We start from the raw sequence: 52,797 nt of genomic DNA, 5'->3' as shown, positions 1-52,797 counted from the left end.
CCCACATCCCAACAACTCAAACCACGTCGAAAAAACACCACTCAACAAAGCGGACCGGTGGATTCAGGCTAAGTTGCACTTTGCGCGCGAGGTTGTGGGCATGCCGCTCGACGAACCGATAGAAAAGCCACGAGGCAGCTATAGCTACGGGAATCGAAACCGCAATCGACCAACGTGCGTCGTGGAAGAAGAACGCACCCGCGATGATTATCGGCTCGTGGATCAGGTAGAGGGCGAATGAGACGCGTCCCAACCACAGAAAGGGGGCGCGGGTTAGAACCCATTTTGCTGGTCGCCAAAAAGCGGCGCTCAAGATGACGAGCGTTACGCCGAGCAATGCAACGGGACCCGCGACTGACCGTAGCCATGATCCGTGAGTTACAGGCAAGACAAGCCAGTATCCGATCGTTAGCAAGAGTCCGCCCATCATCGCTGCAGCCCACATCGCGTTGGCGAATCGCCTGGCGGACCACCGGCTGGCTGCCGCGTCGACGAGGTCCCAGCGAGACCCGAGAGCTGTGCCGATCGCGAACATCGGCAAGTACATCAAGACGGGGAGTTGGAGCATGAAGCCGAGGAGAGTGAGCGCCAGACCAGCCGCGAGTTGCATCGTGAAGCGAAGCCGCTGCGCTGCGAACAGATAAGCGGGGAGAAGAAGCGAGAAGAGCACTTCCCACTGGAGCGACCACAGCGGGCTGACTGTTCGCGAGACGCCGCTCAGAAGGAGCATGTCCTGCACGAGAGTGGTCGGAGTGAAACCTCGGGGCCGGGACTGGAGCCAAGCGCTGGGGTCGTTCCCCGATCGCGGAACGAGCGCGATGAGGGCAGCGGCCAGGATCACCGCGGCTATCACTGGCAGATAGAGGCGCAATAGTCGGCTCGGAAAATACGCCGCCCAGGAGAACCCATTCCTCAGCGCTGGCAGCGCGAGAACTATGCCTGAGAGTACAAAGAACAAGTAGACGGCTTCCGTACCTGCCCACGCAAGGTGCAGCGGAGTGTACACAAGGAGCCGGGCAATCGACCCACTAACGGGTTCTTCCGAATAATACGGTTGAGCCAACTGGGGAACAGTGAGGAGGGCGTGGTGCATGACCACCACGGCGGCGGATGCGCCACGTAGACCGTCCAACGAGGAAAGCCGCGGCGAAGCCGGTGCCGACACTTGGACTGCGTGCAACTTCGTCACCCGACCCCTTTCCCAAAATCACTTAATAGTCGAAGAGCAATCGAAGCCGAGAGCGTGAGAGAGTCAGTGCCTGAGGCGATCCAATGTTTCCGCGAAGTTGGACAGTTGCGCCGTTGCATAACGCTCCAAAGCTCGGTCGGTACGACGCCGTGCCTGGCTGGGTGCGTCGATCTCTCCTCCATAGATCTCCTGAAGTATCGCGGCGATGGCCGACGGCGTGCCGCCGGTCGACTCCTGGAGCAGGTCGCCCGCCAGAGGCCTCAGCTTTCTGAGGGCCTCGCTCTTCTGAGTGACGACTACGGCACCCGCAGCCAGGCCCTGCCACACTTTGTTTGCTATTACGCTTAGCGCCTTGGGGCTTGACCCGAAGATTCCGAGCACTACATGGTGTTGCCGGATAATTCCGAGTAAATCGTTTTCGCCGACCGGTTCCACAAACGTGAAAACGTCACTCAGCCCCAGATTCTCAACCAACTGTTCCGCTTCGGCGCGGTCGCGCCCACCACCGACCAGGGTAAGCCGCACGTCCAGTTCCTCGGGAAGGAGACCGATTGCGCGGATCACATTCGGCAACCCGTGAAGCGGTATGTAGTTGCCGTAATACAGAATCCGTAGCGGGCTGTTCGCGTGCCGCACGGCAACAGCGGTGTGATCCGGTCGAGCCCAGTCTGGTGCGCCTACCGGGATTGCGATAGGCAGAGCCTTCGCGCCCAATTCTGTCTGAAGCATGCGCGCTCGCATTTCGGTATCTGTGATGAGCAGGTCGGCAACCTTCACGGCGAACCGATCGATTGCTTGCCACACGCGCGCGGATGGTGAGCCTGCCCTCTCCGGCGCATAGTCGAGAATTCGGGTCTCGTGAAGTCCCACGAACCAGTCGACCACGAGCAAAGCCCGACTCTTGCGAGCCACCAGCCACGCGATCCACGCATACTGCAGAGAGAACTCCGCCAAGATTACGACATCGACATCCGCGGTGTTTCGGAAGAGAACGCCGGCAAGATGAAAAGCATTGCGAGCATATCCGCGACTTGCGTCGATAGCCTCGACGACGAGTTCGTAACCCGCCTCATTCGCGAGATAACTCCGTATCCGACGGTTTCGCGGATACGACTCGTCCGTCACGGCGAAGTAGATCGCCTTTCTCATCGCTGCTTCCCGTCGCTCAAATCAAAGATGTCTGGTTCGGGTTGCAGCTTTTGCAGGCTCTTGTTGAGCACGAAGAGTTGCACAGCAAGAACCACGCATTCCGCGGCCAGTTCACCCAGCAAGGCGCCCTCCGCCTTGAAGATCGAACCGAGGGCCAGGATGAGCGTGAGACCGGTCACAGCGCCTGCGATGGCACTGATCGCGATCCAGCCCACCCGGTCCAAGTTGACGAGCCCGAGGCCACCTGTCGCTCGGGAAGTGCACACGACGAGCACCAGAGCCCCGCCCGTGAGAGCCAGCAGAGGCGTCACCTCGACAGATCCGGTGAAGACTACCTGCGACGCCCACGGGGCCAAAAACGCGTAGCTTGTACCTGCGGCGACACCGAGCGCCAAGTTCAGGAGTATCGCTCCGAGAATCCGGTCTCGACGGCTCCGCGGAGAGAGCGTGGCGCCCAACCAACCCTGCAAGCTATTTGGAACACTTTGCAGCACGGCGAGAGTCATCCTCATTAGGCGCTCTGCCGCCGAGAACTGCGCAACGACACCGGGTGCGACGATCGCCACCAGTACGGTCGGAAGCGCCATGTACAGGGCACTGACCGCCCGTCCGCTCAATGCATTGCCCTGCGCACGAATGGTCGGCCAGATCTCAGCAAGCGCAATTCTCGGGTGTTCGTGTGGGATGCGGCGAATTGACCGCCAGGCAAGGAGGGGCGCCCCGAGGGAGACCAGAAGCGAGAATAGCGGGCTAATCCACAGTGGTGCGCCAAAGAGGAGAAGAACCGAGCTGGCGACCACGGCGACGACTCGTGGGAGGGAGTCCACGAGCAATATCTTGGTCGGCTGACCTGTGCCGAGAAAGTACCAGTTTGGGGATACTCCAACGGCAGCGGCACTGAGGGTTGCCAGGATAGCCACGTCCGAATAGGGGGCCCCGGGGATGAGCGGCACCAACAACAACACCGGGAGGCACGCGACGAAGACGACCGATCGGGTGATAAGTGCCAAAAGAAACAAGCGGGGACGATCGTCAGACTTAGTGCGGGCGGCAAGTTGAGGGCCTGTGAGCCCCCAGCCCAATTCCACCAGAACGGCCAGGCCGGCTCCCAAAGAGAGACCTACTGCGACGGATGCCCACCCCCTGCTACCAAACATGAGGGTGATTGCTGGGATCGACAGGAGAGGGGTGGCGGCGCCGATCATCGGTATCGAAGCAAACGCGGCGAATTTGCGAATTCTGCGCCAGGTGGGTCTCATCGTGCTTTAGAGAATCGTGATGTCAGCGAACTGAATCGAATGCCCGGATTCTCGAGTGACCTCTCCGTCCCATAACCGTAGGCCAGAGCGACGACGAACAAGGTGGCACTCAGTCGCCAGCTCAGCGCATCGTAAGCGAAGAATCCAAGGACGATGAAGACGATCAAAAGTCGGGAGAGCTGATTCCCGCGTCTCAATCCCAGCGCAATGGCGGCAATCAATAACAACAAGCCGATCAATCCCACACTCGCGATCGTACGCACGAATTCTTCGTCGAATACGTCGATTCCTGCCACGCCGTGAACAACTCCGGATCGAATGAGGACACCCATGGATTGATAGCCTCTGCCGAACAGGAAGTCTGCGGCGTTGCGTTTCAGCAGGTTAGCCGCGGTCTCGAGGATTCCCAGCCGATGCAGGACCGAATCAGAAGTCAACAGCGCTCGATCGCCGGATGTGAGCACAACTACCAGAGTGGTCACGGCACCAACGACGATCACCGCGAGGACCGGGATCAGGATCCTGAGCCGATGGCGCAGGGCAAGGAGTGCCCAGAGGGCAATCGCGGCGCCGACGCCGAGAAGTGCCGATCGAGTGCCGCTAAGGAGCATCCCGACGAAAGCCAGTGCGGCTGCCGAGTACAGGAGCGCGGATTTCCGGCGCACGGCGAACCAGAGACAGACGATCAAGGCGAAGCCCAGCAGCACGCCGTAGGGGATCGGCTGGGAGGTGGATCCCATCGCCCGACCCGCGAGAAACGGAACAATCGAGTTCACTCTGTTAGCGATAACGTCCGTGCCGTTGGCTCGCGGCCACATTGCCTTGAGGCCCAAGAACTCCTCCGCTAGTCCCAGGAGCACTTCGAACACGATGACGATGGCCAACAACGGAAGCAGGAAGTTCGTGTGGCGCTTTGCCGCTCCAACCACGGCGACCGCGAGCAGCGAAAGTAGCGCTCCGGTACCGAGGTTGAGCAGCACGAGCTTGATCGGGGAGCCGACAGACCCCACGGTTGCGCACCACAGCGTGAAGAAAATCAGCACAAGAGGCAGGGGGGCTTGTTTCAACGTCCTCCAGTCTCGAAGTAGGCCGAACGCGAGAACGAGAATCGCTCCCACAACAGCGGCGACTGCGACCGGCGCGGAGGTCGCGAATGAGGGCACCATTATCGCCATCACCAGAGCGGTCGTAACTGAAGCCCAGAGCGCGCACTCTAGCTTCACCTTCCAGACCACGATTAGACCAGCAAGGAAGATTATTGATGGCACCGCGACGGCGAGATATTTCAATGTTCTACGCCCTCGTCTTCACAGCGGCGAAAGCTTGGCCATATTGATCAGAGACCGATTCGGCAGGCGCGTTTATCGACACCGGATGCACCGGCAGACCCGTGGCGACGGCTTCCGTCATCGCCGTCGCCCACGCGGCAGCGCTCAGGTGATCATCGACCAGCGCACCGCGACCGCCGTAGATGTCGAACACCTCCGGTAGTCCGCCGGTGCGCGATGCGAGCAGGGGAGTGCCGCTGAGAAGCGCCTCTGCTGCGGTGCGACCGAACGGCTCCGCCCACTGCGTCGGCACGATCGCGCAGTCGACGTCGGCGTAGAACTCGGCCGGGACGACGGTGCCCACGAAGGACAGGCGCGGATCTCTCACGGCAGCAGCACGCAGGCGCGCCAGGTCGTCGTCGGTTCCGCTTCCCGCGATGCGAACGCGGATCTCTCGGCCGCCGATTCTTTCGGGGAGCAACGAAAGCGCGTCGACGATTCGCCAGGTGCCCTTGTCGTCACCCACGCGGCCGAGCACCCCGAAAGTAAATTCGCCGGAGGCGGGGCGCGGCGATCGCGGCTGCTGCAGCGCCGAGAGGTTCGGGTCGTTGTAGATCGTCTGCGACCTCTCGCCGGCACGGATCGTGCCATACCCCCGGTGTCGCTCGATGATGTCGTCGCTCACGCCGACAAAGAGATCCGGCCGACGCCGTGAAAGCCGAAATGGCGCCTTGCTCACGCGGCAGGGCAGATGAGTCGGGCTGCAGGGCGCCCCGTTACGCCAGTGCGTGCTCGCCATGCAGGAGAGATAGAAGTCCCGTGTCGTGTGCACAAGGGGAACCCGGCCGGCGGCACGCCACCCGAGCCATCCGAATCCCGCAAGATTGTTGGCGTGGATCACGTCGGGAGCGAACTCGCGGAACTCCCGCTTCAGAAACCGATAGGTGGCAAGGCGCGCAACCTCCTGCACGTGCCAGCGCAGCTTGCCGAGCCGGGTGGCGTTCTTCCCCTCGGTGGAGAATGGCCGGAAGGCAACAGACGGGAATCTGCGCACCTGCACGCCGCCGTCCAGTTCGAGTCGACCGTCGCCGTTCTCGGGGCCGAGGCAGAGCACCCTCACCTCGTTGCCGGCCGCCACCAGACCCTTGGCGAGCTCCTGCACGGAGCGTTCGGCGCCCCCGATGACGTTCGGTGGATACGAGGTCGAGACGATAGCGATCCTCATCCGGCGATCACGCCCGTGATGATCTGCGCGGTGCGCGCCCAGGTGTACCGCTTCACGTTTTCCAGGCCACTCTCGATCACGGTCTCCCGCATCCCGGGAATATTCTGCAACTCGGCGACGAGTCGCGCGACGGCCTCGGGATGGTCGGGGTCGAACATGAGCGCCGATCCCTGCGTGATCTCGGGAAGCGACGACCGGTCGGCACAGATCACCGGGCATCCGCGTCCCTGCGCCTCGACGACGGGAAGCCCGAACCCCTCATATAGCGAGGGGAAGACGAGCGCCGTGGCGTTGTCGATGAGCCAGCAGACCTCCGCATCGGAGAGGCGTCCCGCCACGAGCAGATTGGCCGGGGCCTCGGAGAGCCCTGACGCCGCGCCGAACACCTGCGACTTTCCGGCCGCGCCGACAACGACGACGTTCGTGCCGGCGATGCTGAGGGCGTGCGTGGTCGGAAGCAGGTTCTTGCGAGCCGCGAGCGTGCCGATGCAGAGCACGTAGTCGCTCGGCAGGTCGAGTCGGGGCCGCTCGGGAATCGCCCGCGTCGCGTGGTCGGCACCGCAGGGCGCGACGGTAAGGCGGGATCGGGGCACACGCACGACCTCGGCGATCTCGTCCGCGCTGAATTCGGAGATGGTGAACACGTGCCGTGCTGTCCTCGACAGCACCCGGTAGAGCACCGTGTACCAGGCGACGAAACCGCGACTGAAGGTGCGCGGATACCGGAAGACGCTCGCGTCGAACAGCACGACGGATTGGTTGCGACGAATCAGCGGGGCGGGCCCGCTGAGGTTGAGGAGGTGGGTGCCCAGCGTCGTCAACGGGAGCGCGATCTGTTCGAAGAACATTCCCGTTGCGCGCGAGCGGATCACCTTCGCGCTGGCCGCCCAGTCGGGCAGAACCGCATCGGCTGGGACCCGGAGTTCCACATCCATGTCTCCTGCCGCGACGAGCTCACGAGTGACCTCTGCGGCGTAGCGCTCGGTGCCCGTCAATTCCTTGGCCATCCACCGACAGTTCACCGCTACCCTGGTGCGCCTGTTCCCGATCAACACAGTCCCCACAGTCCCCTCACCCGGTGCCGATGCACTCCTAAGCTGGGGAAATCTCAAATAACGACGTTGTCACGAGCGTGTGCCGGTGTCAACTTTGTCCCAATCTTCGCACAGCGGGTCAGGGAGGCTAGAACGCTGGGTCTGCGGCGCGGCTTGGCCGGCACCGCCGTCTGATTGACTGTCTGAAGCTGCGCCAGGTCGGCCGCCGGAACGTATGGAGCAATACATGAAGATCTCGGTCATCGGATGCGGGTATCTCGGAGCGGTGCACGCGGCGGCGATGGCCAAGCTCGGGCACGATGTGGTGGGCATTGACGTGGACGCCGGGAAAATCGCGCAGCTCTCCGATGGCCGACCACCGTTCTTCGAGCCCGGTCTGCCCGAGATCCTCAGCTCTGCACTGGCATCCGGCCGTCTGCGCTTCAGCACCGACATCGCCGAGGTTGCGGGTTCGCGCGTGCATTTTGTCGCCGTCGGCACGCCACAGCGCGACGGGAGCAACGCAGCGGACATGACGTACGTCGACTCCGCCGTCGACGCCCTCCTGCCCCATCTCGCTCCCGGCGACATCGTGGTGGGCAAGAGCACGGTGCCGGTCGGGTCCGCGGCACGCCTCGCCGGCGTGATCGACGAATCCGGAAGCGGAGCGGTGCTCGCCTGGAACCCCGAGTTCCTGCGCGAAGGTTTCGCGGTGCTCGACACCATGTCGCCGGACCGCCTGGTCTACGGCGTCGCCTCCGGCGACGACACCGCGGTCGCTGCGTTGAACGAGGTGTACGCCACCGCGATCGCAGCGGGCACGCCGGTCGTCGTCACCGACTTTGCGACGGCCGAACTTGTCAAGGTGGCGGCCAACGCCTTTCTCGCCACCAAGATCTCATTCATCAACGCCATGGCCGAGATCGCCGAGGTCACCGGAGCCGACGTCACCCAGCTTGCCGACGCACTCGGCTTCGACAACCGCATCGGCCGTCGCTTTCTGAACGCGGGCGTGGGGTTCGGCGGCGGATGCCTGCCCAAGGACATTCGCGCCTTCACCGCGCGCGCGGAGGAGCTCGGCCGCGGTGAGTCCGTCGCGTTCCTGAAGGAGGTAGATCAGATCAACCTGAGGCGGCGCCAGAGAGTCGTCGATCTCACGGTGCACGCCCTCGGCTCGGTGGTGAACGAGAAGAAGGTGGCGGTGCTCGGCCTCGCCTTCAAGCCGCATTCCGACGACGTTCGCGACTCACCGGCCCTCGATGTCGCCGTGCAGTTGCGTGGGCTCGGGGCCAACGTCATCGCGACGGATCCGCAGGCCATCGAGAACTCACGGGCACGGCACCCTCAAATCGCCTACTCCGCCGATATCGCGGAAACGCTGAGGGATGCGGATGCCGTGGTGCTCGTCACCGAGTGGCCGGAGTTCGCCGGCATCGACCCCGTGTGGGCTGCGGGCCTGGTGCGCAACCCTACGATCATCGACGGACGGAACAAGCTCGACGCCGCCGCCTGGCGTGCGGCGGGCTGGACCTACCATGGGCTGGGTCGCCCGTAGGGCTACTCTTCGACGGGCGGCGGCGGCCCTGCCGCGGCAAACGCCTTGCGCCAACTCAGCTCCCGGGCCGCCTTCACGCAACAGACCACGAAGGTGAGCCAGCCGAACTCCACGAGCAGGGAGCTCTCGGCGAGCCCGGTGGTGAGCAGTACCACCAGCACGAGGGCCGGCCAGGCGTAGACGAAGCTGCGCTGGCGGGAGGCGAGCAGCCAGGAACGGATGAAGGTGAGCCCCACGAGGCCGACGAAGGCGAACAGGCCGATCAGGCCGAGCTGGAACCACACGTCGAGGTAGGCGTTCAGGCCGGAGGTGGGGATGCGGTCGAAGTAGTTGGGAAACACCTGGAACGGGGGAACGTCCTGGCGCCAGTGGCCCACCCAGCCCCAGCCCTCGAGCTCGTGCGCCGGGATGAGCACGCGCATGGGCCGCCACAGCGCCAGCCGCTTGTTGAGCTCGTTGCTCGCGCTGAGGGCGTTGATGATGGGCGTGCGGGCCGCCCAGGCGACGGCGGCCACGGTGATGGTGGCGGCGAGCAGGCCGATCTGCCAGAACCGCTTGCTCTCGGCGGGCACCCGGCGCAGCCCGAAGAGCGCGAGGGCGGCCACCAGCACGATGATGAAGCTGCCGAACGCGATCGGCGATCGGGTGAGCAGCAGCAGGAGTCCGGCGAGCACGAGAGACCCGATCGAGACCCCCCGGCGCACGGACTGCGTGCGCAGCTCGGTGCCGAAGGTGACGATCGCGATGAGGGCGATCACGCCGAGCTGGTTGCGGGTGCCGAAGATGCCCTGGATGGGCCCGAACTCGGCGAGGTTGCCCTGGACGCCCAGAAAGTTGATCGGGGCGTCGATGAGCACGCCCGAGAAGATCTCGAGCACGAACGAGAGCACGAGGGCCACCCGCAGCACGTCGCCGAACGCCCGCGCGATCTGGATGGTGTCGCGGTTGAGCGCGATGTAGATGCCGAGCATGGTCGTGGCGCCGAGGTAGACCACGCTGCCGAAGGTGGCCCACTGGTACTGGCTCCAGAACACCGAGATGGCCGCCCAGCCCACGAAGACGAGCAGGGAGATGGGCAGGATGCCGTGCCACTCGATTCCCTCGCGTCTGGCCACGAACGACAGCGAGGCGAACAGCACCTGCACGGCGAGGATGCCGATCAGCCCCGCCCAGCCGATGAGCTGCTGCAGGAAGAGGGCGCCCAGCTCGCTGCCGATGATCGTGAGGGTGAGCGCGGCGGCGAACCGCGGCGAGCCGAAGAAGTTCTTGCCGGCGGCGAGAATCTGGTGGGGTGGGGGAACCTGCGTCATGCTGTCTCGCGTTCCGCGATCGACGGCTCGGCCGCCAGCGGGGTCAGCTTGGTCTTGACCGCCCAGATCACCAGCAGCATCCAGCCGCCCTCGAGCAGGATGCGGCTCTCGGCCACGCTCTGCACGAGCTGCGCCGTGAGCATGAGGATCGGCAGCAGAGCAACCCAGGTGAGCCGGCCCGGTTCGCCCGGCTTGGTGATGACGCCGTCGGTGGCCATGATCCACGAGCGCAGCAGGGTGGTGAGCACGAGGGCCGCGAACACCACGAGTCCCACGATGCCCACCTGCAGCCACACGTCGAGCCACGCGTTGTGCGCGTGCGCGACCGCGACCCCGCCGCGCCTGATGAGTCCCTTGAAGGGGGCGATCCACGGGATCCAGTAGCTCAACCAGCCCCAGCCGAAGGCCGGTCGTTCGGTGGCCAGGCCGATCACCTTGTCCCAGATGCCCTGCCGGCCGGTGAGGGTGTCGCTCTTGCCCAGCACGCTGAGGATGGGGTTGCGCAGCAGGAAGCCCACCGCGGCGAGCACCAGCACGCCGGCCCCGACTCCCGCGTAGGCGAGCCGGCGGGACCTGGCCCGGCGCACCACGAGAACCGCCACGGCCACGACGGCCACGACGAGCACTCCCACGAGGATGGTGGCGGATCGGGTGAGGCCGATGGTGAGCACGGCCACGCCGACCCAGAACCAGCCCCATCCACGCCCCACCCGACGCGAGGCGAGCTGGATCGAGAACACGATGAGTCCAAGCAGGGCCGCCATGCCCAGCAGGCTCGAGTTGCCGAGGATGCCCTGGATCTTGCCGCTCACGAAGAGCAGGTTGCGGGACCAGTAGAGCAGCGCCGCCGGGTGCGCCTCCGGGGCCACCCAGATCGGGTAGATCGGGTGCCGGATGAACGCCGACACGACGAACTCGAACAGGAACGACAGGCCGAGGATGGCGCGGAACACCCAGCCGAGCACCGTGAGCAGCTGCGTCCAGCTGAGGGTGATCACGATCGAGACGGCGGCGGCCGTGGTCACGAGCTGCACGGTCGCGCCGAGCGCGCTGTACAGCGGGTAGAACGACCAGGCGACGGAGGCCGTGGTCACCAGCAGGAACGCCAGAAGCGTGTACGGCAGGCCGCTGAGGCGGAGCTTCGCACGATTGCGCACCAGGAGCACGATCGAGATCGCCACGATCACCGCGACGATCGCCCCGTAGCCGTACCAGGAGAGGGAGTTGCGCCAGAAGTCGCCGGCGAGCCCGGTGAACAGCACGAAGCCGGCGAACCCGAGACGGAATCCGCGACTATCGAGTATCTCCATCCCCACAGGCTATTCGCTGGAGGGCTGACAGTACGCCCGGGCGCGGCCTCGCGGCGGATTGTCCGGCCGCGTTCTGCCGGGCAGCAGGGGCGACACCTGCCGGCAGGGTGCGAGCCGTCCTCAGCTCGGATGGCTGGGGCGCTTGGTACGCTCGTGCTCTCGAAGAGAGGATGACGGACAACTATGTCGGGTGAACCGCCGAAGAGTCGCGTGCGGGTCGGGCTGGCCGCAATCGCGCTTGCCAGTTGCCTCGCCATTGTGTTGACGTTGACGATGTGGCCGGTGCCCGTGGACCAGGGGTACGGGGGAGCGATCGCAAAGATGCTCGCGGTGCTTCACCGCAACGGTGTTCCCGAGTGGTTCGGCTACAACAAGCTCGAATTCTCGGCCAACGTCGTGATGTTCGTGCCGATCGGTTTTCTTGTCGCCCTGATTCTTCCGATGCGCGCGTGGTGGTTGGCCCTCATCGTCTGTCCGCTGTTCTCCGTGGCGATCGAGCTCACACAGGGCGCGTTCCTGTCTGCGCGGTTTGCCACGGTCAGCGATGTGGTGTCGAACTCGATCGGGGCGGTCGTGGGCGTGCTGATCGCCGTCACCCTGCGCGCTCTCGTCTACACCCGGGATCAGAAGGTCGTCGCCCGAGTGCTGTGGGAGCGCGAGGTTTCGGGGGCGCACTCCGCCTCCCGTGCGGGCAGCCTGCACTAGGTCAGCCTGAGGTGCCCACCACGGCCGGAGAAGATACCTCGCCGGCCACGAAGCAGCGCAGGGGAGGGGACTCGCTCGACTGTTTCACGGTCACCTGGAGCCGGGCGTTGTGTGGCGCGGTCGCGGGGTCCACGGCGATGATCGCGGACGCGTCGAAGCTCTCGTCGAGTCCCTGGCCCGGGTGGGCCCGCCTCAGCGCCGCGACGCACAGGTCCCAGACCTGTCGGGCGCTGTAGCCGTCGACCGTCGCGGCATCCGGGTCCTGGCTCTTGAGCGGCAGCTGGCCGGTGTCCAGCGGCCGCGGCGTGAGCGAGGACGGGGCGCCGCGCGGCGTCGTGCTCTCGGAGGGCCCGCCACCGGACGGACCGTTTGCGGTGATGGGCGCGCACGCCGCGAGGGCGACGCTCGCGAGCACCGCGAAGGCGAATCCGATTCGCTTCCTCACGCCTCCATGGTACGACCGTCGCGGGCCGATGGACGGGCCGCGGCGGCCTGCCGGCCCTAGACGAACGCGGCGCGACCGGTGATGGCGCGGCCCACGATGAGGGTGTTCATCTCGCGCGTGCCCTCGTAGGAGTAGATGGCCTCGGCATCCGCGAAGTAGCGGATCACGTCGTAGTCCAGAACGATGCCGTTGCCGCCGAAGAGTTCGCGGCACCAGGCCACGGTCTCGCGCATCCGGCTCGTCGTGAACTCCTTCGCCAGGGCGGAGTGCTCGTCGCCCTGCGTGCCTTCGTCGAGCATCTGGGAGACCCGGGTCACGAGCCCGATCGACGAGGTGATGTTGCCGAGGCTCTTGGCGAGCAGTTCCTGGATGAGCTGGTGGCTGCTGATGGGCTTGCCGAACTGGGTGCGCTCGCCGGCGTACTGCACCGCGGCCTCGTAGGCGCCGACGGAGTTGCCCACGGCCGCCCAGGCGACCTCGGCGCGGGTGAGGCGCAGCACGGCCGCGGTCTCTCGGAACGACCGGGAGCCCTGCAGGCGGTTGGCCTCGGGCACCACCACGTTGTCGAGGGTGATGTCGGCGTTCTGCACGATGCGCAGCGCCTGCTTGTTCTCGATGCGGGTGCCGACATAGCCGGGGGTGGATGTGGGAACGATGAATCCCTTCACCTGGCCGTCGTCGGCGTCCTTGGCCCACACGATCGTGACGTCGCTGATCGAGCCGTTGCCGATCCAGCGCTTGGCGCCGTTGATCACCCAGCTGTCACCGTCGCGCCGGGCGACGGTGCGCAGGCCCTGGGCGGCATCCGATCCGGAGAGCGGCTCGGTGAGGGCGAACGCCCCGAGCAGCTCGCCCGAGGCGAACCGCGGCAGCCACTCGGCACGCTGCTCCGGGGAGCCGGCGACGGCGATCGACCCCATAACGAGGCCGTTCTGCATGCCGACGAGGGTCGCGAGGCTCGCGTCGACGCGGGCAAGCTCGAGGGCCACCCAGCCGCGGAACACCGCCGAGTTCTCGAACTGGCGGGTCTCCTCCCACGGCATGCCGAACAGGCCGAGCTCGGCGAGCCTCGTCACGACGCTGCGCGGGAAGAACTCCGCCTTCGCCCACAGGTCGTTCACGATGGGACACACCTCGGCCTCGAGGTAGGCGCGCAGCTGCATGATCAGCTGCTTCTCGCGGTCGGTGAGGCCGTTCTCGAAGCCGTAGAAGTCGCTCGGCAGGGTCTGGAACGGGAGCGCCTCGTCGGGCAGCTGGCTGGTTTCGAGCAGAGACGTCATGAAGGCTCCATTGCGTTGTGGTGTGGGGGAGGCGAGGTGTCGTGGTGCGTGACCCGCCTTGAGGCTATTCGCCGTGGCTGGATGTTTTCCAAGCGGTTGGTACTTTTGTCTAACCGAGACTCGAAGGACACCGCGGATGTTTGTAGGCATCACCAATACGCCCCGACCGTACGCCTGGGGGTCGAGGACGGCGATCGCCGAGCTTCTCGGGCGCGAGCCGTCCGGCGAACCGGAGGCCGAACTGTGGCTGGGCGCGCATCCCGGCTCGCCGAGCGTGATCCTCGACCCGACCCAGACCGGTGGCGCGACGGATCTCGCGGCCTGGATCGCGGCCGACCCGCAGACCGCGCTCGGGCCGTTCGCGGCATCCGGGCGGCTGCCGTTCCTGCTCAAGATCCTGGCCGCGGCGTCCCCGCTGTCGCTGCAGGCGCATCCCACCCCGTCGCAGGCGGCCGCGGGCTTCGCGCGGGAGAACGCCCTCGGGGTGCCGCTCGACGCCCCGCACCGCAACTACAAGGACGCGCATCCGAAGCCCGAACTCATCTTCGCGCTCAGCCCCACCTTCGACGCGCTCTGCGGATTCCGCCCGCTGAACGAGGTGCGGGAGCTCGTCACCGGGCTCCTCGCCGCCGCGGACGCGCTCGAGGACCCGCAGCCGCAGCCGCTCGAAGACCTGCTGGACTCCCTCTCGACCGGCCTGCGCGAGACCTTCGAGTGGCTGATTACCCGGGGTCCGGGCGTGGCCACCCTGGTCGCCCTCGTCAGCACCCTCGCCGAGACCGTGCCCGAGCTCGCGGTGGCGCGCGCGCTCGCCGCCGAGTACCCGGGAGACCCCGGCATCGTGATCTCGCTGCTGCTCAACCACGTGACCCTCACGCCGGGGGAGGCGCTCTACCTGCCGGCCGGCAACATCCACGCGTACCTCGGCGGGCTCGGCGTGGAGCTGATGGCCGCCTCGGACAACGTTCTTCGCGGCGGGCTCACCCCCAAGCACATCGACGTGCCCGAGCTGCTCGGCGTGCTCGACTTCACCCCGGTGCCCGTGCCGTACCTCGCCGCCGAGAACCCGGCCCCCGGGGTCTCGGTGTTGCGGCCGAGCGTGCCGGACTTCGTGCTCTACCGGGTGGACGCGGATGCCACGGTCGCCATCACGGGCCCGGCGATCGTCGTCTGCACCTCGGGGGCGCTCACCATCACGGGAGCCTTCTCGTCGATCGACCTCGAGCGCGGCTCCGCGGCCTACGTGACGCCCGACGAGGGGTCGCTGCACGTCTCCGGAGGCGGAACGGTGTTCCTGGCCACCACGGGGTCGACGAAAGGGCGCGCCACCGCATGATTCTCGCTAACTCGGCTCACAGGGCGCGCGCCTGTCCACTCGAGAACCGGGAGTACAGGTCGGGCACCGAATTGGCGCCCGCTAGGCTGGCGGAAGACGGGCGCGCGTGCCTGCGAGGGGGAATTCTCGACGTGGACAGTGTGCGAGTGAACACGTGAGCGCATCGGCACGGACGGATGCGCCGCATGAGGTGCCTCCATCAGACGGTCCGGCGCCTCACGCCGAGCGCCGCTCTCGGCTGATCGTGGGCATCGCGATCGGGGTGCTCGTCGCCGTACTGGTGGCCGTGGCGTCGGGCGTCGGCCTGATCCGCGGGCCGATCGGGTTGGTGCTCCTGGTGGGTGCCTGGGTCTTCGTGCCGTCGGCCGCCACCCTCTCCCGACGCCTCGCGCTCAACGGGACGGTCGCGCTCGGCGTGGTCCCCGTGCTGTGGTGGGTCAAATGGCCGCTCGTCTTCGGGGTGGGCCACTCGGGACTGATCCTGGCCGCGCTCCTCGGGTTCATCGCGTTTCTCCTCGTTTCTTCGCGGAGGCGTCGACGCGGTCTGCTGCCGACGGTGTCCTGGGCCGACCTGATTCCCTTCGGCGGGGCGATCTTCAGCATCTGGTACTTCCTGCCGTTCGTGCGGGTGCACTCCGGCATCGGAAGCGTCGCGATGCTCATCAACGGGTGGGGAAACGACAACGTCGGGCACTTCGAGATGTTCGCGATGATCCGGCGCACCCTCGTCACCGGTCTGGGCTGGGGCGACCCGATCCCCGGATCCTCCTACGCCTACGCGAACTATCCCCAGCACTTCCACGTTCTCGCGGCGTTCGCCGCTGAGCTTCTGCACGGCCCGTCGCTGGGATCGGTGGACACGGAGATCGGCCTCTACGGGCTGGGTACCGGGGTAGTCCTGTCCGTGTCGATCGTGACACTGCTGGCCGCCATCGCGTCGAGCCGCCCCCTGCACAGGCACCCGGGCATCGCCATGATCGCTGGCGCCGGAGTGGTGTCATTCGCCCTCCTCGGCATGGGTTCCAACGCGATCTCCTACGGCTTCCCCGGTTTTCTGCTCGCCATCCTCGGCACGCTGATCGCCTGCGTGATCGGGCTCGGGGAGGTGAGAACCGGCCGCTCGACACTCCTCGCGCTAGCGGCGGCACTGGTTCTCGTCGCCCACACGTGGAGCCTGCTCGCCCCGTTGGCGTTCGTGCCATTCGTCTTCGGCCTGCTGCGCTACCCCTGGCTCGAGAACCGTCGAAACCCGCGTTCGCTCGTTGTGCCCGTAATCATCGTCGCGTTCGCCCTGATCGGGGTCGGGTATGCGGGCCTTCTGGTCTACCTGGCCACCTACACGGTCGGCTCGATGGCGTCGGTTCTCACCATCGGCGGAGGGTTCCCCCCGGTGTCGGTCGTATTGGCGGCCGTCATCGCCTTTGCCGCCATCGGAATCGCGGCGGGGTGGGCCTCGCGGTTGCCGTTCTCCCGGCTTCGCGGGGCGTCGCGTGCGCCGGACAGTCGCATGGACATGCACGTCGTCGCCCTCATCGCCGCGGTGATTCTGGTGGGGTCGTTCGAGGCGATCGGCCTCGTGGTGATCCAGCTTCGCCAGTCCCCCTCCCTCAGCTACTACCAGCTCAAGTTCATCTATGGGCTCACCATCGTGTTCGGGGTGCTCCTGCTCGTGCTCGTGGGGTCGTGGGTGGGGCGGGTGCGACAGTCGCGGAACGGGGCGTCAACCCGGTGGTTGGAAGGGCTGTCCGTCGGTGTCCTGGTCGTCGCGGTGCTCGGTTCGTCGTCGTATGTGGCGGCACCGCCCGGGGGACCCCTGGCCTTCACCCCGCCGGGAGTGCTCCTGCGCACGGCCCTGCAGGTGTCCGTCACCTCGTCGCCGGCGATGACGTCGCGCATCCTCCACGCGGCCACCATCATGCAGTCGCGGCCGTGCCCGCGACCCGTCTACGTCGCCCTCTTGCCGGACGATCTGCTGAGCGACCAGGCCAACCAGTGGGCGATGTCGTTCTCCGGCAACTGGACCCAGTCGGCCGCGCCGATCAACACGCTCCTCTTCGAGACGCAAAGTGCCACGCCAAAGGTCGACGTGACGAGGCTCGTCGACAAGCTCCTTTCGGCCGACGACACGCGGTGTGTGATCGTGGCGCCGCAGGTGAAGAAGAGGATCGACACTTCGGCGATCGAGCGATTCGGTAGCCGCATCATCACGCTGGGCGGCTGAACTCGCGGGTTGAGCACGCTCATCCCGGGCGCCCCCGGCCGTGCTCAGCCCGCGAGGCGCTCGCCGAAGGTGCGGCGGTAGGTGGTCGGCGTGGTCTGCAGCACCTTGACGAAGTGGTGGCGCATGACCGCGGCCGTGCCGAAGCCGGTCTCCGCGGCGATCGACTCGAGGCTCTGGTCGGTGGTCTCGAGCAGGTTCTGCGCACGGATGATGCGTTGCCTGTTGAGCCACGCCGCCGGGGTGGTCCCCATGTCGGCCCGGAAGCGGCGCGCGAAGGTGCGCGGGGACATCAGGGCCTTGCGGGCAAGCTGGTCGATGGTGAGGTCCTCGGCGAGGTTCTTCAGCATCCACTCCGCGACCTCGGCGAAGGAGTCTGCGCAGCGCTCGGTGATCGGAAAGTCGATGTACTGGGACTGACCGCCGTCCCGCTGAGGCGGCACCACCATGCGACGCGCGATCACGTTCGCCACCGAGGCGCCGAGCTCCTTGCGCACGATGTGCAGGGCGGCGTCGATGCCCGCGGCGGTGCCGGCGCTCGTCACCACCTTGCGGTCCTCCACGAAGAGCACGTCTGGATCGACCGACGTCGCGGGGAAGCCGGCCGCGAGCCGGTCGGCGTGCATCCAGTGGGTGGTGCTGCGGCGCCCGTCCAGGATGCCTGCCTGCGCGAGCGCGAATGCCCCGCTGCAGACGCTCAGCACCCACGCGCCGCGAGCCTCGGCGGCCCGGATCACGTCGAGGTACGCCTCGTCAATCGTGTCGAGAGAGTGGGCGGGCACCGCGATGAGGTCGGCATCGGCTGCCGCGGCCAGGTCGTGTTCGATGATCATGTCGAAACCGAGGCTGGTGCGCACCGGGCCCGGGGCGGCGGTCGCGATGGTGAAGTCGAACGCCGGACCGCCGCTGTCCAGGCGGTCGATGCCGAACACCTCGCAGACCACGCCGAACTCGAACGGGGCGACCCCGGGAAGTGCGAGCAGAACGACCTTCTTGAGCATGACCACACCTTTGGCTGGATTTGTACGATTGCTGGCAATGCTGCCACTCGTGGCAGATAGTCGCAAGTCCTAGATTTACTGCCATGATCACTTTCGCACTCATCATCACGGGCCTCGCCACCTGGGCGATCGCCGGATCCTTCGTCGCCATCCACCGCGACGGCTACCGTCGCCAGCCCACGCGTGCTCGGTGCTGAGCCCGCTGACCCGCGGCCCCGGCCGATCGGCGCCCCGTACTAGCCTGTAGAGCATGACTTGGCTTGTGACCGGCGGCGCCGGCTATATCGGTGCACACGTTGTTCGATCGCTGCTCGAGGCCGGCCTCCGGGCGGTGGTGCTCGACGACCTCTCCACCGGACACAAGAGCTTCGTGCCGCGGGGAGCCGCGTTCGTGCAGGCATCGATTCTGGATGGCGCCCGCATCGTCGACACGATCGACGAGCACGAGGTGACCGGGGTGATCCACGTCGCGGGGTTCAAATACGCGGGTGTCTCGGTGCAGCGTCCGCTGCACACCTATGAGCAGAACGTCACCGGGACCGCGATCCTGCTCGCCGCCATGAGCGACCGCAAGGTGGACCGCATCGTCTTCTCGTCGAGCGCGGCCGTCTACGGAACACCCGACGTCGACACCGTCACCGAGGACACCGCGAAGAACCCGCAGTCGCCGTACGGCGAGTCCAAGCTCATCGGCGAGTGGCTGCTGCGCGACCAGGCCGTGGCCGAGGGGCTGCGGCACACGTCGCTGAGGTACTTCAACGTGGTGGGCTCCGGGGACGAGAGCATCTCGGACACGAGTCCGCACAACCTCTTCCCGCTCGTGTTCGACGCCCTCGTGGCCGGCCGCACGCCGCGTATCAACGGCAACGACTATCCGACTCCCGACGGCACCAACGTGCGGGACTACATCCACGTGGCCGATCTCGCCGTCTCGCATGTCGCGGCGGCGCGACGCCTGGATGCCGGCGAGCCCCTCGAGCCCGCCTATAACCTCGGCAGCGGCGACGGCGTTTCGGTCGGTGAGATCATGGCGACGGTGGCACAGGTGACCGGCATCGATTTCACTCCGGAGATCGGCCCGCGCCGCCCGGGGGATCCCGCCAGGATCGTGGCCGCCGGGGATCTCGCCGCCCGCGATCTGGACTGGAAAATGCGGCATTCGCTCACCGAAATGGTGTCGAGCGCGTGGGCCGCACGGCAGGCTTACGGCCGCTAACAGGAGATTCCCGGGCGACCCGATATATCGTGCCCCCCATTTGAGGGCCGCGGCGCGTCGCGAACCCTAAACAGCGAATTGAGCCTTTACGATTTGCGACTTGACGGGAGCGAACTACACGGGTGTAATTACTTCTAACGTGATGCGCATGCCGAGCGCATTATCGAGGGGAGATATGTTATGGCGATCGACGAACAGCGCCGAGGTGTACCTGAGGACTGGTTCGTCGACCCCGTTCGACTGGGAGTTCAAGGCGTTCGTGGGAAACTCGACGACGAGAACCCGCTGTCCTGGCAGACGGATTCGCTCTGTGCGCAGACCGATCCGGAAGCCTTCTTCCCGGAAAAGGGCGGATCGACGCGCGACGCGAAGAAGATCTGCTCCTCCTGCGAGGTGAAGGCCCAGTGCCTGGAGTACGCGCTGCAGAACGATGAGCGCTTCGGAATCTGGGGCGGACTCTCCGAGCGCGAGCGGCGCAAGCTTCGCAAGCGCGCCTGACCATCCTCGCGGGCTGGGCGTGGAGTCGATGCGCCTCGGATGATTCGCCACGCCCCGTGCGTGTCGGCCACCCCATCCGCGCCCAAGCCGCTTAGTCTCGATTAGATGCAAGCGAGAGTCACAGCGATACTCGTTGTCCACTCGGGGGCGGCGTACCTCGAACGAACCATCGCCGGGATTGCTCGACAGACCCGCCTGCCCGACGACGTGATCGCTGTCGACGCCGGCTCGACGGACGACTCCGCCGAGCTCCTCGCCGAGTTCGGGCCCACCCAACTCGTCTCGGTCGGATCGAAGACAACGTTCGGCTCGGCCATCGCACGCGCCATTCACGTTGCCGCGCCCGCCGCGTTCGCTCCAGCCGGGCCCGGCGCGCCGCCCGCGGGCGCGACGGACGATGAGTGGCTCTGGCTGCTCGCCCACGACAACGCCCCCGAACCCAAGGCCCTCGCCCAGCTTCTCGCGGCGGTGGAGATCGCCCCCTCGGTCGCCATCGCCGGCCCCAAGCTCATGCGCTGGGAGCAGCCGGACGTGATCGCCGAGTTCGGCGAGACCATGACGCGGTTCGGCGCCTCGTTCGCCCTCGTGGAGGGGGAACTGGACCAGGCCCAGCACGACGTGCAGGACGACGTGCTCGGTGTAGCCGCCGGCGGAATGCTCGTTCGGCGCTCGCTGTGGACCGCGCTCGGCGGATTCGACCCCGGCCTGCCGAGCATCGACGCCGCCCTCGACTTCTCGGTGCGGGCGCGCCTCGCCGGCTACCGCGTGGTCGTCGTGCCGGGGGCAAGGGTCGCGAGCGCCGGCGGCCCCGAGACGTTCGTGCGCGCGTCGGTGTCCGAGATGCGCCGCGCCCGAATCGCCCGCACGGCCCAACTGCACCGCCGACTCGTCTACGCGCCGGCCGCCTCGCTCGTCTTCCACTGGCTGTCCCTCGTTCCGCTCGGCGTGCTGCGCGCGATCGGCCAGGTTCTCGCCAAGCGGCCAGGGCTCGTGGGCGGAGAGTTCGCCGCCGCCTTCGCCGTGGCGTTCGGGACCACGGGGATCGGCCGGGCCAGGCGCAACCTCGCGCGCAGCCGCACACTCGGCTGGGCGGCCATCGCCTCGCTGCGGATCCCCGGCCGCGCGGTGCGCGAGCGGCGCGCGCAGGCGAGGGAAGAAGCGGTCTCCTCCACCGCCGTGGTGGTGCAGGGGGCCCCGCGTGCCGGGTTCGTCGCGCACGGCGGCCTCTGGGTCGTGGTGCTTGCCGCCGTCGTCGGAATCGTGTTCAGCGGTCCGGTGCTCGGCGCCTCCTCCCTCGTCGGCGGCACGCTGCTTCCCCTGAGCGACACCGTCGGCCAGCTCTGGTCGCACGTGGGCTACGGCTGGCGCGAGATCGGGGTTGGCTTCGTCGGCGCCTCCGACCCGTTCGCCTACGTGCTCGCCGTGCTCGGGTCGATCACGTTCTGGCAGCCGTCCCTCGGCATCCTCGGCGTCTACCTGCTCGCGCTTCCCCTCGCCGCGCTCGGCGCCTGGTTGCTCGCCCGTCGGCTCACCACACGGGTGTGGCTGCCGGCCCTCGCCGCCGCGCTCTACGCCCTCGCGCCTCCGCTGCTCGGGTCGCTGGCGGCCGGGCACCTCGGCGCGTCCATCGTGCATCTCGTTCTTCCCTGGCTCGTGCTCGCCGGCCTCTCCGCGCCGAGATCGTGGTCCGCGTCGGCCGGCTCGGCGCTCCTGCTCGCGGTGGCGGCGGCATCCGCCCCGTCCGTTGCGCCCGCGCTGCTGGTCTGCTGGCTCGCGCTGCTGCTCTCCCGCCCGAAGAGCCTGCACCGGCTGATCTGGATTCCGCTGCCGGCGGCGGCCCTGTTCCTCCCGCTGGTCGTGCAGCAGCTCGCCCGCGGCAACCCGATGGCCCTGCTCGCGGACCCGGGCGTCCCGACCGGCGGCGCGGAGACATCCGGACTGCGCCTCGCGCTCCTCTCGCCGGGCGCCGGCCTGCACGGCTGGAGTTCGGTTCTCCACTCGCTCTCCCTGCCCGGCACCGCCCCGGTCGTGCTGGTGGCGGTGCTGCTCGCACCGATCGGCGCTCTCGCGCTTCTCGCCCTGTTCGTGCCGGGGGCCCGGCGGGCCGCCCCGTCGATGATCCTGGCGCTGCTCGGTTTCGCCACCGCGGTGATCGGATCGCACATCTCGGTGGCCACGGCCGGCGGCGCTGCGGTCGTCATCTGGCCGGGAGCCGCGCTCAGCCTCTACTGGCTCGGACTCATCGGGAGCGTCGTCACCGGCCTCGACTCCCTCGGCCGGGTCTCGGTGCCGCTCGGGGTGCTCGCCGGGGTGGCCTCGACCCTGCTCGTCGTGCCTCTGCTGGGTTCGCTCTATGCGGCCACGGCCACCGTGCATCCTGGCTCCCGAATCCTGCCGGCGGTGGTCACCGCCCAGGCCAACGGGCGGCCGGATGTCGGCACCCTCGTGCTCACCCCCCTCGCCGGAGGCGCCCTGGCCGCGGTCGTCGAGCGCGGCTCCGGCACCACTCTCGACGACCAGTCCACGCTCGCCGCCACCTCGACGAGGCTGGCCGCGGACCAGAAGCGCGTCGCGACGCTCTCGGGCAATCTCGCGTCGCGAAGCGGCTTCGACGCCGCATCGAGCCTGGGCGAACTGTCGATCGGCTTCGTGCTGCTCGCCCGGCCCGAGGACAACCAGCAGGCCGTGCACCGGCGCACCGCCGAGGCGCTCGACGGCAACTCGCTCTTCGCTTCCGTCGGCAATACGGCTAACGGACTGCTCTGGCGCTATGCGCTGCCGGACGGCGCGGTTCCGCAGCGGCCGGGCAACACCAGCACCCAGCTCGGCGTGGGGATACTCGTGGGCCAGGGCATCGTCTTCGGCCTCACCCTGCTTCTCGGGATTCCGACGGTGCGCCGCCGACGCCGCCAGAACGTGAGCGGGTCGGTGCTGGGCGAGCCGGCCGGGACCTTCGATGAGGAGGATCATGACTGACGACCTGGAACCGGAACCCGAACTCGAGGTCGCCCCCGATCCGGTGCCGGAAGCCCTGCCGGCCGCGAAGACGCCGGGCCGGGCGCGTGGCGTGGTGCTCGTCGGTGCGCGAATCGTCGCGGGGACCGTCGGCGTGGGAGTCGCGGCGCTGGCGCTGGCCGCCGCCGCCCTGCTTCCGATCCCGAGGCACGCCGTGAGCCCGCCGTCGGTTCTCGTCACCCCCGTGGCCACGGCCCAGGAGCGGGTCTGCGCCGGACCGCTGCTGCGGCTCGGCGACGAGTCGGGGGCCGGCGCCGCCACGGCCAGCTCCGTGGGCAGGCCCACCGTGCGCTTCGCCCAGTCGGCGGGAAGGGCCGAGGCCGCACCGCTCAGCGCCACGGAGAACACGACGGGGGTCGCCCCGCAACTGCTCACCCTGCCGGCCGGCTCGTCCACGGCCGCGCGGCCGCTCCTCGCGGGAGCACAGTCCCAGGCCGTGAGTTCCGAGGATCTCGTGGGCTTCGCGGCGGCCGAGTGCACCGAGGCCACGAGCGACAGCTGGCTCGTCGGCGGCGCGACCGATACCGGCCGCACCACCCTGCTCACCCTCAGCAACCCGAGCGCGGTGCCCGCCACGGTCACCCTCACCATCTACTCGGAGAACGGGGTCGTCAGCGCCGCGGGCACCGATGGAATCGGTGTCCCCGCCAGCAGCCAGCGGGTGTTCTCCCTCGCCGGCTTCGCTCCCAACACCGTGTCTCCCGTCGTGCGCGTGCAGAGCCGCGGCGGACAGGTGGTCGCCAACCTGCAGCAGTCGACGGTGCGCACCCTGGAACCGGGCGGCGTCGACGTCGTGGGTGCGGCATCCGGCCCCACCACCACTTCGGTGATCCCCGGCATGGTCGTGGCCAACTCGGATGCGGTGGTCGCGCGCCAGGGCGAGCCGGGCTTCGCCGACCTCGGGTCGGTGATCCGACTGTTCGTCCCGGGGGACAAGGCCGCAAAGGCACGCGTCAGCGTGGTGCCGGAGAACGGCACAGCGGAGATCAAGGCGGTGGCGGTGGATGTGCCGGCCGGGATGGTCACCGACGTGCCCCTCGACACCCTCGACGACGGCAGCTACACCGTCTCGGTCAGCTCCGACATCCCCCTCGTCGCTGGCGCCCGGGTGTCCACGGTCGATTCCACCGGCCAGAGCGATTTCGCCTGGCTCGCGGCCGCCGAACCGCTCGACGGCAACGCGCTGGTGGAGGTGGCCCCCGGGCCGTCACCCCAGCTGCACCTGGCCAATTCTTCTCGCGCGTCGGCGACCGTGAAGATCGCCACCAAGGGTCAGCCGGATGCGAAGGTGACCGTGCCGGCCGGCCAGACCGTGACCTACCCGGTCGTGGCCTCGTCCGCCTACACGGTGAGCGGCTTCTCGACCCTGTCGCTCGCGGTCACCTACAGCGGAGACGCGCAACTCGGCGCGTACACGGTGAGCGGCTCGGCGCCCGCCTCGCGCCCGATCCGCATCTTCCCGTAGTCGGCGCGCCGCTACAGGTGCCGGAAGCGCTCGGGGGCCAGATCCCAGGGGTCCTTGCCGAGCAGCTCCGCCACCGCGCGGAACACGCAGCTCTCGATGAGCATCCGGCGATGCAGATCGTCATGGTGGTGCAGGTGCGCGAGGCGCTCGATCGGCAGGCGGTAGAGGATCACGCGGCGCTCGGCGGCGATCACGTGCCACCGGTCGATGCCCCCGCTGTCGCCGACCGCGCTCGGCAGGCCGGCCACCTCGAAGCTCACACTCGCGAGCTCGTCCGGCCAGATGTCCTTGAGGTATTCGGCGGTCGACGCGACGGTCATGTCGAAGAGGTCGGCGCGCGAGTGCAGCAGCGGCAGCTGTGGCCCGGTGACGGCCGAACGCATGCCCCGGCCGTGGCGATCCCGCCAGCCCGGTCTCGCCGAGGCACCTGCACTTCTGGGGCGAGCCATCCCTCGATTCTATCCGCCGCAGCGGGCCCCCCGACGTGCGCGGCGAGGCTCGCGCCGACACGGCCGGCGCGTGGCTAGAGTGGAGCCAAATGGATGGCAGACCCTGTAGCAAAGTCGCGTGCACCAACGACGCCGTCTCCACTCTCACCTATGTCTACGCCGACTCGATGGCGGTGCTCGGTCCGCTCAGTCGCCAGGCCGAACCGCACAGCTACGACCTCTGCCCGAGACACGCCGAGCGGCTGTCCGTGCCCCAGGGCTGGCAGGTCGTGCGGCACGTCTCCCTCGGTCGCACGGGGCAATCCGCCCTGTAGCGTTGTCGGCATGAACTCTGCCAGCTCTTCGGGCGCAATCGACCTCGCACCATTCATCAAGGCCTACGACGTGCGGGGCCTCGTCGGCTCCCAGTTGACGGAAGAGGTGGTGCAGGCGCTCGGTGCCGCATTCGTCGACGAGGTGGAGGCGGCGGGAACGGATGTCGTGGTCGGCCACGACATGCGCGATTCGTCGCCGGAGTTCGCCGCCGCCTTCGCCCGTGGGGCGCAGGACCGCGGGGCGAACGTGCTCTCGATCGGCCTCTGCTCGACCGACGAGTCCTACTTCGCCTCCGGCCACTTCGACGCCCCGGCCGCGATGTTCACCGCGAGCCACAACCCGGCAACCTACAACGGCATCAAGTTCTCCCGGGCGGGTGCCAGGGGCATCAGCTTCGACACGGGCCTCCGTTCGATCCGCGACCGCGCGCAGGAGTACCTGTCCACCGGCGTCGGCGAGGTCGCCGAGACCGGCACCTTCCGCACCGTGGACGTGCTGGCCGACTACGCCGGGTACCTGCGGTCCCTCGTCGACCTGTCCGGCATCCGTCCGATCCGCATCGTGGTCGACGCGGGCAATGGCATGGGAGGGCTCACCGTGCCCGCCGTGCTCGGCGAGGCCGCCGGGCTCGCGAAACTGCCGATCGAGATCATCCCGCTCTACTTCGAACTCGACGGCTCCTTTCCCAACCACGAGGCGAACCCGCTCGAGCCGGCGAACATCGTCGACCTGCAGAAGGCCGTCGTCGAGCACGGCGCCGACCTCGGGCTGGCCTTCGACGGGGACGCCGACCGCTGCTTCGTCGTGGACGAGAAGGGCAACGCGGTCACGCCGTCCGCCGTGGCCGCCATCGTCGCGCTGCGCGAGATCACCCGCGTGCGCGCCCTGCAGCCCGACGGCGACATCTTCGTGATCCACAACCTCATCACCTCGCGGATCGTCGAGGAGACCATCGAGGCGGCCGGCGCGATCCCGGTGCGCACGAGGGTCGGCCACTCGCTGATCAAGGACGAGATGGCCAAGACCGGCGCGATCTTCGGCGGGGAGCACTCCGCGCACTACTACTTCCGCGACTTCTGGGGAGCGGACAACGGCATGCTCGCCGCGATGCACATCCTCGCCGAGTTCGGATCGCACGACAGGCCGCTCTCCGCGCTGTCGAAGCAGTACACGCCGTACTCCGCGAGCGGCGAGGTCAACTCCACCGTCACGGACGTGCCGTCGGCCTACAGCCGCATCGTGGACGCGTACAACGGCATCGCCGAGTTCGACGAGCTCGACGGCCTCACCGTGACGGGGATCGTGCCCTCCGATGAGCCGTTCTGGTGGTTTAACGTGCGTCCGTCCAACACCGAGCCGCTGCTGCGACTCAACGTGGAGGCGGCGACCCCCGAGGAGATGGCCCGGGTGCGGGATGCCGTGCTCGCGCTCATCCGCGAGTAGCTGGCGCGGGTCCCTGCCGCACACACAGGCCGGGGAGCGCCCGATCGCGTAATCTGGGAACATGTCGCTCACATCCACCAGCATTGCCGCGCCCTTCAAGGTCCGTGACCTCTCCCTCGCCGAAGCCGGCCGACACCAGTTCAGGCTCGCCGAGAACGAGATGCCGGGCCTGATGGCCCTGCGCGAGGAGTTCGGCGAGTCGAAGCCGCTGGCCGGCGCCCGCATCGCCGGCTCGCTGCACATGACCGTGCAGACCGGGGTGCTCATCGAGACCCTCGTCGCGCTCGGCGCGCAGGTGCGCTGGGCGAGCTGCAACATCTTCTCCACCCAGGACGAGGCGGCGGCCGCCGTCGCCGTCGGTCCGACCGGCACGGCGGAGTCGTCGGCCGGCGTTCCCGTGTTCGCCTGGAAGGGCGAGACGCTCGAGGAGTACTGGTGGTGCACCAGCCAGATCTTCGACTGGAGCAGTGAAGGCTTCGACGGCCCGAACATGATCCTCGACGACGGCGGGGACGCTACGATCCTCGTTCACAAGGGTCGCGAGTTCGAGGCAGCGCGCGCGGTGCCGGATGCCGCGGACGACGACAGCCACGAGTGGCGCGTGATCCTCGACACCCTTCGTGCCTCGCTCGCCGCCTCCCCGGACCGCTGGACCCGCATCGCCGCCGAGATCAAGGGCGTCACCGAGGAGACCACGACCGGAGTTCACCGCCTCTACGAGCTGGCCAAGGCCGGCGAGCTGCAGTTCGCGGCGATCAACGTGAACGACTCGGTCACCAAGAGCAAGTTCGACAACAAGTACGGCATCCGCCACTCCCTGCCCGACGGCCTCAACCGCGCCACCGACGTGCTGATCGGCGGCAAGGTTGTGTTCGTGGCCGGCTACGGGGATGTCGGCAAGGGCGCGGCGGAGGCCCTCAAGGGTCAGGGCGCCCGCGTGATCGTGAGCGAGATCGACCCGATCAACGCGCTCCAGGCGGCGATGGACGGATTCCAGGTGACCACGATCGAGGACGTCGTCGGCGACGTCGACATCTTCGTCACGGGCACCGGCAACGAGAACGTGCTCACCGTGGACCACATGCTGGGCATGAAGCACCTCGCGATCGTCGCCAACGTCGGCCACTTCGACAACGAGATCGACATCGCCGGGCTCGAGAAGCTCGCCGGTGCCGAGAAGATCGAGATCAAGCCGCAGGTGCACGAGTGGCGCCTGCCCACCGGGCGCAGCATCCTGGTGCTCTCCGAGGGCCGCCTGATGAACCTCGGAAACGCGACCGGGCATCCGTCCTTCGTCATGAGCAACTCGTTCACGAACCAGGTTCTCGCCCAGATCGAGCTCTACGCGCACGGCGAGAACTACGAGAAGAAGGTCTACGTGCTGCCGAAGTACCTCGACGAGAAGGTCGCCCGACTTCACCTCGACGCGCTCGGCGTGAAGCTCACCGTGCTGTCCGAGCGGCAGGCCGCCTACATCGGCGTGCCGGTCGACGGCCCGTACAAGGTCGACCACTACCGCTACTGACCGGCGCGCGCCTGACCGGCGCTGACCGGTGCCGCCGCGCTCGGATGCTGCGCACGGGGCCGGTCGGAGCCGGTCCGGGTAGCTGGGGGCGCCGAGACTGGGGCGCGCCGCGACGTCGGCTGCCGACGGTCCGAACCTAGACTGAGCGAAGTTCCGCAATCGGTGTGGGACGCGGGGGTAGTCATGGCTGACGGCGTTGCGATCGCGTCTGACATCATCCCGTTCTCACGTCCGTATCGCAGCGAAGACGAGCTCGCCAACGTGGCGGAGGTGCTCGCCTCAGACCACTCGCACGGTGACGGGCCATTCACGCGTCGCGCCAGCGAGAAGATCGCCGGTCTCACCGGGGCCGGACACGTGCTGCTCACCCCCTCGGCGACGCACTCCCTCGAGATGGCGAGCTCGCTGCTCGGAATCGGGCTGGGCGACGAGGTGATCCTCCCGAGCTTCACCTTCCCGTCGGCGGCGGATGCCGTGGCGCGCACCGGAGCCACCTGCGTCTTCGTGGACATCGATCCGGCCACCGGCAACGTCGACGCGAACCAGGTGAGCGAGGCGGTGGGTGCCAGGACCCGGGCGATCTCGGTGATGCACTACGGCGGGGTGCCCGTCGAGATCGAGTCGATCGTGTCCATCGCCCGCGAACACGGGCTGCCGATCATCGAGGACAACGCTCACGGACTGGGAGTGCGGGCGGGCGGGCACACGCTCGGCGGCGTCGGCGTCCTTGCCGCGCAGAGTTTCCACGACACCAAGAACGTGCACTGCGGCGAGGGCGGCGCGTTGATCATCAACGATCCGGCGCTCGTCGAACGGGCCGAGATCATGCGGGAGAAGGGCACCAACCGATCCCAATACCTGCGCGGCCAGATCGACAAGTACCGCTGGGTCGATTGGGGTTCGAGCTACCTGATGAGCGAGATCAGCGCCGCGGTGCTCGATGCCCAACTGAGCGAGTTCGGCGAGATCCAGCGCCAACGCCTCAGCGTCTGGGACCGTTACTCCCTCGAACTCGGCGAGTGGGCGGATGCGCTGGGGGCCAGACTGATGAGCCCCCCGCTCGGCATCCACGCCGCACACCTCTTCTTCCTGGTCATGCCGACCTGGGCATCCCAGACCGACCTCATCGCGCACTTGCGGCTCGCCGGGGTGATCGCCAGCTTCCACTACGTGCCGCTCGACTCGAGTCCGGCGGGCCTGCGCTACGGTCGCACGCTCCGTTCGCTGGACTCCAGCGAGGACTTCTCCCGGCGAATCGTGCGTCTTCCGCTCTGGCCAGGGATGTCGGATGACCAGGTGAGTCGGGTCATCGACGCGGTGCGGGCCTTCCGACTTCTGTAAGGTCGATCTGTGAGTTACAGCACCGAAGCGGACGTTCTGGCATGACTGCAGTGGGCAAGGCCTTCTCCCTTCTCAAGACGGAGGGCATTCGGTCGACCGCCTGGCGGAGCGCGAAGTACCTGTCGAACCGCTTCAGCCCGTTCGTTGTGGCGCCACTGTCCACCGTCTACACCGACGACGTGATCGCCGTGGACTGGACCAAGCCGCGCGCCTTCAACGCGGTTCCGATGGAGGGTCGCGACGGCAAGTACCGCATCGCCTGGGTGATCAGCCCCCCGAGCCGCACCAGTGGCGGCCACCAGAACGCCTTCCGTTTCATGAGCTTTCTCGAGGAGGCCGGGCACGAGCTGACCGTCTACCTCTACTCTCCGGGCAAGTATCCGGTGGTCAATGTCGACGAGATCCGGGCCATGATGCACGGGATGACCGGCTATCCCGATCTCGTCGGCGACATGCGGCTGTACGACCCGGCGGAGGGCTTCGCCCCGGGCTTCGACGCGATCTTCGCCTCGGACTGGGAGGCGACCTACGCCGCATACCGTTACGAGGGGGAGGCCAAGCGCTTCTACTTCGCCCAGGACTTCGAGCCGTACTTCTTCGCCGAGGGAAGCGACTACGTTCTGGCCGAGAACTCGTACCGGCTCGGATTCCACGGCATCGCCGCCGGCCAGTGGCTCGGCGAGAAGCTCCGCACCGAGTACGGGATGTCCTGCGACGCATACGACTTCGCCGTCGACACCAGCCGGTACACCTACTCCAACACCGGGCGACGCAACGAGGTGGTGTTCTACGCCCGGCCGCCGACGCCCCGCCGAGCGACGGAGTTCGGCCTCCTCGCGCTGCAGGAACTCAACCGCCTTCGGCCCGACATCACCATCAATCTCATCGGCTGGGACATGTCGGGCTACGACGTGCCGTTCCCGCACGTCAACCACGGGGCTGTCGACATCGCCAGGCTCGACGCCATCTACAACCGCTCCGCCGCCGGCCTCGTGCTCTCCCTCACCAACATGTCGCTGTTGCCGATGGAGATCATGGCCAGCGGGGTCGTGCCGGTCGTGAACGACGCGCCGAACACGCGCGGCGTCTTCGACAGCCCGCACATCGAATACGTGCCGATGTCGCCGAAGGCGATTGCCGAACGGCTGATCGCGATCGTCGACCGGCCGGATGCCGTTGAGCACGGCGCGATGATCGCCCACTCCGTCGACTCGGCCGGCTGGTCAGACCCGGCCGAGACGTTCATCGCGGTCTTCGAAAAGGCCATGCGAACGGCGCTCTAGATGACTCAGCCGACCGACGATTCGCGGGAGACCACGTCCGTCGACGTGACGGTGATCATCCCGACCCTCAATGGCGAGAAGTACCTCGACCGGATCCTGCGGATGATCGACGCGCAGGACTTCGACGGCACCGTCGAGGTGCTGGTCATCGACTCGGGCTCCACCGATCGCACCCTCGCGATCGTGAGCTCGCACGCGGGGGTGCGGCTGCACGTCATCCCGAATTCGGAGTTCGGCCATGGCAAGACCCGCAACCTCGCCGCCCGCCTCGCTCGGGGGAGGAACCTCGTCTTCCTCACCCAGGATGCCGTACCGCTCACGACCGGCTGGTTGCGCGAGCTGACGGACCCGCTGCGTGCGGACGGCTTGGATGCGGTGGCCGTGCTCGGCAAGCAGGTTCCCCGCGCCGACTGTTTCCCCCTGCAGAAGTACGAGATCGACGCGGTGTTCGCCAGATTCGGCCCGGATTCCGGCCCGACCGTCTATCAGCGGGGAGAGGCGGAGCCGACGGCCCAGGAGATGGACCTTCTCGCGTTCTACTCCGACGTCAACTCGGCGACGAGGCGCGACTTCCTGCTCGACGTCATCCCGTACCAGGACCTCCGCTACTCGGAGGACATGGCCTTCGGCCGGGACCTGATCGCGGCCGGATACCGCAAGGCCTACGCGCCGGGGGGCGGCGTCGAGCATTCCAACGACCTCACCCTGCGCGAGTACGGCAAGCGGATCTTCGACGAGACCCTGGCGCTGCGTCGTCTCGATGAGAACGCGGCCACCTATGGCACGGGCAAGCAGGTGCTTCGAGCCGGCTACGACATCCTGCGGGATTCGCTGCGCATTGTGCGCGATGACCGCTATCCGCTCGCCGCAAAGCTGCGCTGGCTCGTGGTCAACCCGTTCTATCACCTGGCCAAGTGGGGCAACTATCGTCGCGCGCTGAGAGTGAGGCTCGACGATCAGCGCACCATCGCGGCGCATTCCCTCGAGCACGAGAAGACGCGGGATGCCCGCGAGGGCGGCTAGGAACGAGACCCGGAGAGCACCCACCGAAGGCTCGGGCTGAGCGGCCCGCGCCGGCGCACGAGCCCGTGGGCCGCCCCGACAAGCGTGGCCAGCAACTGCCTGCCGCGCCGTGGGCCGGAGACGATCGTCGTGAAGGTGGGACCGATCTCGCGTTTGATCGCGGAGATGACCCAGCGGGGCCGAACCCTCGCGTAGCGCAGGAACAGGTCGACGTTGTTGCGGGTGATGAAGTAGCGCCGGGTCGGACCGTGGTATTCGTAGGTCTCGATCTCGCCGGTGTCGCGGTTGCGCACCGGGAAGCCGAACGGTCGGAGGGGAGCCTGTTCGCCGAGCGAATGGGTGATGTCCGTGCCTGGGCCGACGGCGATGCGATAGCCGTGACGCGCGATCCGGAGGCAGTACTCGGTGTCCACACAGTCGATGAACAGCCTCTCGTCGAGCAGACCGCACTCCGCCAGACACACTGCGCTGATGAGGAATCCGGACTGGATCGCCTCGCGAACGAGGCCGAGACCCTCCTTCGTATAGTGCTCCGGAATGGAGGGCTGGCCGTTGACCCTGTCGGTGCAGACGATGCCGAGGCGGGTGGCCGGACTCGCGATGGTGAACGCGGTGAGGCAATCGGAGACGTAGTGGGCCGGAAGCACCGTGTCCTGGTCGATGGTGAGCACGTAGTCAGCGCCGCGGGCGAGAGCGGTCCTGATTCCGGCGTTGATCGCCGCCGCGATGCCGGCGTTCCGCGCGCTGCGCTGCACCTCGAATCCGGCCTGCTCCACCGCCTCGAGAATGGCGTGCGAGTCGGCGGGACTGCCGTCGTCGACGACGATGATCGAATCGACCTGTGGGGCCAGGGCGTGCAAGCCGTCGAGAAGGGCCTCGTCTGGCCGAAAGGTGGGAACGACGGCGATGACGGTGATCGCGCCGGTCGGAGAGGTTTCGGTCACACCCCATTATCGACGGCCCGCGATGCGCCTCCAACCGGGGCGTTACAGTAGGGGCGGTGAGTGAACGAGGGAAGAAGCGGGTTGTCGTGACCGATGCGGGGAACGCTCCGTGGGCCGGACGCGAGGATGAGGCGAGGGCGCCCACCCGTTCGCTCTCGCCGGAGCAGCAGCTCGAACTCGTGGATCGGGTGAAGGGCCTCGAGGCCCAGCTCGCCCAGGTCGCGGCGTCCCGGCAGCTCACTCCCACCGAACAGCTCAGCGCCGAACAGCAACTGCTCGAACTTCGGCGCTCGCTGCCGTGGCGCGTCGGTCGAGTGGTGACGATTCCGGTGCGGGTGCTCCAACGTGCCGGGCGACGGCTTCGCCGCCGATGAGCGGTCCCAGCCGCTCGCTGTGGATTTACGGCGCCGGGCAGCCGATCTCCTCGGTGCGGAATGCGCTGGGCTCGGCGACCGGGCAATCCGCGTCGTTCGCGGAGATCGTGGCCATCGTCGACGCCGGCATCATCGACGAGTTGCGCCTTGGGGATTCGCCGGTGCGACTGGTCGCTACTCCGGACGGGGACGACTCTGGCCTGCTGAACACGCTGCTGTCCCAGACGCCGAGCGACTGGATAGTGTGGCTGGACGCCGCCAGCCAGCTCGTGCCTGGGGCGAACTCCACGCTGGGGCGAACACTCGGCCGGTTCGACATCGACCTGTTCTACGGTGACACGCAACTCGCGGACGGCGAGGTGGCACGACGCCCGGCGCCCTCGCCCATCCGGCTGCTATCGCAGGACTACCTCGGCGCGATGCGCGGCTTCCGCGTCGACTCGGTCCGGGCGGTCGGCGGCTTCCGCCCCGGCCTAGGCGGCGCGCATCGGTTCGACATCGCGCTGCGGTTGGCGGCGGACGAGAGGCGGGTGCTCGCGATCCCCGAGGAGCTCAGTCGCTCGCAGGGAGCGGCCGGAGCCCCCACGGAGGCTCACCGGCGCGCATCGGCGGACGCGGTCGCCGCCCGCGGCGTCTCTGCCGAGGTGTCGATTGCCGGATCGGCGCTCCGGCTGCGCTATCCGATCTCGGGCGCCCCGCTCGTGTCGATCGTGATCCCCACGCGCGGCGGCCGAGCCACGATTCGAGGCGCCGAGAACGTGCTCGTGGTCGATGCCGTACGCGGAATACTCGAGCGCACGACGTATGCCCCGATCGAGATAGTCGTCGTCGCCGACGACGCCACCCCCCAGGCGGTGATCGACAGCCTGGTCGAGGTCGCCGGGGACCGGCTTCGCCTCGTGCGCTGGTCCGGTCCCTTCAATTTCTCCGGCAAGATGAACCGCGGCGCGGTTCACGCCCGCGGGGACTATCTGGTGCTGCTCAACGACGACGTGGAGCTCATCAGCGCCGACTGGATCGAGGTGATGCTCGGTCTCGCCCAGCAGCCGGGCATCGGCATGGTGGGCACCCTGCTGCACTTCGAGGACGGAACCGTGCAGCACGGCGGGCACCTCTACCGCGACAGCTGGGCCGGCCACATCGCGTTCGGCTGGCAACCGGGGCGGGACGACCCGCTGGGTTCTCTCGGCGTCGACCGGGAGGTCTCGGGCGTCACCGCGGCGTGCGCCATGATCTCCGCCGACACCTTCTGGGAGGTTGGCGGTTTCTCCACGCTCTACGCCGGCAACTACAACGATGTCGACCTCTCGCTCAAGGTTCGCTCCACCGGCCGGAGCATCATCTGGACCCCTCACGCGCGGCTCTTCCACTTCGAATCGAAGAGCCGGGTGGCGACCGTCGTGCCGGAGGAGCTGGCCACGATCCGGCGCCACTGGGGCACCCGGCTGCTCAACGACCCGTATTGGCGCTGAGCCCAGCCGGGCCGGCGGGTGCCTCTCCCCCTTCCGACCGTTCCGAAATCCATGCATTTCTGGCCGCCACTCGGCGTGTCGTCACAGACACGCCGGGGTCGGGCAAGAAATGCATGGATTTCGGATGGTGCGGCGTGGGTGAGCGGAGCTGCGCGGCAAGGGCGTCGCGGGCGGCGGTACGTGCGGGGCGACTCCCCGTCAGCGGTCGGGGAAGTCGTGCGGGAGGGTGCGGAGCACCGGCGTGAGGTGCTCGAGCCGCTCGCGTTCGAGCAGCAGGGCGCGGGACTCGCGCTCGCGACGGATCACGGCGACGCCGGCGAGGAACAGCTCGGGGTTCACGCGCGGCAGCGGTGACACGAAGGTCGACGCCTCGTTGGCGAGGTCGTGGGCCAGCCGGGTCCGCGCGTCGGGTGACAGGCGGGCGGCCTGGCCGAGGAACTGCGTGATCCGCCGGGCCAGTCCGTCTGGCAGCCGCGCCACATCCGCGGTCCTCGACCAGTCGAGGAGCTCCGCCGGCATGCCGAACACGGCCGGGGTGGGTCCGGAGACCCGCTCGTTCTGGCTGTAGGTGCCGGCGAGAAGGTCGCCGAGCCGCTTCGACCGGCCGTTGAGCATGGCCACCATCGCGGCGATCCCGCCGAGGGTGAAGAAGATCTCGAGCACGCCGGTGAGCGCGCGGATGAAGGCATGCCGGGACGCGATCGAACCTCCGTCGTCCCGCACGATCCGCGCCCCGATCGCGAGTCGGCCGAGGGACTTGCCCTGGGTCGCCGTCTCCACCGCCGTCGGCAGCACGATGAGGCAGAAGACGAGGGCGGCGACGGCGGCCGCGGCCCCGCTCGCCTCATCGAGCATTCTGCCGAAGAGAGGCGAGGAGAGCGCGAGGATGATGAGCAGCCAGATGCCCAGGTATACGGCGAAATCGATGAGCGCTCCGGCGGCCCTCAGCACGAAACTTGTTGGGCGCAGATCGAGCGCGACGGCCTCGCCGGTCATGAGCTCGGCATCGTCCTCCGTCGTCGTCGGCACAGACGACGCGACAAAAGCGGAGCGGGGCTCGAATGCCATGTCTAGTATTTAAGCAGATGGATCTCGACGCCTATTCCGCCGCGCACAGCGATGAGTGGGACGAGCTTGCCCGGCTCGGCAAGAAGCGCCGCTTCACCGGTGCGGAGGCCGACCGGCTGATCGAGCGATACCAGTCGGGATCGAGCCAGCTTTCGGCCATCAAGACCACGGCCGGCCAGACGATCCAGGGCGATCGACTCTCCGTCGGACTCTCGCGCGCACGACTCCGGTTCACCGGCGCCGGCCGCAACGTGGTCAGCCAGGTGCCCCAGTTCTTCGCCGCCCAGCTGCCCGCCGCGCTCTTCCGCATCCGCTGGCTCTGCCTCGCCGTCGCGTTCGGAACGGCGCTCGTGGCGACGCTGTACGCCCTGTGGGCGCTCAACACGCCCGGGGTCATCGCGCACTTCGGAACGGCCGAGTTCCGCAAGCAGTTCGTGGAGCAGGACTTCGTCAACTACTACTCCAACCACTCGCCCTCGTCGTTCACCGGCCAGGTCTGGACGAACAACGCCTGGCTCGCCGCACAGTGCATCGCCTTCGGCATCACCGGTGTCTACGCGCCGTACCTGCTGTTCATGAACGCCCAGAGCATCGGGTTGTCCGGCGCGCTGATGGCCTCCCACGACCGGCTCGACATCTTCTTCCTCTACATCGCGCCGCACGGCCAGCTCGAGCTCTACTCGATCTTCACCGCTGGGGCGGCCGGGATGGCCATCTTCTGGGCGTGGATCGCGCCGGGTGCCCGCACGCGGGCCAGGGCCCTGGCCGAGGAGGGCCGGGCCCTGTTCACGGTCGTCATCGGCCTCATCCTCTCCCTCCTCGTCTCCGGGATCATCGAGGGCTTCGTCACCCGCCAGGACTGGCCATGGGTGATCAAGATCGGCATAGGCTCGGTCGCCCTCGGCGCGTTTCTCTTCTACCAGTGGGGGGTCGGGCGGCGGGCCCACCGGGCGGGCGAGACGGGAGACCTGGGGGAGTTCGAGGCGGGGGCCCGGCAGATCGTGGCGGGCTAGCGTGAGCGCCAGCCCGGAGGCCGCGTCGAGGCCGGCGTCGGTGTTCCGGCACCGCGGATTCCGCTGGCTCTGGGGCGCGGAGACGATCAGCCAGTTCGGCTCGCAGTTCAGCCAACTCGCCATCCCCGTGCTCGCCGTGCTCGTGCTGCACGCCGAGGCGTGGCAGCTGGGCATCCTGAACGCGGCGGACACCGCGGCCTTCCTCCTTGTGGGGCTGCCGGCCGGGGCGTGGGTGGATCGGATGCTCAAGCGCCGTGTGATGATCGTGGCCGACCTCGTGCGGGCGCTGGCGCTCGCCACGATCCCGCTGCTCTGGTGGCTCGGCGTGCTGCAGATCTGGCAGCTCGTGATCGTGGGCGTGGTGGTGGGCACCGCCACGGTTTTCTTCGACGTCTCGTACCAGAGCTACATCCCGATCCTGGTCGAGTCGCGGCAGGTCGCCGATGCCAACTCGAAGCTCGAAGCGAGTTTCGAGGTGGCGCGGATCGGCGGCCCGGGGCTCGCCGGCGCCCTGCTCACGGTGATTTCGGCACCGCTGCTCCTGCTGGCGGATGCGATCTCCTTCCTCGTCTCTGCCGCCGCCCTCACCCGGATCAGGGACAACGAGGTTCGCACGGACCCGGCCGATCGGCTCGGGCTCGGCCGGGAGATCGCGGAGGGGGTGCGGTTCGTCGCGGGCCAGCCGCTGATCCGTCGGATCGTCGGCACCACCGCCGCCTCGAACTTCTTCTCACCCTCGCGTTCGTGCTCTTCCCGCTGCTGCTTCTGCGCACCCTGGGACTCGGCCCAGGCGCGCTCGGCCTCATCCTGTCGGTCGGTGCCGTCGGTGGGCTGCTCGGGGCGCTGGCCACGCCGTACCTCGCCCGTCTTCTCGGCGAGGGCACGGTCATCCCGCTGTCCGCGATCGCGAGCGCCCTGGTGATCGGCGCCCTTCCCTTGGCAGCCCTGGTTCCGAGGGCCGCGCTGCCCGTGCTCATCGTGGCGCAGTTCATCCAGTCGTTCCTCGTGCTGGTCTACAACATCACCCAGGTGACGTTGCGCCAGCGGCTCTGCCCGCCGCGCCTTCTCGGGCGAATGAACGCATCGATCCGCTGCGTCGTCTGGGGCGTGATGCCGATCGCTAGTCTCGTGGGCGGCGCTTTGGGCGGATGGATCGGAATCGTCCCCACGCTCTGGATCGCGTTCGCCGGCTCGATCGCCGGCACCTCCTTCGTCGTGTTCTCCCCGCTGCTCGGGATGCGCACGCTCCCCACCGGTCTCGAGACTGAGTCCGTCTGACCCTTCGGTAATTATGAATAGTTCACGATAACTGGCAGAGTGGGGAGGGTGTCCGCGCCCCTCGAATCCCAACTTCATGGGGAGGGACTCCGGGTCACCCGGGGTCGGCTCGCGGTGCTCGCGGCGCTCGAGAGGCTGCCGCACTCCGACGCCGAGACGCTCTCCCACGCGGTGCGGGCAGAGCGCCCCGACATGTCCGTGCAGTCCGTGCACAACGTGCTGGCCGACCTCACTGCCGCCGGCCTCGTGCGGCGCATTGAGCCCGCGCGGTCCCCGGCGCTGTACGAGCGGCGCATCGGGGACAACCACCACCACATCGTCTGCACGGGCTGCGGGGCGGTGGCCGACGTGGATTGCGTGCACGGCTCGGCACCATGCCTCGCGCCCAACGACTCGAGCGGGTACGTCATCACCACCGCCGAAGTGACTTTCTGGGGCCTCTGCGCCTCCTGCCAGCACGCCAACGACCGCAAAATGAAGGAGACATCGTGACGGAACCCACCACATCCCAGACCGGAACCCCGGTAGCGAGCGACGAGCACTCGCTCACCGTCGGGGCCGACGGCGCTGCGGTGCTGCACGACCGATATCTCGTCGAGAAGCTCGCGCAGTTCAACCGCGAACGCATTCCGGAGCGGATCGTGCACGCCAAGGGTGGCGGCGCGTTCGGCACCTTCGTGGTGACCGAGGACGTGTCACGCTTCACCCGCGCCGCCGTCTTCCAGCCGGGTACCACCACCGAGACGCTGCAGCGCTTCTCGAGTGTTGCCGGCGAGCAGGGCAGCCCGGACACCTGGCGCGACGTGCGCGGTTTCTCGGTGAAGTTCTACACCACCGAGGGCAACTACGACATCGTCGGCAACAACACGCCGGTGTTCTTCATCCGCGACGGAATCAAGTTTCCGGACTTCATCCACTCGCAGAAGCGCCTCCCGGGTTCCGGGCTGCGCGACCCAGACATGCAGTGGGACTTCTGGACGCTGTCCCCGGAGTCGGCGCACCAGGTCACCTATCTCATGGGCGACCGTGGCCTGCCGCGCTCCTGGCGCGAAATGCCCGGCTTCGGCTCACACACCTACCAGTGGATCAACGCCGAGGGCGAGCGCTTCTGGGTGAAGTACCACTTCACCTCCAACCAGGGCAACGTCGAGATCGGCGGCGCGGAGGCCGAGCTCATCGCCGGTGCCGACGCGGACCACTACCGCCGCGACCTGCACGACGCGATCGAGTCCGGCGACTTCCCGTCGTGGGATGTCCACGTGCAGGTGATGCCGTACGAGGACGCGAAGACCTACCGCTTCAACCCCTTCGACCTCACCAAGGTCTGGCCGAAGGCGGACTACCCGCTCATCAAGGTGGGCACCCACACCCTCGACCGCAACCCGGAGAACTTCTTCGCCCAGATCGAGCAGGCGGCGTTCTCCCCGGCGAACACGGTGCCCGGCATCGCGGTGAGCCCGGACAAGATGCTGCTGGCACGCGTGTTCTCCTACCCGGACGCCCAGCGCTACCGGGTCGGCACCAACTACAACGAGATCCCGGTCAACGCCCCGATCGCACCCGTGAACAGCTACACGCAGGATGGCGCCGGCCGTCACGGCTTCAAGCCCGCCGCATCCCCCGTCTACGCGCCGAACTCCTTCGGCGGTGCGGTGGCGGATGCCGCGGCCGCCGCCGAGGGGAGCTGGGAGAGCGACGGGGACCTCGTGCGCTCCGCCGCCACCCTGCACTCCGAAGACAGTGACTTCGGGCAGGCCGGCACGCTCTACCGTGACGTGTTCGACGATGCGGCCAAGACCCGATTCCTCGACACCCTCACGGGCGCCGTCGGCGGCGTCACCTCGGCGGAGATCCGGGAGCGCGCAATCCAGTACTGGACGAATGTCGACGCGCACCTCGGCGCCGCGCTGCGAGACGCGCTCTCCGGAGCGTCCGCGGAGTTCGTCAAGGTCGCCGAGTAGGGCGCTCGGACCGTTCGGTCCCTCGGGCCCGCTCGCGTCGGGGGTCGGCACTACTCCGGCAGACTCCAGTTTTGCAGGACGTGTTTTGCAGGATGTGTTCTGCACAGCCCGTCCTGCATAACTGGAGTCTCCCCGGGCGGCGGGGTGCAGCACACTCCCGTTGTGCAGGACGCCGCGTGCCGGCCCCATCCCGCACGAGGTGTCCTGCACAGCCCGTCCTGCATAACTGGAGTCTCCCCGGGCACGGCGGCCCGGGACACGGCGGGCCGGGACGGGGCGAGACCAGGCGCAGAGTCGCCCGAACGCTACAGGCGACCGGCGGCCTTGAGCGCGATGTAGCGGTCGGCAAGGGCCGGCGGAAGGTCCGCCGGGGTCGCGGTAACGACATCCGCCCCCAGCTGCCGGATGGCGGCCGCGATTCGGGTCGAGTCGAGCGCCGAGCGTTCGGCGGCGGCCGCACGATAGACCTCGTCCCGGTTCGACCGCTCGCGGGTCGCCTCGGCGATCGTGGGATCGACCACCGACGACACCACCACCATGTGCTTGCGGGTGAGCTGCGGGAGCACGGCCAGCAGCCCCTGGGATGCGCCTGCCGCCTCGATCGAGGTCATGATCACCACGAGCACACGATGGCTCGTGATCGACGCGACGAGCCCCGGCACCGCCGACCAGTCCATCTCGATGAGCTGCGGGTCGATCGGCGCCATCACGTTGACCATGCGGGAGAGCAGTTCGGCGCCGGTCGCCCCCTGCACCCGCCCGCGCACCCGGCGGTCGTAGACCACGAGGTCGACGCGGTCGCCGGCCCGCGTCGCGAGGGCGCCGAGCAGCAGCGACGACTCGAACGCCGTGTCGATGCGCGGCTCGTTGGCGATGCGCGCCGCGGAGGTGCGGCCGCTGTCGATCACGATCACCACCCGGCGGTCGCGTTCCGGGCGCCAGGTGCGCACGACGAGTTGAGGCCCGGCGCCGGTCGACGGGTCGGTGCGCCGCGCTGTGGCCCGCCAGTCGATCGATCGCACGTCGTCCCCGCGCACGTATTCGCGCAGGCTGTCGAACTCGGTGCCCTGCCCCCGGATCATCACGCTCGTCTTTCCGTCGAGCTCCCTCAACTGGGCGAGCCTCGACGGCAGGTGCTTGCGCGAGTTGAACGGCGGGAGCACTCGGATGGCGCCGGCGAGCTCCAGGGTGGCCTGGCGGGCCAGCAGGCCGAGCGGTCCGAACGACCGCACCGTCACCTGCGCGGCCCGGCGCTCGCCGCGGCGGAACGGGGTGAGAGTCGTCACGATCGCCCGGCGTTCGCCGGGCGGCAGGTCCAGGCGCGCGCGGCTGGGGCTCGCTCCCGCCGACGGCTGCCAGCCGTCTCGCACGATCCCGCGAATCCGGCGCCGGCCGGCATTGGCCAGGTACAGGGTGGAGAAGACGGTCTCGCCGAGCCGCACCCGCTCCGGCAGGTCGCGCTCGAGCGCGAGGGTGCGCGGGGAGCCGGCGAGGATGAGGTCCCCGGTGCCCACGAGCGCGACGACGGCGAGCCAGCCGAGCAGCAAGACCGGGTCGTCGAGCAGCACGATCGGCACGATGCCGAGCGCCACGAGCAGCACGAAACGACCGGAGACCGCCATGGCTAGATCGGCACCTGCACCTGTTGCATGATCGAGCGCAGGATCGAGTCTGACGACACGCCCTCGAGTTCCGCCTCTGGGCGAAGCTGCACCCGGTGCCGCCAGACGGGCAGCAGCATGGCCTGCACGTGATCCGGAGTGATGGCCGTCGAGCCGTTCAGCCAGGCCCAGGCCTTCGCGGCCGAGAGGAGAGCCGTCGTCCCGCGCGGGCTCACCCCGAGCTTTACCGACGGGCTCTGCCGGGTGGCACGGGCGAGGTCGACGATGTAGGCGATCACGTCCGGGCTCGAGCCGACGAGTGCGACCTCGGCCTGGGCGGCAGCGAGACCCGCGGCGTCGAGCACGGCACTCACGCCCGCGGCCTCGAGGTTGCGCGGGTTGAAGCCGGCGGCGCTCCTGGTGAGCACCTCCACCTCATCCGCCCGTTCCGGGATGTCGAGAACGAGCTTGAGCAGGAAGCGGTCGAGCTGGGCCTCCGGCAGCGTGTAGGTGCCCTCGTACTCGATCGGGTTCTGGGTGGCGGCGACGATGAACGGCACCGGGAGCAGGCGGGTGTCGCCGTCCACGCTCACCTGGCGCTCCTCCATCGCCTCGAGCAGCGCCGCCTGGGTCTTCGGGGGAGTGCGGTTGATCTCGTCGGCGAGCAGGATGTTGGTGAACACCGGGCCCGCACGAAAGTCGAACTCGCCGATCTTGGCGTCGTAGACCAGGGAGCCGGTCACGTCGCCCGGCATGAGGTCCGGGGTGAACTGCACGCGCTTGGTGTCGAGCCGAAGCGCCCGGCTCAGGGTGCGCACGAGCAGCGTCTTGGCGACCCCGGGAACCCCTTCGAGCAGCACGTGGCCGCCGGCGAGCAGCGCGATGATGAGACCCGTGACCGCACCGTCCTGGCCGACGACGGCCTTGCCCACCTCGGTGCGCACCCGAGCGAACTGGTCGCGCACGGCGGGGGACTGGTGTCGAGGCTCCTGCGCTGCCGGGGCTTCCGGCGATCCTTGGGCGGTGTCAGTCATGCGTTCATTCTCCATGGTCGGTCAGGCGGGGCGGATCGAGCGGGCGACCGAGCGCTCGAGTTCAAGGAGCCGGTCGGACAGTCGCACGAGTTCGCGGTCGGTGCGCGGGGTCTCGTCGAGCAGCAGCGAGCGCAGCTGCCGGGGGTCGGAACCCGTGACGGCGGATGCGGCGGCGATCACGTCGTCCACGGTCGCGAGCCGCGGTAGGCCGCACAGGGCGGCGACGCGGGCGATGGTGCCGACCCGAAGCGAGTCGAGGGCGCGCAGCCGAGCCCCGCCGCGCTGGTAGAGCCGGGCCCGCCCCTCCATGGTCTCGCTCGCGCGCACCGTCACCGGCAGGTTCTCGATCACGAGCGGCCCCATCCGGCGGCCCCGCCAGAACGCGGCGGCGATCGCCACGATCACGAGCAGCGCCATCACGGAGCTGACCCACACGGGGGTGAGCTCGGCGATGCTCGGGGCGCCCGCGGTCGCGGTGTCGTCGATCGTCGGCAGGTACCAGACGAGCCGCGGGTTGGCGCCGAGCAGGTTGAGGGCGAGCGCCGCGTTTCCGCGCTCGGCGACGTGCTCGTTCGACAGGGCGTCCGTCGTGCCGAGCACCGTGACCGTGCGGCCGCCGCGCTCGAGACGGATGAGGGAGAAGACCTTCGACCCGCTGCCCAGGCAGCGCGTGGCGACCGTGTCTGTTCCCGTCATCCGGTAGCCGCGGCCCGCGCCGGTCACCGACTCCGCCTTCGCGACCGCGGAAAGCGCGCAGTCGCTGCGCAGCACCTTCCGCTTCACCGTCCCGGCCTGGGCCACCTGCGGGGCCAGCGCCCGCAACTGGGCGAACCCGGGGGTGAGCACCACGACATCCCTGGCCAGGCCGGCGATCTCGGTCAGTCGCGTGTCGTCGAGGAAGTCGCCGGAGTCGTAGAGAAACAGCGTGGAGTCCGGGCGGGCGACGAGGGCGGACTTCGCCGAGCCGAACGAGCCGGCCACCCGCACATCCAGCCCCTGCTGACGCAGCACCTCGGCCACCGCCATGCTGCCGATCGGCCCGGGATTGGTGGCCGAGAACGCGGTGCCGCGGGAGAGGGCCGAGCCGGTGAGGGCGATCCCGAGGATCGCGACCAGCACGAGGAAGGTTGCCGCGATGATCCAGAACAGCGATCGACGGGTGGCCCGGCGAATCGTGGGGGTGGTCGACGTGGCGGTCATCCGCCGCCGCCCGCGGTCGACAGGGGGGACCGGATGGAGCGCAGCTCGGCCTCGAGTTCGGCGGCGCGGCGGTAGGCCGCCTCCGTGCCTGGGCCGTCGAGGTAACGCACCTCGTCGAACACCGTGGCCGTGGCGGCGAGCGCCGCGGCGAGGGAGGGGAAGAGGGCTCCCGCCCGGGCGGAGAACTCCCGGGCTGTGGTGCCCGGCGAGGTCGTGAGGATGGTGCGCTCGGCGAGACCCCGCGCGATGGATCGGAACATCTCCTCGATGGCGAGAGCCCAGTCCTCCCTCGCCGCCGCATCATTCGCCGCGCGCCGCATCGCCGCGGCGTCGCGCTCGTCGCCCATGCCGAAGAGCGCACCGGTGACCGCGCTGCGTCGTCCAAGCCGCGGCACCCCGAAGATGAGGAACGCGACCACCACCACGGCGAGCACCACCAGGGCCGCGATGGCGAGGATGGGTCCCTGGAAGGGGCCGCCGACCCCGGCGGTGAGCGACTTCAGCCAGTCCCAGAACGCGGCGGACGCCCGGTCGAACCAGGTGGGTTGGGCCGCGCGGTACTGGGCCTTGGCGAGTTCGGCGATGATCCGCTGCTGGGCCTGGGCGGCATCCGGATCGACCGGAACGTCGAGCGGCAGGTTCATGCCCAGGGCGAATCGCCCGCCGGTGCCGGCACGCCGGCCTCCCGCGGCAGGTACGGATCGGCGACACCGGCGGCGCCGGACTGCCTGGCCTCCACGAAGCGCACGAGCTCCAGGTCCAGCCCCTCCCGGCGCATCCGGAGGTCGACGTAGAGGAGCGCGGTCGTCGCGGTCTGCACCACGGTGCTGATCGCGAGGAAGACGACGGTCACGATCACCGTCAAGACCAGAAGCGCGCCCGTGACGACGACAGTGACCGCCCCCTGCTGGCCGTTCGGGTCGAGGAGCCCGATAGCGATCGGCGCGATGAAGCCGAGCGGCGCGGAGACGACCTGCGAGATCACGCTGATGATCACGCTCACCAGCAGCTGGATGCCGAACACCCGCCAGAAGGAGCCCCGAGTGAGTTTCCAGGAGCGCGCCACCGCCTGCCGGATGCTGAGACGTTCGATCATGAGCACGCTCGGCACCAGGCTGAGTTTGGTGGTGATCCAGGCGGCAACCACCAGGAAGCCGAGGCCGCCGAAGACGCCGAGCAGCACCCCGATCACGATTCCGGCCACGCCGAGGGTCGCCACGAAGAGGGCGACGAGGCCCGCGAGCACGCCGAAGGCGACCAGCAGCACCGCGCCCACGATGAGGGTCCAGCCGATCAGGGCGCCGATGCGGCCGCGCGCCCGGCCGTACAGCTCGCGGAAGGTCTGCTTCTCGCCGAGCGTGGCGCGGGAGATCTCGAGCACGATGATTCCCTGCACCAGCGCGCCGACGACCGCCGACAACAGCACCGGCACGAGACTCGCGAGCACGATCGTCGCGACCGAACCGGCCGCGATCGTGGCGTTGTCCGCGTTGGTGCTCGAGTTGATGCGGGAGACCGAGAAGAAGGTGACGAGGCCGACCACGGCGTAGAGGAGGAGGTAGGCCGAGCCCTGCAGCAAGAGCGCCGCCCCAAAAGTGGGGCGCGGATTGCGCCGCAGCACCCGGAACGACGCGCCGAGGATGGTGCCCAGGTCGAGCGGTCGAAGCGGGATGAGCCCGGGCTTCGGCGGTGGCGTCCAGCCGGGTTGCCCCTGCGCCGACTGCGGCCTCGATCCCTGACCGGGTGGGGTGTAGTAGCCGGAGGCGGGCGCCGGCACGGGCAGAATCGGCGGGATTCCGGGCGTTCCCGCCCCATTTGTGCCCCCTGGGCGGCCCTCGGGCGACTGCCACTGCGTGTCGTCGGTCACTCGCGTTCCCCTCAGTCGGCTGTCGTCTGGTTCACACCCTCGGCAATTATGCTTTCACACTCGACTACTCTTATGCGAAAGCCTCACGAAACCCGAAATCAGCGGGGGCTCCGAACCAAAGACGGGACGATGACCGCACGAATTCTTGTGGTGGACGATGACACCGCGCTCGCAGAAATGATCGGCATCGTTCTCCGCTCGGAAGGCTTCGAGCCGATCTTCTGTGCCGACGGCTCCCTCGCCCTCGAGGCGTTCCGCACGGCCAAACCCGACCTCGTGCTCCTCGACCTCATGCTCCCGGGCAAGGACGGCATCGAGGTCTGCGCGGAGATCCGCACCGAATCCGGCGTGCCCATCATCATGCTCACCGCCAAGTCCGAGTCCTCGGATGTCGTGCGCGGTCTGGAGAGCGGGGCCGACGACTACGTCGTCAAGCCCTTCAATCCCAAGGAGCTGGTGGCACGCATCCGCACCCGCCTCCGCCCGACTCCCACCGGCAGCGCCGACGTGCTCCAGGTGGGTGACCTGCGACTCGACGTGGCCGGCCACGAGGTACGGCGCGGAGACAACAAGATCAACCTCACCCCGCTCGAGTTCGAGCTGCTGCTGGCGCTGGCGCTCAAGCCCCAGCAGGTGTTCACCCGCGAGATGCTCCTCGAACAGGTCTGGGGCTACCACTACAAGGCAGACACCCGCCTCGTGAATGTGCACGTGCAGCGGCTGCGCGCGAAGGTCGAAGACGATCCGGACAACCCGCGGATCGTGATGACCGTTCGCGGTGTCGGCTATCGCGCGGGTGCCAGCACCTAACTCGTCCGGCTCCCCATGAAGATCCTCGACTGGCGGTCGTATCTCGGTCGGCTCGTGCGGTTCTGGCGCACGTCGCTGCAGTTCCGCACGGTCACCATCACCGTGGTGCTCTCCGGCCTCGCCGTGCTCATCATCGGCTCCTCGATCGTCGTGAGCATCGGCAACAACCTCTTCGCGTCGCGCAGCAACCAGGTGCAGGATGAGGCGCGCAGCGCCCACAACCTCGCCCAGGGCATCTTCGATGCGGCAGAGCCCGTCGGCGACCAGGGCCCGACCGTGGAGCTGGACAGCCTCCCGGGCACCGTGCGGGACAAGATCCTGCCCTCCACGACCACCCAGGGAGGAACGGCGTTCGCGATCCTGCGCACCCCGGGGCAGACCACCTCGGCGATCATGCAGCCGGCGAGCTCAACGAACTTTCCGGATGTCGTGACCGAGGCCCTGCGCAAGAGGGTCGTCGCCGACCCCCAGCACGTGCAATTCCAGTCGGTGACGCTCACCGACGGGTCGCCGGGGCTCGTCGTGGGGTCGAACGTGACGGTGCCGTCCGCGGGCAGCTACGAGCTGTACCTCGTCTACGACCTCTCGCAGGTTGCCGTCACCCTCAACTTCGTGAAGCAGACCCTCCTGCTCGGCGGGCTCGCCCTCATCCTGCTCATCGGGGCGGTCACCTACATCGTCGTGCGACTCGTGGTCGGACCGATCAGAGTGGCCGCAGAAACGAGTGAGAAACTGGCCGCCGGGCAGCTGGAGCAGCGCATCCCGGAGAAGGGAGACGACGTGATCGCCACCCTCGCGCGCTCCTTCAACGGCATGGCCGACAGCCTGCAGGAACAGATCACCAAGCTCGCCGAGCTGTCCAGGCTGCAGCAGCGCTTCGTCTCCGACGTGTCGCACGAGTTGCGCACCCCGCTCACGACGATCCGGCTCGCCGGCGACGTGCTCTACGACCAGCGCGAGTCCTTCGAGCCGTCGACCGCGCGCACGGCCGAGCTCCTGCGCACCCAGGTGCAGCGCTTCGAGGTGCTGCTCGCCGACCTCCTCGAGGTGAGCCGCTACGACGCGGGCGCCGTGGAGCTCGAGCTCGAGCCCACCAACCTCGTGCGGCTGGTGGAGGACGCCGTCGACACGATGCAGCCGCTCGCCGACGAGCGCGGATCGGCCCTGCGACTCGTGGCCCCCGGCGGCTACTTCGAGGCGGAGGTGGATGCCCGACGCATCCGCCGCGTGCTCCGCAACCTCCTCGGCAACGCGATCGAGCACGGCGAGGGGCGCCCCATCGTCGTGATGGTGGACAGCAACGCGAGTGCCATCGCGCTCGCCGTGCGGGACTACGGCATCGGGATGAAACCGTCGGAGGTGTCCAGGGTCTTCGACCGGTTCTGGCGGGCCGACCCGTCCCGGCAGCGCACCATCGGCGGCACGGGCCTCGGGCTGGCGATCTCGCTCGAGGACGCCGCGCTGCACGACGGCTGGCTGGAGGTGTGGTCCGAGTTCGGTGTCGGCACCTGTTTTCGTCTCACCCTGCCTCGCGAACGCGGCAAGCCGATCGTGTCGTCGCCGCTCGACCTGCCGCCGGACGACTCGATCCACCTCGGAGTCGACCATGACTGAGCGCGGCCTGCGCCGTGTGCTCGCGGCCGCGATCGCGATCGTCGTCGTGGCCGGGGCCAGCGGCTGTGTCGGCATCCCCGGCGACGGGCCGGTGAACCAGGGGCTCTCGCTCAGCGCGGGCTCCGGCGGCGCCAACTTCGACTTCAACCCGGAGGGCCCGGAGCTCGGCGCCAGCAAGGAGAGCATCCTCAAGGGATTCGTTGCCGCGTTCACCTCGGCGACCGGCGGCTACGCCGTGGCGAAGAAGTTCCTGGCCTCCACCTTCAAGGACAAGTGGGACCCGCGCGCGAGCGTGCAGGTGCGCACCGGCCAGCCGCGGCTCTCGGCGGTGAACGACAGCACCATCCTCTACTCGTTCGACACGATCGCCACCGTCGACGCCCTCGGCGCATACACCGAGTCCTCCCAGCCGTCGACCCTGCAGTTCGGCTTCGTGAAGGAGGACGGCCAGTGGCGCATCAATGCCGCGCCGGCCGGAATCGTGCTCTCCGACCAGACGTTCCAGCGCATCTTCACCCAGCAGACGCTCTACTTCCTCGACTCGAACAACGAGCACCTCGTGCCCGACCTGCGCTGGTTCCCCCGCGGGACTGCCGCGACGGGCGTCGCCACCTCGTTGCTCGCCGGACCTCCCACCTGGCTCAAGGGGGCGGCGTTCTCGCGCTTTCCGGAGGGCACCCAGCTCAGCGACGCGGGCAGCATCGTGACGCCGGAGGACGGGGTGGCCACCATCGACCTCTCCAAGGAGTCTCTGGCGGCCAGTCCGCGCGAGCGCCAGCTCATGAAGCTACAGCTCTCGGAGAGCCTGCGCTCGGTCGGCAACATCTCGAGCGTGCGGATCTCGGTGGAGGGGACCCCGCTGCAGATCGACGACCTGGGCGCGAGTGGACCGCAGGCCGACACCAAGGTGGACGCCCAGGCGCTCGTGCTGCGCAAGGGCGAGTTCGGTTTCTATGCCAACGGTCAGGTCGCGGCGCTCAGCCTGAGCCGCGCGGTGGTCGCCCTCAAGGCTCGGGCGGCGACGTTGTCCTCCGACGGGGCCTCGATCGCGGTGCTCGGCGCCGGGGGAGTGTCGCTGCTGCGCAAGGGCGTGGCCCAGACGCCGCCTCTCGACACGCGCGCCGGTCTCGTGGCGCCGTCCCTCGACGAAAACGGCTATGTCTGGTCGGTGCCGTCGAACCAGCCCAACGCCATCACGGCGTTCGATCCGGCCGGCACCCCGCATCCGGTCATGGCGGCCCTTCCCGGCGACTCGCAGGTCCAGTCCCTCGAGGTGTCGCGCGACGGCGCCCGCGTGGTGATCCTGCTCTCGACTCCCACCGGACCGCGGCTCATCGTCTCGGCGATCCTGCGCGACCCGGACAAGCAGGCGCCCCTGAGCCTCAAGGCGCCCATCGTGGATCTGCCCCTCGGCGATGGTGGCGCCGTCGATGCGACCTGGGTTGACCAGTTGACCGTGGCGACGCTCGTGTCGACCAGTGAGGGATCGAACATCGAGGCGTTCACCATCGGTGGGCAGCGCCAGTCGCTCGACAGCCTGCCGTCCAACGCGGCGAGCGCCATCGTGGGCGGCAACGGCCAGACGGGGCTGCGCGTTCTCGCGGGCGACTCCACGATCTGGGCGTTCCAGGGCAGCAGCTGGCAGAACACCAGGGTCAAGGTCGACTTCATCGCCACTCAGCGCTGAGCCGGCGGTTGTCCACAGGTGCGGGCCACCCCGGCCGCGGAGGGCCCTCCCGAGGCCATCCTTGGGCGATGAGACGGTTTCTCGTTGACGCGGCGCTCGATGCCTGGTCGGTGTTGATGCCGGTGAGTTGCGCGGGGTGTGGCGCGGCGGACCGCGGGCTGTGCCCCGGCTGCCGGGCGGCCCTCGATCCGCAGCCGCGCAGCATCCGTCTCGCCGACGGCACCTCGGTGACCTCGGCGCTGCGCTACGAGGGGAGCGTGCGGCACGCGATCCTGGCCCTCAAGGAGCAGGGCAGGACGGATGTCGCCCGCGCGCTCGCCCGACCGCTCGCCGCGGCGATCGGCACCGTCGTGCACGGGCCGGTGCAACTCGTTGCCGTGCCCTCCAGCCGCGCCTCGTTCCGGCGGCGCGGCTTCGACCCGGTGGCGGTTCTCCTGCGCGGCACCGGGCTCGGGCGATCGGCGAGGGTGCTCGCCCCCTCGGCCGCCAGGACCGAGCAGAAGTCCCTCGGCAGGGCGGACCGCGCGCGCAATCTCCCGGGATCGATGCGGGCGACGATGCCTCTCGACGGGCGTCGCTTCGTGCTCATCGACGACGTGCTCACCACCGGGGCGACCATCACCGAGGCGGCCCGAGCGCTTCGCGACGCGGGCGCCGAGGTGGTCTCGGCGGCCACCCTCGCCGACACGCCGAAGAGGTCGGCCGATTCTTAGGACACACACCGACAAAACAGTGACACGGCCCGTGCAACAGGTCTACGGTGGGCGAAAGAGGCGCGGATTGATCGCCTGGTTCCACCGGGCATCGCGCCAAACAGGAACTGGGGAGAGCCATGGAAATTTCCATCACCGGCCGCAACCTAGGGATCACTGATCGATTCCGGGCATACGCAACCGAAAAGGCCGAGAAGATCGCCCACCTGGCCGACAAGGCCCTCGCGTTCGAGGTGAAGGTAAGTCGGCATAACGAGAAGCTCGGCTCGAGCGGCGACGATCGCGTCGAGCTGACCCTCATCGGACCGGGCCCCTTGGTGCGCGCGGAATCCACCGGACCCGACAAGTACGTGGCCTTCGACCTCGCCATCGACAAGCTCGTCGAGCGATTGCGCCGGGCCAAGGATCGACACAAGGTTCATCGAGGCAAGCATCGACCCACCTCCCTGCGCGAGGCGAGTTCGAACGGCTTCAGCGTGACTGACATCCGGCCGGCCGACCCGGCGGTGATGGAGAAGGTGCGCACCGGCTCGATCCCCACCGTGGAGAGCGTCGAGGAGGTGGCCGAGGTGGAGCCGGAGTGGAGCCCCGTCGTCATCCGCAAGAAGGTCTTCGCCTCCGTGCCGATGACCGTCGATGACGCGCTCTACTACATGGAACTCGTCGGCCACGACTTCTACCTGTTCATCGATGCCGAGACGGAGCGCCCGAGCGTCGTCTACCGGCGCAAGGGCTGGGACTACGGCGTGATCGGTCTCGACCACGACGCCGAGGAGTTCCAGGAGGCCGCGACGGCCAACCGCAAGCTGCGCGGCTGAGTCCGGTCCCGGCGGGTGGCGAGAAGCCGCCCGCCGGGACTGCCCGTTAACGGGGGGTGCGGATGCCGCGAAGCGCCCCGTTGTCAGGCTCGGCTCAAGCTAGGCTTGCTAAGATTACGGATTGGTCACGCGCGTCGCGCGAGTCGCACGGCGTGACCGAACCGAAAACTCGGGTTCGGCTCCGACACAGGCGCCGCGTTGTCGCGATGACTGCGGCCCAGCACCTGACCCGACTTGATGCATCTGGAGTGAGCAGTGGCCAACGTTCTAGAAAAGGTCCTTCGCGTCGGCGAGGGACGAACCCTTCGCAGGCTCGAGCGGTACGCGCTCGCCGTGAACCACCTCGAGGACGACTTCAAGGAACTCAGCGACGAGGACCTGAAGAACGAGACGAACGAGTTCCGCGAGCGCTACTCGAACGGCGAGTCCCTGGAAGACCTGCTGCCGGAGGCCTTCGCCGCCGTCCGTGAGGCGTCCACCCGCACCCTGGGCCTGCGTCACTTCGACGTGCAGCTCATGGGCGGAGCGGCCCTGCACCTGGGCAACATCGCCGAGATGAAGACCGGAGAGGGCAAGACCCTCGTGGCAACGCTCGCCGCGTACCTCAACGCCATCCCGTCCCGCGGCGTGCACGTGATCACGGTCAACGACTACCTGGCCAGCTACCAGTCGGAGCTCATGGGGCGCATCTTCCGTGCTCTCGGCATGACCACCGGCTGCATCCTCTCCGGCCAGACCCCCGCCGAGCGCCGCGAGCAGTACGAGGCGGACATCACCTACGGCACGAACAACGAGTTCGGCTTCGACTACCTGCGCGACAACATGGCGTGGCAGGCGAGCGACATGGTGCAGCGCGGACACAACTACGCGATCGTCGACGAGGTCGACTCGATCCTCATCGACGAGGCGCGCACCCCGCTCATCATCTCCGGCCCCGCGTCGGGGGAGGCCAACCGCTGGTTCAACGAGTTCGCGAACCTCGCCAAGAGGCTCACCCCCGACGTCGACTACGAGGTCGACGAGAAGAAGCGCACCGTGGGCGTGCTCGAACCCGGCATCGAGAAGGTCGAGGACTACCTCGGCATCGACAACCTGTACGAGTCGGCGAACACCCCGCTCATCTCGTTCCTCAACAACTCGATCAAGGCATCCGCCCTGTTCAAGAAGGACAAGGACTACGTCGTCATGAACGGCGAGGTGCTCATCGTCGACGAGCACACCGGCCGTATCCTGATGGGCCGCCGCTACAACGAGGGCATCCACCAGGCCATCGAGGCCAAGGAGGGTGTCGAGGTCAAGGCCGAGAACCAGACCCTCGCCACGGTCACCCTGCAGAACTACTTCCGCCTCTACAAGAAGCTCTCCGGTATGACCGGTACGGCCGAGACCGAGGCCGCCGAGTTCATGAGCACCTACAAGCTCGGTGTTGTCTCCATCCCCACGAACAAGCCGATGCAGCGCATCGACCAGTCCGACCTCGTCTACA

Annotated in this window: 46 protein-coding genes; 27 read left to right on the top strand and 19 right to left on the bottom strand. The window is 68.2% G+C overall.

Annotation, left to right across the window (positions count from 1 at the left end):
• Positions 1–16 precede the first annotated feature (16 nt).
• From ACHZD8_RS07360 to ACHZD8_RS07335, 6 genes are all read right to left on the bottom strand, one after another.
• Positions 17–1,165, bottom strand: a complete 1,149-nt coding sequence (locus tag ACHZD8_RS07360) for an acyltransferase family protein (RefSeq protein ID WP_394769553.1) — start codon at positions 1,163–1,165, stop codon at positions 17–19.
• Positions 1,166–1,252: 87 nt separating this feature from the next.
• Positions 1,253–2,338 carry a glycosyltransferase gene (locus ACHZD8_RS07355; protein WP_394769551.1) on the bottom strand — a complete coding sequence of 362 codons (1,086 nt, stop codon included), beginning with the start codon at positions 2,336–2,338 and terminating at the stop codon, positions 1,253–1,255.
• Complete coding sequence (locus ACHZD8_RS07350; protein ID WP_394769550.1) at positions 2,335–3,357, bottom strand: hypothetical protein; 1,023 nt, start codon at positions 3,355–3,357, stop codon at positions 2,335–2,337. The genes ACHZD8_RS07355 and ACHZD8_RS07350 overlap by 4 nt, the downstream gene beginning before the upstream one ends.
• Positions 3,358–3,593: 236 nt before the next feature.
• Positions 3,594–4,886 carry an O-antigen ligase family protein gene (locus ACHZD8_RS07345; protein WP_394769548.1) on the bottom strand — a complete coding sequence of 431 codons (1,293 nt, stop codon included), beginning with the start codon at positions 4,884–4,886 and terminating at the stop codon, positions 3,594–3,596.
• Positions 4,887–4,890: 4 nt separating this feature from the next.
• Positions 4,891–6,090, bottom strand: coding sequence for a glycosyltransferase (locus tag ACHZD8_RS07340; RefSeq protein WP_394769547.1), 1,200 nt, complete (start codon positions 6,088–6,090; stop codon positions 4,891–4,893).
• Entirely contained in the window at positions 6,087–7,097 is a 1,011-nt protein-coding gene (locus ACHZD8_RS07335; RefSeq protein WP_394769545.1) for a glycosyltransferase family 4 protein, read from the bottom strand. Before ACHZD8_RS07335 ends, ACHZD8_RS07340 begins: the two co-directional genes overlap by 4 nt.
• Before the next feature lie 274 nt (positions 7,098–7,371).
• Between ACHZD8_RS07335 and ACHZD8_RS07330 the strand changes: the two genes are divergently transcribed.
• Positions 7,372–8,679: a UDP-glucose dehydrogenase family protein gene (locus ACHZD8_RS07330; protein ID WP_394769543.1), complete on the top strand. Its 1,308-nt coding sequence runs from the start codon at positions 7,372–7,374 to the stop codon at positions 8,677–8,679.
• 2 nt (positions 8,680–8,681) lie between these two features.
• Here the strand turns inward: ACHZD8_RS07330 and ACHZD8_RS07325 are convergent, their stop codons facing one another.
• Complete coding sequence (locus ACHZD8_RS07325; RefSeq protein ID WP_394769541.1) at positions 8,682–9,989, bottom strand: O-antigen ligase family protein; 1,308 nt, start codon at positions 9,987–9,989, stop codon at positions 8,682–8,684.
• The gene (locus ACHZD8_RS07320) at positions 9,986–11,299 is read right to left on the bottom strand and encodes an O-antigen ligase family protein (RefSeq protein WP_394769540.1); all 1,314 of its coding nucleotides are present in this window, start codon (positions 11,297–11,299) and stop codon (positions 9,986–9,988) included. Before ACHZD8_RS07320 ends, ACHZD8_RS07325 begins: the two co-directional genes overlap by 4 nt.
• Positions 11,300–11,482: 183 nt before the next feature.
• Between ACHZD8_RS07320 and ACHZD8_RS07315 the strand changes: the two genes are divergently transcribed.
• On the top strand, positions 11,483–12,004 hold the full coding sequence (locus ACHZD8_RS07315) for a VanZ family protein (protein WP_394769539.1): 522 nt from the start codon (positions 11,483–11,485) through the stop codon (positions 12,002–12,004).
• Between the two features lies 1 nt (position 12,005).
• Here the strand turns inward: ACHZD8_RS07315 and ACHZD8_RS07310 are convergent, their stop codons facing one another.
• Together ACHZD8_RS07310 and ACHZD8_RS07305 are read right to left on the bottom strand one after the other, a co-directional pair.
• The gene (locus tag ACHZD8_RS07310) at positions 12,006–12,449 is read right to left on the bottom strand and encodes a hypothetical protein (RefSeq protein WP_394769538.1); all 444 of its coding nucleotides are present in this window, start codon (positions 12,447–12,449) and stop codon (positions 12,006–12,008) included.
• A gap of 56 nt (positions 12,450–12,505) precedes the next feature.
• Positions 12,506–13,729: an acyl-CoA dehydrogenase family protein gene (locus ACHZD8_RS07305; RefSeq protein WP_394769536.1), complete on the bottom strand. Its 1,224-nt coding sequence runs from the start codon at positions 13,727–13,729 to the stop codon at positions 12,506–12,508.
• Between the two features lie 136 nt (positions 13,730–13,865).
• Between ACHZD8_RS07305 and manA the strand changes: the two genes are divergently transcribed.
• Complete coding sequence (gene manA / locus ACHZD8_RS07300) at positions 13,866–15,065, top strand: mannose-6-phosphate isomerase, class I (protein ID WP_394769535.1); 1,200 nt, start codon at positions 13,866–13,868, stop codon at positions 15,063–15,065.
• A 154-nt stretch (positions 15,066–15,219) separates the two neighbouring features.
• The gene (locus ACHZD8_RS07295) at positions 15,220–17,286 is read left to right on the top strand and encodes a hypothetical protein (protein ID WP_394769533.1); all 2,067 of its coding nucleotides are present in this window, start codon (positions 15,220–15,222) and stop codon (positions 17,284–17,286) included.
• A 44-nt stretch (positions 17,287–17,330) separates the two neighbouring features.
• Here the strand turns inward: ACHZD8_RS07295 and ACHZD8_RS07290 are convergent, their stop codons facing one another.
• A complete protein-coding gene (locus ACHZD8_RS07290; protein WP_394769532.1) occupies positions 17,331–18,284 on the bottom strand; it encodes a GlxA family transcriptional regulator in 954 nt (317 codons plus the stop codon).
• A gap of 250 nt (positions 18,285–18,534) precedes the next feature.
• Here ACHZD8_RS07290 and galE point away from each other — a divergent pair, with 250 nt between their 5' ends.
• The 4 genes from galE to ACHZD8_RS07270 all read left to right on the top strand — a co-directional run bounded on the left by galE (position 18,535) and on the right by ACHZD8_RS07270 (position 24,478).
• Positions 18,535–19,500 carry a UDP-glucose 4-epimerase GalE gene (gene galE / locus ACHZD8_RS07285; protein WP_394769531.1) on the top strand — a complete coding sequence of 322 codons (966 nt, stop codon included), beginning with the start codon at positions 18,535–18,537 and terminating at the stop codon, positions 19,498–19,500.
• Positions 19,501–19,680: 180 nt separating this feature from the next.
• Complete coding sequence (locus ACHZD8_RS07280) at positions 19,681–19,998, top strand: WhiB family transcriptional regulator (RefSeq protein WP_394769530.1); 318 nt, start codon at positions 19,681–19,683, stop codon at positions 19,996–19,998.
• 105 nt (positions 19,999–20,103) lie between these two features.
• A complete protein-coding gene (locus tag ACHZD8_RS07275) occupies positions 20,104–22,974 on the top strand; it encodes a glycosyltransferase family 2 protein (RefSeq protein WP_394769529.1) in 2,871 nt (956 codons plus the stop codon).
• Positions 22,967–24,478 (top strand): DUF5719 family protein, encoded by a 1,512-nt coding sequence (locus tag ACHZD8_RS07270; RefSeq protein ID WP_394769528.1) that lies wholly within the window; start codon positions 22,967–22,969, stop codon positions 24,476–24,478. The genes ACHZD8_RS07275 and ACHZD8_RS07270 overlap by 8 nt, the downstream gene beginning before the upstream one ends.
• Positions 24,479–24,489: 11 nt before the next feature.
• Here ACHZD8_RS07270 and ACHZD8_RS07265 read toward each other — a convergent pair whose 3' ends face one another.
• Positions 24,490–24,927: a metallopeptidase family protein gene (locus tag ACHZD8_RS07265; RefSeq protein ID WP_394769527.1), complete on the bottom strand. Its 438-nt coding sequence runs from the start codon at positions 24,925–24,927 to the stop codon at positions 24,490–24,492.
• 89 nt (positions 24,928–25,016) lie between these two features.
• Here ACHZD8_RS07265 and ACHZD8_RS07260 point away from each other — a divergent pair, with 89 nt between their 5' ends.
• The 6 genes from ACHZD8_RS07260 (at position 25,017) to ACHZD8_RS07235 (ending at position 31,857) form a co-directional block, all read left to right on the top strand.
• Entirely contained in the window at positions 25,017–25,241 is a 225-nt protein-coding gene (locus ACHZD8_RS07260) for a DUF3499 family protein (protein WP_394769526.1), read from the top strand.
• A gap of 10 nt (positions 25,242–25,251) precedes the next feature.
• The gene (locus ACHZD8_RS07255; protein ID WP_394769525.1) at positions 25,252–26,685 is read left to right on the top strand and encodes a phosphomannomutase/phosphoglucomutase; all 1,434 of its coding nucleotides are present in this window, start codon (positions 25,252–25,254) and stop codon (positions 26,683–26,685) included.
• A gap of 61 nt (positions 26,686–26,746) precedes the next feature.
• Complete coding sequence (gene ahcY / locus ACHZD8_RS07250) at positions 26,747–28,210, top strand: adenosylhomocysteinase (RefSeq protein WP_394769524.1); 1,464 nt, start codon at positions 26,747–26,749, stop codon at positions 28,208–28,210.
• Positions 28,211–28,393: 183 nt separating this feature from the next.
• Positions 28,394–29,551, top strand: coding sequence for a dTDP-4-amino-4,6-dideoxygalactose transaminase (gene rffA / locus ACHZD8_RS07245; protein ID WP_394769523.1), 1,158 nt, complete (start codon positions 28,394–28,396; stop codon positions 29,549–29,551).
• A gap of 41 nt (positions 29,552–29,592) precedes the next feature.
• Positions 29,593–30,834, top strand: a complete 1,242-nt coding sequence (locus ACHZD8_RS07240) for a glycosyltransferase family 1 protein (RefSeq protein WP_394769522.1) — start codon at positions 29,593–29,595, stop codon at positions 30,832–30,834.
• On the top strand, positions 30,835–31,857 hold the full coding sequence (locus ACHZD8_RS07235; protein ID WP_394769521.1) for a glycosyltransferase family 2 protein: 1,023 nt from the start codon (positions 30,835–30,837) through the stop codon (positions 31,855–31,857).
• Here ACHZD8_RS07235 and ACHZD8_RS07230 read toward each other — a convergent pair.
• Entirely contained in the window at positions 31,854–32,801 is a 948-nt protein-coding gene (locus ACHZD8_RS07230) for a glycosyltransferase (RefSeq protein ID WP_394769520.1), read from the bottom strand. The two genes, ACHZD8_RS07235 and ACHZD8_RS07230, sit on opposite strands and share 4 nt — an antisense overlap.
• A 56-nt stretch (positions 32,802–32,857) precedes the next feature.
• Between ACHZD8_RS07230 and ACHZD8_RS07225 the strand changes: the two genes are divergently transcribed.
• On the top strand, positions 32,858–33,175 hold the full coding sequence (locus ACHZD8_RS07225; RefSeq protein WP_394769519.1) for a hypothetical protein: 318 nt from the start codon (positions 32,858–32,860) through the stop codon (positions 33,173–33,175).
• Positions 33,172–34,647, top strand: a complete 1,476-nt coding sequence (locus ACHZD8_RS07220) for a glycosyltransferase (protein WP_394769518.1) — start codon at positions 33,172–33,174, stop codon at positions 34,645–34,647. The genes ACHZD8_RS07225 and ACHZD8_RS07220 overlap by 4 nt, the downstream gene beginning before the upstream one ends.
• 198 nt (positions 34,648–34,845) lie before the next feature.
• Here the strand turns inward: ACHZD8_RS07220 and ACHZD8_RS07215 are convergent, their stop codons facing one another.
• Entirely contained in the window at positions 34,846–35,715 is an 870-nt protein-coding gene (locus ACHZD8_RS07215; protein WP_394769517.1) for an RDD family protein, read from the bottom strand.
• A 17-nt stretch (positions 35,716–35,732) separates the two neighbouring features.
• Here ACHZD8_RS07215 and ACHZD8_RS07210 point away from each other — a divergent pair, with 17 nt between their 5' ends.
• The 5 genes from ACHZD8_RS07210 to ACHZD8_RS07190 are packed head-to-tail and all read left to right on the top strand — an operon-like array spanning position 35,733 to position 39,967.
• On the top strand, positions 35,733–36,728 hold the full coding sequence (locus ACHZD8_RS07210; protein ID WP_394769516.1) for a stage II sporulation protein M: 996 nt from the start codon (positions 35,733–35,735) through the stop codon (positions 36,726–36,728).
• Between the two features lies 1 nt (position 36,729).
• Positions 36,730–37,650, top strand: coding sequence for an MFS transporter (locus ACHZD8_RS07205; protein WP_394769515.1), 921 nt, complete (start codon positions 36,730–36,732; stop codon positions 37,648–37,650).
• Between the two features lie 14 nt (positions 37,651–37,664).
• Positions 37,665–38,006: a hypothetical protein gene (locus ACHZD8_RS07200; protein WP_394769514.1), complete on the top strand. Its 342-nt coding sequence runs from the start codon at positions 37,665–37,667 to the stop codon at positions 38,004–38,006.
• A 48-nt stretch (positions 38,007–38,054) separates the two neighbouring features.
• The gene (locus ACHZD8_RS07195) at positions 38,055–38,498 is read left to right on the top strand and encodes a Fur family transcriptional regulator (protein WP_394769513.1); all 444 of its coding nucleotides are present in this window, start codon (positions 38,055–38,057) and stop codon (positions 38,496–38,498) included.
• Complete coding sequence (locus ACHZD8_RS07190; protein WP_394769552.1) at positions 38,492–39,967, top strand: catalase; 1,476 nt, start codon at positions 38,492–38,494, stop codon at positions 39,965–39,967. The genes ACHZD8_RS07195 and ACHZD8_RS07190 overlap by 7 nt, the downstream gene beginning before the upstream one ends.
• A gap of 305 nt (positions 39,968–40,272) precedes the next feature.
• Here the strand turns inward: ACHZD8_RS07190 and ACHZD8_RS07185 are convergent, their stop codons facing one another.
• From ACHZD8_RS07185 to ACHZD8_RS07165, 5 genes are read right to left on the bottom strand one after another with little or no spacing between them, the layout of a single operon-like run.
• Positions 40,273–41,589, bottom strand: a complete 1,317-nt coding sequence (locus ACHZD8_RS07185; RefSeq protein WP_394769512.1) for a DUF58 domain-containing protein — start codon at positions 41,587–41,589, stop codon at positions 40,273–40,275.
• A 2-nt stretch (positions 41,590–41,591) separates the two neighbouring features.
• On the bottom strand, positions 41,592–42,602 hold the full coding sequence (locus tag ACHZD8_RS07180; RefSeq protein WP_394769511.1) for an AAA family ATPase: 1,011 nt from the start codon (positions 42,600–42,602) through the stop codon (positions 41,592–41,594).
• A gap of 21 nt (positions 42,603–42,623) precedes the next feature.
• On the bottom strand, positions 42,624–43,802 hold the full coding sequence (locus ACHZD8_RS07175; RefSeq protein WP_394769510.1) for a DUF4350 domain-containing protein: 1,179 nt from the start codon (positions 43,800–43,802) through the stop codon (positions 42,624–42,626).
• The gene (locus ACHZD8_RS07170; protein WP_394769509.1) at positions 43,799–44,446 is read right to left on the bottom strand and encodes a DUF4129 domain-containing protein; all 648 of its coding nucleotides are present in this window, start codon (positions 44,444–44,446) and stop codon (positions 43,799–43,801) included. Before ACHZD8_RS07170 ends, ACHZD8_RS07175 begins: the two co-directional genes overlap by 4 nt.
• A complete protein-coding gene (locus tag ACHZD8_RS07165; protein WP_394769508.1) occupies positions 44,443–45,669 on the bottom strand; it encodes a glycerophosphoryl diester phosphodiesterase membrane domain-containing protein in 1,227 nt (408 codons plus the stop codon). Before ACHZD8_RS07165 ends, ACHZD8_RS07170 begins: the two co-directional genes overlap by 4 nt.
• 129 nt (positions 45,670–45,798) lie before the next feature.
• On the opposite strand from ACHZD8_RS07165, the gene mtrA reads away from it, so the two are divergent.
• From mtrA to ACHZD8_RS07135, 6 genes are all read left to right on the top strand, one after another.
• Entirely contained in the window at positions 45,799–46,479 is a 681-nt protein-coding gene (gene mtrA, locus ACHZD8_RS07160) for an MtrAB system response regulator MtrA (RefSeq protein WP_394769507.1), read from the top strand.
• Positions 46,480–46,494: 15 nt separating this feature from the next.
• Positions 46,495–48,093, top strand: a complete 1,599-nt coding sequence (gene mtrB / locus ACHZD8_RS07155) for an MtrAB system histidine kinase MtrB (RefSeq protein WP_394769506.1) — start codon at positions 46,495–46,497, stop codon at positions 48,091–48,093.
• Positions 48,086–49,780, top strand: coding sequence for an LpqB family beta-propeller domain-containing protein (locus tag ACHZD8_RS07150; protein ID WP_394769505.1), 1,695 nt, complete (start codon positions 48,086–48,088; stop codon positions 49,778–49,780). Before mtrB ends, ACHZD8_RS07150 begins: the two co-directional genes overlap by 8 nt.
• Before the next feature lie 68 nt (positions 49,781–49,848).
• Positions 49,849–50,493 carry a ComF family protein gene (locus ACHZD8_RS07145; RefSeq protein ID WP_394769504.1) on the top strand — a complete coding sequence of 215 codons (645 nt, stop codon included), beginning with the start codon at positions 49,849–49,851 and terminating at the stop codon, positions 50,491–50,493.
• A 119-nt stretch (positions 50,494–50,612) separates the two neighbouring features.
• A complete protein-coding gene (gene hpf, locus ACHZD8_RS07140; protein WP_394769503.1) occupies positions 50,613–51,311 on the top strand; it encodes a ribosome hibernation-promoting factor, HPF/YfiA family in 699 nt (232 codons plus the stop codon).
• Positions 51,312–51,566: 255 nt separating this feature from the next.
• The coding region (locus tag ACHZD8_RS07135; protein ID WP_394769502.1) for a DEAD/DEAH box helicase at positions 51,567–52,797 on the top strand (1,231 nt) is incomplete at its 3' end.

This window comes from Lacisediminihabitans sp., from assembly GCF_043726815.1.
Classification (GTDB): domain Bacteria; phylum Actinomycetota; class Actinomycetes; order Actinomycetales; family Microbacteriaceae; genus Lacisediminihabitans.
This window is presented reverse-complemented; position numbering and strand designations above follow the sequence as displayed.

Coding starts and splice junctions, on each gene's coding strand:
- ACHZD8_RS07355 (WP_394769551.1), bottom strand. CDS start 2,338: ATGAGAAAGGCGATCTACTTCGCCGTGACGGACGAGTCGTATCCGCGA.
- ACHZD8_RS07340 (WP_394769547.1), bottom strand. CDS start 6,090: ATGAGGATCGCTATCGTCTCGACCTCGTATCCACCGAACGTCATCGGG.
- ACHZD8_RS07335 (WP_394769545.1), bottom strand. CDS start 7,097: ATGGCCAAGGAATTGACGGGCACCGAGCGCTACGCCGCAGAGGTCACT.
- ACHZD8_RS07330 (WP_394769543.1), top strand. CDS start 7,372: ATGAAGATCTCGGTCATCGGATGCGGGTATCTCGGAGCGGTGCACGCG.
- ACHZD8_RS07325 (WP_394769541.1), bottom strand. CDS start 9,989: ATGACGCAGGTTCCCCCACCCCACCAGATTCTCGCCGCCGGCAAGAAC.
- ACHZD8_RS07320 (WP_394769540.1), bottom strand. CDS start 11,299: ATGGAGATACTCGATAGTCGCGGATTCCGTCTCGGGTTCGCCGGCTTC.
- ACHZD8_RS07315 (WP_394769539.1), top strand. CDS start 11,483: ATGTCGGGTGAACCGCCGAAGAGTCGCGTGCGGGTCGGGCTGGCCGCA.
- ACHZD8_RS07305 (WP_394769536.1), bottom strand. CDS start 13,729: ATGACGTCTCTGCTCGAAACCAGCCAGCTGCCCGACGAGGCGCTCCCG.
- manA (WP_394769535.1), top strand. CDS start 13,866: ATGTTTGTAGGCATCACCAATACGCCCCGACCGTACGCCTGGGGGTCG.
- ACHZD8_RS07290 (WP_394769532.1), bottom strand. CDS start 18,284: ATGCTCAAGAAGGTCGTTCTGCTCGCACTTCCCGGGGTCGCCCCGTTC.
- galE (WP_394769531.1), top strand. CDS start 18,535: ATGACTTGGCTTGTGACCGGCGGCGCCGGCTATATCGGTGCACACGTT.
- ACHZD8_RS07280 (WP_394769530.1), top strand. CDS start 19,681: ATGGCGATCGACGAACAGCGCCGAGGTGTACCTGAGGACTGGTTCGTC.
- ACHZD8_RS07275 (WP_394769529.1), top strand. CDS start 20,104: ATGCAAGCGAGAGTCACAGCGATACTCGTTGTCCACTCGGGGGCGGCG.
- ACHZD8_RS07270 (WP_394769528.1), top strand. CDS start 22,967: ATGACTGACGACCTGGAACCGGAACCCGAACTCGAGGTCGCCCCCGAT.
- ACHZD8_RS07265 (WP_394769527.1), bottom strand. CDS start 24,927: ATGGCTCGCCCCAGAAGTGCAGGTGCCTCGGCGAGACCGGGCTGGCGG.
- ACHZD8_RS07260 (WP_394769526.1), top strand. CDS start 25,017: ATGGATGGCAGACCCTGTAGCAAAGTCGCGTGCACCAACGACGCCGTC.
- ACHZD8_RS07255 (WP_394769525.1), top strand. CDS start 25,252: ATGAACTCTGCCAGCTCTTCGGGCGCAATCGACCTCGCACCATTCATC.
- ahcY (WP_394769524.1), top strand. CDS start 26,747: ATGTCGCTCACATCCACCAGCATTGCCGCGCCCTTCAAGGTCCGTGAC.
- rffA (WP_394769523.1), top strand. CDS start 28,394: ATGGCTGACGGCGTTGCGATCGCGTCTGACATCATCCCGTTCTCACGT.
- ACHZD8_RS07240 (WP_394769522.1), top strand. CDS start 29,593: ATGACTGCAGTGGGCAAGGCCTTCTCCCTTCTCAAGACGGAGGGCATT.
- ACHZD8_RS07235 (WP_394769521.1), top strand. CDS start 30,835: ATGACTCAGCCGACCGACGATTCGCGGGAGACCACGTCCGTCGACGTG.
- ACHZD8_RS07220 (WP_394769518.1), top strand. CDS start 33,172: ATGAGCGGTCCCAGCCGCTCGCTGTGGATTTACGGCGCCGGGCAGCCG.
- ACHZD8_RS07215 (WP_394769517.1), bottom strand. CDS start 35,715: ATGGCATTCGAGCCCCGCTCCGCTTTTGTCGCGTCGTCTGTGCCGACG.
- ACHZD8_RS07210 (WP_394769516.1), top strand. CDS start 35,733: ATGGATCTCGACGCCTATTCCGCCGCGCACAGCGATGAGTGGGACGAG.
- ACHZD8_RS07185 (WP_394769512.1), bottom strand. CDS start 41,589: ATGGCGGTCTCCGGTCGTTTCGTGCTGCTCGTGGCGCTCGGCATCGTG.
- ACHZD8_RS07180 (WP_394769511.1), bottom strand. CDS start 42,602: ATGACTGACACCGCCCAAGGATCGCCGGAAGCCCCGGCAGCGCAGGAG.
- ACHZD8_RS07175 (WP_394769510.1), bottom strand. CDS start 43,802: ATGACCGCCACGTCGACCACCCCCACGATTCGCCGGGCCACCCGTCGA.
- ACHZD8_RS07170 (WP_394769509.1), bottom strand. CDS start 44,446: ATGAACCTGCCGCTCGACGTTCCGGTCGATCCGGATGCCGCCCAGGCC.
- mtrA (WP_394769507.1), top strand. CDS start 45,799: ATGACCGCACGAATTCTTGTGGTGGACGATGACACCGCGCTCGCAGAA.
- mtrB (WP_394769506.1), top strand. CDS start 46,495: ATGAAGATCCTCGACTGGCGGTCGTATCTCGGTCGGCTCGTGCGGTTC.
- ACHZD8_RS07150 (WP_394769505.1), top strand. CDS start 48,086: ATGACTGAGCGCGGCCTGCGCCGTGTGCTCGCGGCCGCGATCGCGATC.
- ACHZD8_RS07145 (WP_394769504.1), top strand. CDS start 49,849: ATGAGACGGTTTCTCGTTGACGCGGCGCTCGATGCCTGGTCGGTGTTG.
- hpf (WP_394769503.1), top strand. CDS start 50,613: ATGGAAATTTCCATCACCGGCCGCAACCTAGGGATCACTGATCGATTC.